Genomic DNA, 47,562 nt, shown 5'->3' with positions numbered 1-47,562 from the left:
GTTTTCACTACACCTAAAGCTTCTTTTAATTCTCCTAAAGTTTTAACCTTCACGCCTGTCACTGCATAGTAGCATGGCAGGCAGTAAGCGGTGTTCGGGAAGCTGACAGCCTTGTCAGCACCGTGCTGTTCGATGGCAGCATTGACAGCGCCTTCTGTCAGCCCATACACTGCGTCATTTCCGCTAAATACGGTTTCAAATAATGTCACTGTTTCATCCTCCGCAAATGATATTTTCTTGGTAAAAGCGAATCTTTTTATATTCCCAGAGCCGCACGTTTTTCTTCTATTCTGGCGATCATGGCATCGCCCAGTTTTTCAATATCTTTCTCCACGGTGTACGCTGCTTCCACCCACTTGCGGACACCCTCTGTCAGCCAGTATGTGACCTCAGAGGAACCGCTGACCTGCGGGTCTACACCCAGGAATGTATCAATCCCCGTGGCAACCACATAGTTTCCGATGGACACGGCTTTCTCTGACATCCATTCCGGTGCGCATCCCACAACGGGAAGCTTGGAGATGGGCAGCCCGGAATCCTTTGACAGCTCGGACGCCAGGACCATCATACGGCTGATATCCACACAGGACCCCATATGCAGGACAGGCGGAATATCTGCCAGCTCACAGACTCTCTTTAAACCGGCTCCGCACAGGTCTTTTGCCCTCTTATCCATGAGTCCGGCCCTTGCCGCTGCCTGGGCGGAACATCCTGACAAGATCACGATGATATCGTTTTTGATGAGCTTTTTCATCAGCTCAATATGCGCGTAGTCCGGGCGTACCCTTGGATTGTTGCAGCCGACCATAGCTACAGCGCCCCGCAGCACGCCGGATGTGATACATTCCAGCAGCGGTTTCGTGGTGCCCAGCACGTCCACCTGTGAGTTTGTGACACCGTCCAGAGTCTTGACTATGGCCTCCACGGAATAGCCCACCGTGGCCTTTTGCTTTAACTGCGGAATATGTACCAGCTCCTGTTTTCTGTTGGCAAAATTCTCAACCGCTGTGCGGACGATCTTCTTAGCATTCTCCCCTGCTGTCTCTGCGTTAAAACGGATGAAATCGGAATCCGGCATCTGCGCAATGGGGGAGGTGGTGATAAACTTGGTATGGAAGCATTTGGAGAGAGGGCCCAGTGCCGGGAAAATGCACTGTACATCCACTACAATGGCTTCACAGGCTCCGGTCAGCACCACATTTTCCTGCTGCAGGAAATTTCCCGCCATGGGTACGCCTCTTCGCATGGCAACCTCGTTGGATGTACAGCAGACGCCTGCAACGTTGATCCCGTTTGCTCCCATGGTTTTTGCAAGTGCCACCATCTCCGGATCATCGGCGTATTCGCAGATCATCTCGGAAAGACTGGGATCATGTCCGTGTACAATGATGTTGACCTGATCCTCTTTCATGACACCCAGATTAGCCTCTGTATCCACCGGTTTCGGTGTGCCGAACATGACGTCTGAAAATTCCGTGCCGCACATGGAGCCGCCCCATCCGTCAGACATACCGGAGCGCAGAGCCTGACGCACCAGTGCCTCCGGTTTGCTGGAATTTCCCATATGTGTCATATGCATGGCAGTGGAAACTTCACGGTCAATGGCTCTCGGCTCGATCTCCGCGTCATGCCAGAGCTTCTGTGTATGCTCCGGCGCACGTTTCAGCCATCTCTGCACACCGAAGGGTTTTCCGTATTCCATAAGGGCCAGCTCTGACATCTCATGTGCCAGTTCATAGATATCCCGGCCCTCTGTCTCTACGCCCCATTCTTTTGCGATGCGGATCAGTTTCTCCGCGTCCTTTACCTTATAATTGCCATCCGGTGCCACCGTGTGCAGGGTATGGCAGATCTCACGCCCATGGTCTGAATGGGTGGCTGCCCCTCCTGCCGTAAAACGCAGAAAATTCCTTCCCGCAATGCCGTGTGCGTCACAGCCGCAGATACCTCTCGGCGCCTTTTTTGTAATCCGGCAGGGTCCCATGGAACAGATACGGCAGCAAATGCCCTCCTCGCCGAATTTGCAGTGGGGTGTCTGGTTCTTCACGCGCATCTGCCAGGAATCCGCACCGACCTTTGCCCCTGTCTCCAGCAGCCTGTCTGTGGCTGCCTCGAATTCTTCTACTGTTGTCAACCTAAACGAACTCATCCTTATCCTCCTGAAATATTGTATTTGTCTATATTATAACAACCCCGGGCAGGGGTTCCCATCAACGTTTTATTGACTTTCTTCAACGTTTCATTGATGGGGTATGCAAAAAGAAAGACACACCTCATTTGCGGTTCTGAGATGTGTCTTTCTTTATGAGTGAATTCGTGATTATTGTAACATACCGTTTCTTCGCTGATAATAAACAAAACGTTTCAAGCATGCAACGAATCTCTGAGGCGTTTCACCTCTGTATGGAATTTTTCCTGATTTCCTCCAGCCAGTACATCACATGGTTGTGAAAAAGGCTGATATCCGGGTTCTCTGCCTTTCCCTCCCGGGTCAGCATATAGGTCTCCCAGTAGAAAGGCCCCTCCTCAAAGGGGAGCATGACCAGATCGTCCTGTTTCATGTCATCAAAAATAAAATCCACAGTGACAGAGATGCCTTTGTTCTGCTGCACCATTTTATGGCACAGACTGAATCCGCTGGTCTCGAAAACGATATCCGGCTTAAATCCTGCCAGCCTGCACTGGCTCAGTATCAGGTTATGGATATTAAATTCCGAGCTTTCAATGTAAAGCTTTTCCCCCTCCATATCCTTTATGGAGACGGTTTCTCTCCCACTGAGAGGATGCTGCCGGTTGACCAGCAGTTTGATCTCGTACTTTTCCATAAATGTAGCCCTTGTGTTTTTCAGCAGGCCGTTTCCCACTGTAAAGGCCACATTTCCCTCTCCCTCCTGGAACAGCCTTTCCACCTGGCGGTCAGGATATTCCCGGTAATTGAATTTAATATGGGGATACTTTTTCTTAAAATCCACCAGGCATTCCGGAGTCACAAGCCTCAATATGCCGTAGGCGGACAGCAGGTCGATCTCATGGTTCTGCCGCTGTTCAATGCAGCGGATCTCGCTGCATATGGAGTGGTAAGAATTCAGAAATTCAGGGAGCCTGGCATACAGATAAGCGCCTGCTTCCGTGAGACTGATTCCCGTACCTGTTCTGTTTAAAAGAGAGGCGCCCATCTCACTCTCAATATTTTTTATGATCTTGCTGAGGCCCTGAGGTGTCATATACAGAGCGTGTGCCGCCTTTGTGATACTTTTGTGCTGGCACACGGTTTTAAAATACTCCAGCTCCTTTATATTCATCTTCTCACCTTTTGGCCGGAAAAGGACTTCCGGTCTCTCCCTATTTAATCAAGCTCAATTTCAATGAGTTCCGCTACCGGAAGTTTTTTCGTGGAGGATGCCTTATATTTCTTAAGCTCTGCCGCGGCTTCCTTTAACGGAATATTGGTTCCGGCTCCCGCCATACAGCCGCCCGGGCAGCCCATGCCTTCTATGAGGCAGCCATTCATTTTTCCGGCTTTGGCAAGGGTCAGCACTTTCTTACACTCTGCCAGACCCTCTGCATGTTCAATATGTACCGGGACTTCCGGGTGGTATTCCTGCAGGCATTCCTCAATCGCCTGGGCCACACCCCCGGCAATGGCATAACCTCTTCCCGCTGCGGTTGCATTGTGCAGGCTGCCCTGTTCTTCCATCATTGCCGGATCTATTCCCTTTGCGTCAAACATTCCCTGCAGTTCTTCAAAAGTAATGACAAATTCCACATCACTGCGGACGTCCGTTCTGGATGCCTCCAGTTTTTTCGCCGCACAGGGACCGATGAAGACCACACCGGCATTGGGGTATTTCTGTTTGATACTTCTGGCAGAGGCGACCATAGGGGTCAGCTCCTGGGATACACTGTCAATCAGATCCGGGAACTGTTTTTTTGCAAGCATGGACCAGGATGGACAGCAGGACGTGAGAAGAAAGGGCAGTTCTCCGGTGCTCACCTTTTCCGCATAGTGATGAGCTTCCGCGATTGCTCCGATGTCCGCGCCAAGCGCTACCTCATACACTTCCTTAAAGCCGAGTTTTAAAAGCGCGGCCTTGAACTTTGCCGCAGTCACGTCTTTTCCGAACTGGCCTACAAATGCAGGCGCCACTTCGGCAATGATCTCTTTTCCCTCACGCAGTGCCCTGGAAAGCTGGAAGATCTGGGACTTATCCGAAATTGCCCCGAAGGGACAGCTCACCATACACATGCCGCAGGACACACATTTTTTCGGGTCAATGGCAGCTCTGCCCAGATTGTCGCTTCCGATGGCCTTGACGCCGCAGGCCCTGGCACAGGGGCGTTCCATTTTGGAGATGGCGTCATAGGGACAGATGGCCTTGCATTTGCCGCATTTGATACATTTTTCCTGATCGATCACAGATTTTCCATTCACTATAGATATGGCATTTTTCGGACATACCTGTTTGCAGGGGTGGGCCACACAGCCTCTGCACATGTTGCTGACTTCATATTTGTTGGGCTCGCAGGCATCGCAGGCAGAAGGGATGACCTGCATAAGAGGCGGCTCATAATATTTTTCATCTATGTTACTGTTTTCCATTCCTGCAGTGATATGGACTGCTTCATTTTCCGGGCGCAGGGACATACCCATGGCAAGGCGGACACGCTCGCTGGCCACCGCTCTCTCCCTGTAGATACTCTCCCTGTAAGTTGCCCTCTCCTTTACAATATGATACGGGATGGCTTCTATCTCATCATTGAAATTATCCTTTGTGGATGCAAAAGCAACCTTGCAGATTTCTGTAAATACTTCACGCCTGATCTTCTTTACCGGGGTTTCTACACTTCTCATTTAAAATCTCCTGTTCTCAATCATGCTCTAATACCATCTATCCGCACATTAAATGGTTAGAATCTATCGTTTACATATCTTGCGTAACTGTGGTCAGTTACTATCTTTCATTCTATGAAATATCAGGAGAAATGCAAGTTTTTTATTCAATACACTGACCGGTCCATTCTCTTATAGGACAGGCATATGGGTTTTCCCGTCCACGGGTCCCGGCTGATACTGGCATCCAGGGAAAATACATCCGCCAGGGTCTTTTTCGTCATGATTTCCTCCGGGGTTCCCTTATAAAGCACTCTGCCGGAGCGCATGGCAATCATCCAGTCTGAAAATCTAGCCGCCAGATTCAGGTCATGGAGGACCATAGCAATGGTTTTTTTCTGTTTTTTATTCAAATCCTCCAGAAGCTCCAGCACCTCAAGCTGATGCGTCATATCCAGATAGGTGGTTGGCTCATCCAAAAGGATGAGAGGCGTATCCTGGGCAAGGGCCATGGCGATCCAGGCCCTCTGCCGCTGTCCTCCCGAGAGCGCGTCCATATCCCTGCCGGCAAGCCCCTCCATATCCGTAATGGAGAGCGCCCAGTCAACGGCCTCATGATCCTCTTTTTTCAGCCGCCCGAACCCTCTTTGATGGGGATATCTGCCGTAAGACACCAGCTCTTTGACCGTCAGGCCCCCCGGCGCCTGAGGCCCCTGGGGCAGGATCGCCATTTTTTTTGCCACCTCCACTGTGGACATTTTGGCGATCTGGCTGCCGTCCAGAAACACATGGCCCTCCCGGACAGGTGTCATGCGGGACAGGGCTTTTAAAAGAGTGGATTTCCCGCAGCCGTTAGGTCCGATGATCGATGTCATGTTTCCTCCGGGAATCTGCACATCCATAGCCGGGATGACAATATTTTGATGGTATGCAACGGAAATGCCTTCTCCTGTAAGTACAGCATCCATATAAAAATCTCCTTTACGTTTTAATCAGCAGATACAGAAAATAGGGGGCACCGATCACGGCAGCCACGATTCCGACGGGAATCTCCCTCGGCGACAGCAGCGTGCGGGATATCAGATCCGCATATGTCATCAGCACAGACCCGGTAAGCACAGTGGCCGGAACCAGGATTCTGTAGTTCGGTCCCACCAGACGGCGCGCCATATGAGGGCAGACCAGGCCTACAAAGCTCAGTCCTCCGCCCACCGCACAGCAGAGGCCCGACATGGCGATGGCTGCACCGAGAAGGACCACGGTCTGCCTGGACACGGCTGTTCCAAGTCCCACAGCCGTCTGATAGCTTAAGGACAGCACATTCAGCGTGCGGCTTTTATAAAAAACAAACAGTCCAAGGAGCAGAAGGCTGACAAAAAGCATCCGCACATTCTGCCAGTTGGCTCCCCATATGCTGCCGGACAGCCAATTCTGCACAAAGGCATAATCACTGTCCGGCAGGCGCAGCATTAAAATGGTGGTCACACTGGACACGGCAGTGGAAACCGCCACCCCCATCAAAAGCAGCCTGCGGGATGAAATCCCCTGTCCTGTGCGGGCCAGCCGGTAATCCAGCACAGCCACCGCCATGGAACCGGCAAAAGCCAGTACAGGAAGCAGCACAGTAAGGCTGACAGAGCTTTGCGGCACCAACACCAGAAACGCTGCCACAAAAAGCCCGGCACCTGCATTGATTCCCAGGATTCCCGGCTCAGCCATATCATTTCTCGATACGCCCTGGATCACACAGCCGGAGACCGCCAGCCCCACGCCTACCAAAAGACTGGTGAAGATTCTGGGAAGCCTCAGGTTCAGAAGTGTATAGCGGACACTTTTTGTGCCTCCGCCCTTTAAGATCTCCCACATTTCCTCCGGGCTGATTTTCCGGTATCCCGCATTTATCTCCAGCCATATGCCTGCAAGCAGCAGGATGATCAGGATCATAAATACCGTAACCATACGGATCCTGCGTCTTCTCTCACTCAAAAGTCCTCTCCTCCTTCCTAGCTGTCCAGATAAAGAACGGCACCCCCACCACAGCAAAAACAAGGCCGATGGGCACTTCACCGGGGGCATTTATCATTCTGGAAAGAATATCTGCCGCCAGCATGAAGAAAGCTCCTGCCACCATGGAACAGGGAATCACAGACCTGTAATCCGCACCTGTAAAATACCGCACAACATGAGGTACCATCAGGCCCACAAAAGCCACCGGACCGGCAAGCGCCACGGAACCGCCCGCAAGCAGCAGGACCACAAAAAGGCAGACCGTCCGGGAGCGTTCCACGGAAAGTCCCAGCCCTCTTGCCGCCTCCTCCCCCAGACTCAGCAGTGCAACTCTTCCTGAAAGAGCCGTGGCTGCGGCCAGTCCCAGAAGGATCACCGGACCGGCGAAGATAAGCTGTTTTCCGCGTATTCCCGCCACGCCCCCCGCAGTCCAGAAGGTGAGATTGTAACCGATCTTACACAGAATCGCCACTGCCTGACTCAGGGATGAGAGGAAGATACTCACAGCGCTTCCCGCAAGCACAAGCCGCACCGGGTCCAACCCGCGCCTGTTCAGGCTCATAAGCCCATATACAGTAAACATAGCCCCTGCTGCCCCCAGAAAGGAAAAAAATACAACACCTGAGAACCCCAGCCCCGGCAGGAATGCCAGACAGAGTGCCAGCGCAAAGGAGGCTCCCGCGTTGATTCCCAACAGTCCGGAGTCTGCCAGCGGGTTCCTGGTCACCCCCTGCATCATGGCGCCAGCCGCTGAAAACGCTGCTCCTACCAAAATACAGCCCGCTGTCCGCGGTATCCTGAGTTCCCGTATGACCAAATGCTGCCGGTCGGTAAGATCCGGCCGGAGCACCGCATCCAGAATCTTCCCGGGAGGAATGCCCGTACTTCCGTATAATATGGAAAGGACTGCGGCAAGTAAAACTGCCGCAGCTCCTGCTGTCAAAAAACATACTGTCTTTCTTTTTGCATCTCTGCCCATTATTTTCCCTCAAATCCTCTGAAGAAATCAATAAAGATATCAAGCTGCGCATTGTAGGTGATCGGGTCCCTGTGCATGAAGGACACCTGCTCATAAGGGAGCACTCTTCCCTCCTGCACGGCCTCCAGGCTGTTCCAAAGCTTGGAATCCTCCACAAAGGCACTGTCCGTATCTGCCAGCACGCCATACAGGATAAAATCTCCTGTGTATTCAGGCAGCGCTTCCAGGGAAACCACCTGATACTGGGTATCCCCATCCACCATATCTGCCTGCACTGCCTCAGGCGCTTTCAGCTCCCACATATCGTATAGAATGGAACCGCCTCTTGCGAAATGGCTGCCCATAGTGTAGATCTGCTGAGGCCATACCTCCACAATGGATACTGTCCTGTCACCCACGATTCCCCGGATTTCCTCTTTGACGTCAAGCGCCCGCGCCTTAAAATCAGTAATGTATTCCTCTGCTTCCCCGCTTTTTCCCACCAGGTCCGCAATATACCGGAAGACTTCCTCATCACTGCGCTTTCCGTCCTGAATATAAACCGTAGGGGCAATTTCGGAATATTTCTCATAATCTGCCTCTGTGATGGTTACGATCAGGTCCGGCTCCTGCGCAGCGATCATTTCCAGGGAAGTCTCCGCGCTTGTAATGTCCATCTCCCGGATTCCCTCTGTCTTATCCGCCAGAAACGGATTCGACAGGGAATACGGGGACGCGATGGCAGGCTTTACGTCCACAGCCAGAAACTCACCCAGATAATAGTCCGTGACAATGTTCTCCGGGTTTATGGGAATCTCCACCTGTCCCTTATCTGTCTCCACTGTCCGCATGCCCTCTTCTGCTTCCCGGGAGGCGGCGTTTTTCTCAGGGCCTTGGGATTTCTGAGCGGTACTTTCATTTTCTGTGTCCACCTTGTTATTTCCCGATTCTCCGCCTTTTCCGGAACAGCCTGTCAGCATGCCCACAGCGGCAAGTACGGCAATGGCCGGCGCCAGTCTTCTCGTCCTATTCATCATAATGTCTTCCCTTTCTCGTAACGGCATATTTTATTCTTTAGTTAGTTATAGCTAATTGACAGCAGTCATTCTAGCATACTATACTATTTAAGGCAACATTTTTTTGCAATTGCACCTGATCGGAATATATCTGTCACCGTATGAAAAAACGATATTTTTTGTGGTAAACCTCTGAAGCTGAGGGATAATAAGACTGCGGCCCTGTATAAAACGGACTTCCGCACACGGGACCTGTACAGCAGGCTGCCGTATTTTCAGAAAAGGAGTATGGAAAATGAGTATACAAAGTCATCGTGAATTTCAAGACAGGATTTGGCAGAACCTGGGATTCACCTCACATAAAGAGAAACACTGCACCCGATATGCCAATGAAAATCGGCCGGAAGACGGAACCTGCCTTTTATATGAGCGGCCCGGCCTGTATGCTTTTACTGTGGCGGACTATACGGTATCTGTCCCTTTTTCTCTCGCCTTTGCGTGCCGTGATACGCAGCTCCGGTTCGGCAGTTTCTATGACGGCAGGACACGGTTTGATATGGAAGGGATCTCTGCCCACACCTCCACCCCGGCATCCTTTCTGGTGCGGGAGGAGAAGGTGAGAGGACAGCAGTTCTGGAATGCCGGACAGCACTGCAGGGGAATCGAGTTCGCTGTATTTCCTGATTTTGTAAGATACTTAAAAACCATTGACCCTCATGCTTCTGTACTGGACAGTCTCTCCAAAAACCGCACATACCATGCACTGCCCCCGGAAATCGTCACCGTGCTGCACCGTTTATTTAAAGTGGCGCAAAACGGCAGCCTCACCCCGCTTATGCTGGAAGGCTGCCTGCTGCAGTGTATGGACATTCTGACAAATGCAGTAAAACAGGGAACGTTTTCTGCACCGGATGTGATGCCCACCGTATATTTGGGTAAAAGAAAAATCACCTTTGATGAATTCGACCTGCTGGCTGTCCAGCGGGCAAAAGAAATTCTCACAGAAGACCCTGCCAATGCCCCCACCATTTCACAGTTGAGCAGACAGGTTTTTCTCAATGAGCAGAAACTAAAGGCCGGTTTTTCCATGTGTTTTCACATGACGATCGGCCGGTATCTGAAGGAATGCCGTATGGCCAAAGCGGCTGCCCTTCTCACCTCCACCTCCATGAGTGTCCGCAAGGTCGGACAGGCTGTGGGATATACAAGCTGCGCATCCTTCATCAAAGCCTTCCGCCGGCACTACAGGAAAACACCTCAGGAGTTTCGCTGTGCAGATTCGGAAAAATAATCCTCCGCCAGTATGGCATACCCTGCCGCATCACAGCGGCCCTGGTTATTCCAGTCTGCCTGTCTCCTGGTGCCCTCGTATTTCATCCCGCATTTTTTCATCACTTTACCGGAGTTGGCATTGCGGGGGTCATGACGGGATTCCACGCGGTTTACCTGCACATCCTCCATGAAAAAGCGGATCACTTCTTTCAGGGCTTCTGAGGTCACACCCCGGTGCCACCATTTCCGGCCGATGCAGTAACCGATGTGGACCATTTCTATGGAATCATCTTTTGATACGACAGAGATAGAGCCTATGGGTTCCTCTCCGTTTTCCTTCAGCGTGATCGCCCACTGGTAAAAATCCTTCTCCCCATAGTGGAAGATCCACTCCTCCAGAACTTCCCCGGATACCTCCGGGCTCTTGTGGGCAGGCCACATAAGATAGGCTGTCACCTGCTCATCCTTTGCCCAGTTATGAAACATCGCCTCTGCGTCGTGCATGGTAAAACGGCGCAGCACCAGCCTTTCTGTCTCCAGTTCCTCTGTTCCTCTGTGCTGCATATCCTGCTCTCCTTTCTTGTTAAAACAACTCGTCCAGCAATACATAATATCTGATCTTATCCCAGTCCGGGGCCATTCCCAGTTCCTCAAAAAGCAGATTTACATATCCCTCATTTTTTCCTGTATTGTACTCTAAGCTTCTCACGCACAAGGCAATATCCTGCCAGATATCCGCTGTCCCCGCTCTTCCCAGGTCTATAAAACCACTGATTCTGTTATCCTCTGCAAAAATATTCGGCAGACAGTAGTCCCCGTGTGAGAACACCGTCTCTTCTTCCGGCCTGTGTTCCTTCAGCCACAGAAGAAGTTCCTCAGCATTTTCAAATTCCTCCCTCCCATAGGTGTCCGGCTCATGGTCAAACTGCAGGCCTTCCGACACACGCAGGGATGCCTGTTCCAGTTTGTAATCCAGATGCCGCTTAGACGGGCAGCCGCTTACGTCCACTGTCCACAGCATTTTCAGCCCTTCTGCCAGAAGATGCACCAGAAGCCTTGGACTGCTGAGATACACCTCATCACAGAGCATTTTCCCCCTGGCTCTTGTCATCAGAAGGTATCTCATATCACCGCTTTTCTCCGCACAGATGATTTCCGGAACAGGGAGTCTGCCCTGCAGCCATCTGAGCATTTCGTGTTCACTGCGGGACTCGTTTTTCTCCCGCTCTGCTTTTAATACCATATCAGAAAAGCAGAATATTTCCGAACCGGACCTGCCTATGGTATCTTTCCTGTATTCCCGGTGTTCCGTATATTCTCTTATACGCTCCGGAAGTGCTCTTTTCATATCAGCCTCTCATTTCTGTGTCAAAGTAAATTGGAAAATCGCTTTCGGCAGACAGCGGCGTGCAGACTGCCGGAATGACGTCTCAAAAACACTTGGATCAAATCTGTTTTTTCATAAAGATCAAATCTTTATCTGTCTCAAAACCGTTTTTTTCATAAAAATGTTCGGTCGCATTTCCACGCAGGGTCATGAGCTGAACATTCTCAATGTTTCTTTCGCGGAGCCGCCGCTCAAATTCCCGGTAAATTTCAGAGCCGATACCGTTTCCTCGGCTGGTATTTCTTACACAGAATTCTTTTATCTCAAACAACACCCCGTCATAAAACTGCTCGGCAAACCCAAGCACCATACCACATAACACGTCCTCCTCATACGCGCAGATCCCGTAAAAGGTTTCCGCTTCTGCCATCTGCCGAAGCCTGGTTCCCGCAGTCTCCGGGGTCCAGGCATCGTTCCAGGGCGGCGCATTAAAGGTCTCCACATACATGGCTGCAAGGGATGCCAGATCCTCTTTCTCAATCTCTTTATATGTAAGCATTTATCTGTCCTCCTTTTTCATGGGCATTCTTCAGGGATCAGTCAAACTGTGTCTTCCAGTGCTCTGCCCCCGCTGCCTCAAAGCACATGGCGATCTGTTCCTTTGTATTTTTATCCTCCGCAAGAGGCGGCAGCTCATCCATGGAAAAGTAGCCGCTGTCCACCGTTTCCAGATTCTTTTCAAAATGTCCGCCGATCACGGTGCAGAGTATGATGACTTTGCAGATTTTATATGCGTACCGGGGCTGGTTGTGTTTTTCCCTGTCTTGGATGGCAATGACCAGATCCGCTGTCACGTCCAGACCGGCCTCCTCCTTCACCTCTTTGATGGTATTCTCCTTCACAGACAGATCCACATCCACCCATCCGCCGGGCATAGACCACCTGCCGTCATTTTCCTGTACCAGAAGGATCTTGTCCCCCTCAATTATGGCTGCCCTGCAGTCCATCTTCGGCGTCTGGTAACCCACCTCACAGCAGAACAAGTCTTTTGCTTTCTCAAATGGCATATCTGCCTGCTGGCTGATCATCTCCGCCGAAATTTCCCGGATTCGTTCAAAACGCTCTATATCGTATTTATCTTTACAGTAATATAAGGCACTCTGTGCAAGACTCTGCAGCTCTACTGCCCAGTCCAGCCAGTTTTGTTTTTCGTCTTTCATATGTATTGATCGCAGGTGGGCCGCTTTTATTATACTGCGGAAAGCCGAGGCTTTTTAGCCCGTCTGCTGCTCCTTTCGTCGTTCTGTCTGTTTCCCTTTAAATAATGGAATCGTTCCATTTTGTTTTTATTTTATACTTCCGAGCGCCACGCCAAGGGCAAGTCCTATGGCAATGCCTGTGCCCAGGTTTCCGAATATGGTTTTTCCAAAAACCACACCGAAAATAATCCCCATACTGATACCCATAGCCAAACGCCGGCCCTTTTCGCTCTCCTCCGATTCATTGCCGGTGGGCTTTTCCGAATCATTGCCGGGAATCTTTTCCGAATCATTACCGGGTTCCTCTTCTCGTTCATTGCCAGGTTCTTCTTCCGGTTCATTGTCGGGCATCCCTTTTGTCTCGTTATTTTTCTCCTCTTCCGGCCCGCTGCCGGAATCAGCTTTCGCATGATTGCCGGTGCGGCTTTTTTCTTTATCCTTCATATTTCTTCTGCCTCCTCAGCAAGCTTCTTATCTTTTTTTATCTGCTCCCTTTTATCCACTCCATCCGGAACAAAACGAAAGACAACAAACTCCGCGTTTTCCTCCGTGTCATTCTGAAATGTATGAATCGAATTTTGCACCCGCACAATCTCTTTTTCCTTTGCCCAGTCTGTGCAGACTTTCCCCTCTTCCTTCCACTTGCAGGTCAGAATCCCTTTTGTCACTACCAGGATTTCCTCTATTTCTGAATGGTAATGCCACTCCTGAACCGCCCCTGCCGGAAGGCTGTTCAGATGGACTTCACATTCCGGATAGATGAAATAATCCACTGCTGTGCGGTTTTCCTTTACTGTGTGTATCCCTTTCCCCTGGCGGTCTATTTCCAGTCTTTCTCTCATATTATCCCCTCTCCCCTTTCACTCTGCCTATTTTGTAATTTTTAAAGCCGCCGGAAGCAGCACTGCGAACAGCAGGAATCTGCCACTTGTTTTGATTATACAGGATTCCCCGCCTATTGACAATGAAACTCCTCAGAGTTTCCATTTACACCTGTCCTCAATCTATGATAGACTTATCCATATCAGGCAGAATAATATCTGCGCTCCGCCCAGCTTACATTATGGACAGACCAGATCCCGCAGTTGGAGAAAGAACTTGACTGCTCCTATCAGGCTGAACCCATGGAGGGCATATTTAAGGAAATTGTATCCTCACAGCTTCTCGCGTGTAAAAAAGATCCCGCACATTATATGTGGTACACCTTCTGGTTTCTGATCCGAAAATCTGACCGGACTGTTGTAGGCTCTGCAAGCTTCAAAGATATTCCCGATGAAAAGGGTGAAGTGGAGATCGGTTACGGCCTTGGTAAAGCCTTTGAACATAACGGATATATGACGGAAGCTGTGAAAGCTCTGTGCCGGTGGGCACTTGGTCAGAACGGGGTACAGCATGTGACCGCAGAAACGGATTCGGAGGGTTCTGCCTCCCAGAACATATTGAAAACATGCGGTTTCACAGAGTATAAAAGAGATGAAACGATATGGTGGCGTCTATAGAATTGATATGTCAGGAGAAGAAAAATGAATGACAGACCTGTTTTAAACAAGCATCTGGACGGAGATACTTTCCGCAGTTATTACTATCTGAAAGAGGAGTTAACCGCGTTCTGCCGTCAGAACGGCATACCAGCGTCAGGCGGAAAACTGGAGCTGACTGACCGGATCGCGCACTTTCTGGACACAGGAGAAATTTCTGCTGCTTCCAAAAAGCCAAAAACAAAACCCGTGTACACAGAAATAACGGAAGATACCCTCATTGAACCAAATTTTGTCTGCTCTGAAGTACACCGGGCATTTTTCCAATCCAGAATCGGCAGCGGCTTCACCTTTCTGGTCCCCTTTCAGAAATGGCTGAAAACCAATACGGGAAAAACGTATCAGCAGGCCATTGAAGCTTACTTTCAGATACAGCAGGATAAGAAAAAAGGCAGAACAGCCATTGACCGCCAGTTTGAATACAACACCTATATCCGTGACTTTTATGCGGAAAATACCGGCAAACCATTGGAGGATGCTATTAAATGCTGGAAATATAAAAAAAGCCTTCCGGGCCACAACCGTTATGAAAAATCAGACCTGCATATTTTATAACTCCTTTATCCATAACACACCACAGCTATACCTTTGGTGACATACTGCCCTGAAAAACATTTTGCAGATACACAAAGGAGGCTGCACCCCGCCAAAGCGGGTACAGCCTCCTTTGTATGTCATGCGTGAATCCAAATTCATTTGGAGCCGCAGTTTGCGGAGGATGCGGCTATGGTTATATCATAGCGAATCTTTTTCCGTTTTACAAGCCACCCCAGGGGATATTTTTTCTATTTCAGGGGAATCTGCTTTCTCCTGGGGCTCATTTTCGGCATTTTCAGCCTTTTTTCTTTTATCTTCCCCGGTAAGCATCTTCTTTACTGAAATGATCAATAAGATCAACACCGCGATCAGCGGCAGCCCTGTGAGTACGGAAATGGTCTTCACTGCCTCCAGTCCGCCGATCAGCATAAGGCCGATTGACAGAAGACAGAACAAAATCGCCCAGAATATTCTGTTCCATCTGGCAGGCTCCTCATCTCCTTTCAGTCTCTTCATGGTTGTCCCGGCCAATACATAGGCACAGGAATCAATGGTTGTGGCAAGATACACAAAACAGACAAGACACAGGAATATCATCATAAGCTTAGGCATTGGCAGAGTCTGCAGAATCGCTACAATGGCAGCGCTCTGCCCTTCACTCTGCAGAATGGACGCGAGATCCACTCTGCCTGTTTCCTGCAGAAATAAAGAGTATCCTCCGAATATCATAAAGCTTACACAGCAGCCCAGAGATCCCCATATCAGTTGTCCCCACACGACATTCCGAATGGTTCGCCCTCTGGAAATACGTCCCACAAACATTCCCATCATAGGCATAAAGGCCAGCCACCAACCCCAGTAGAAAACTGTCCATTCCTGCGTAAACTTTCCGCTTCCGAAGGGGTCTGTGTATGTACTCATCTTCACAAAATCCGAAGCGTACAGCCCCAGCGAATTCACTTCCATCTTAAAAATATCTGTTGTCGGCCCCACAAAAAGCACAATTGCCATAAAGATAAATGCCATTACAACATTTATGTTGCTGAGTTTTTGGATTCCTTTATCCAGGCCCAGATATACGGAGGTTCCGAATATGCAGACCCAGATGATCAATACTATGATACGCACAACAAAATCATAGTTCTGCGGGATACCGAATACTTCCCGGATGATCACGGAAAGTACAGGCGCCCCGATACCGAGAGATGTGGAAATGGAACCCACAATACCGAAAATAACAAGCATGTCGATCACATTTCCCAAAAAACCTTTTGCATGCTTTTTTAAAACAGGCTCGCAGGCAATACTCAGACGCATTCCCGGTTTTTTGCGTACAAACATCATATAGGCTGTGGCGATGATAGCCGGGTTATAGAACGCCCAGGCACTCAGGCCCCAGTGAAACTGTCCGTACATATGGGCATACTCATATGCCTGTTTGCCAAACGGCTCCAGATCAAAAGGAGGGCCGCTTACATAGTAAATCGGTTCCAGAAAGCCCAGAATCACGATGCTGGTTCCCACACCTGCAGTAAAAAGCATGGCGATCCAGGAGAGATTGGAGTACTGCGGCTTATCCTCAGCGCTGCCCAGCTTCACGTTCCCGTGCTTACTGACTGTCAGCCAGATCAGAAAACCAAAGGATACAAGACAGGCCAGCAGGTACAGAAACCCCAGCCTTCCTGTACAGAACTCAAATACACTTGAAATTATCTGGTTGGAAATCTCCGGTGCCAGATACAGTGGAATAATTATGACTGCCAGGATCACTACAGCCGGGATAAAAACTTTCTTCTCAATCTTCTCAAACAGCTTCACATCGTGTCCCTCCTTTATGATGCCAACCGTTCCGTCATCGGTTTTACTCTTTGTATTTGACAACAAGGGCGTCAGCTACGCCTACCCCTTCCCCTTCCGGGTATACAAACAGAGGGTTGATATCCAATTCCTTCAGGGTATCCCTGTTTGCACTGGCGAAATCAGCAATGCTTACAATGGTATCACACAGGGCGTCAATATCACATTTTGCCCCGCCGCGGTAACCGTTCAGCAGTTTAAAGGATTTCAGTGATCTGAGCATGTCTAAGGCCTCCGCCTTACTGATGGGCGCCGGGTACAGTGCCACATCCTTGAACAGCTCCACGAACACACCGCCCATTCCCACCATGACCATGGGGCCGAACTGCGGGTCATTGTTCACACCGATGATCATCTCTACTCCTGATTTTAACATGGGAACCGTTAAAATCCCGTTGATCTTCGCATCAGGACGTTTCGATGATACACTCTCCATAATTTCATTATATGCCTGAACCGCTTCCTCAGGACCATGGATATTCAGTTTCACACCGCCCACATCACTCTTGTGCAGAATATCAGCGGATTCCACTTTCATGACCAGAGCTTCCTTTGTGTTCTTGGCAAACTCTGCCGCTTCCTCCGCAGATGTGACAATGACTTCCTTGGGAACCGGAACCCCGTAGGCTCCCAGCTCTTTCTTGCTGTCATGCTCGGACAGGGCATAGGTCTCATCGCTCTTCTTCTGGCCCACTGCAAGACTCAGGCTCTTATTCTCCGGTGTATAGGAAATAAAATCAGCCAGGTGGCGCAGGATCTTAAACGCATAGACCGTAGGCGGAAGCACCGGTACACCGATATTGAACAGCTTTTCCTGGTATTCCGCATTCCTGGTGTTTTCCGCAAAGGGGATCATGGCGATCGGTTTGCAGTTTTCCCCTTTTTCTTTTACCACTTTCTCAATTCCCTGGTACATATAGTGGATAGCCGGGTCCGCGATCTCCAGAAGCAGTGTATAGCCAATGAGGACCATACCGATATTGGGGTCATCCATCACAGTGCGAAGCGCTCCCGCGTACAGATCCGCGTCATAGGAGAGGCTCGCCGTCATATCCAGCGGATTGTTGGGTGAGGCGTAAGAGGGAAGCTGCTCTTTCAGAGAAGCCAGGGTCTCCTTCGTGAAATCCGGGTATTCGATACCGTTTAAACTTCCCACATCGGCACAGATTCCTGTCTCCCCTCCGGAGAGGTTCATGGAGGCAAATGTGGCCTGCTTTGGCATCTGTTTTAAGGTGGAGAGCATAAGGGACATGGCCATCAGCTCTTCCAGATCATCCACACGGATAGCGCCGAACTTTTTCAGCACAGCGTCAAAGGACGCATCGGAACCGGAAAGGCTTCCCGTATGGGAGGCTGCAATGGCGCCGCCCTTGGCACTTCTTCCTGCCTTCAGGATAACGACGGGTTTTCTCTTGTCCGCAGCTTTTTTCAGAACTGCCGCAAATTTATCCGCATTTTTAACGCCCTCAATATAGACACTGACTACTTTTGTATTCTCATCCTCAACCAGGAAATCCATGTAATCCTCCATCTGGACGATCTTTCCGTTTCCGGCTGATATACTGTAGGAGAAACGCATGCCCGGGCAGTCCATCAGGGACAGGCAGAGCTGTCCGCTCTGGGAGACGACACCCACACTGCCTTTTCTGTCTCTCTTGTCAGAGATAAACGCAAAGGCCTGCACATTGTCCACATAATTGACGAATCCCGCGCAGTTCGGTCCCATAACGGCAATGCCCAGCTCCCTGGCGGTCTCCATCAGTTCCTTTTCATTTGCCCTGCCCTCATCGGTTCCCACTTCACCGTATCCGCTGGCAAATATCACGGCACCGCCGCATCCTTTTGCAGCCCCTTCTTTTAACAGAGGGATCACTGTCTTCTGGGAAGTACAGATGACCATCAGATCCACGGATTCCGGTACTTCTGTCACACTCTTATAACAGGGAACCCCAAAGACCTGGTCACGCTTGGGATGTATAAAATATACATGGCTTCTGTCTTCCATATAAGTAAGGATATTGCGGCATACATCGCCGCCGAATCCTTCCTTCTCACTGGCACCGATGACTGCTACGGACTTCGGTTTCAGCAGTTTTGTCAAATCCATAGTTTTCTACCTCCTGTGAGAGGGCGGCAGAACCGCCCTCTTACTCAAAACCCCTATATTATCTGCCCTCCACCCCACGGCGATAGCAGGCTACATTCTTCTCATTATATTTGCCCTTTCCCTTTTTCTCAAAAAAGGAGACAATGGCTGTTTCCATATATTCAATAGTAAACAGATCACTGTGGGCCGCCAGTGCTCCCAGCATGACCAGGTTGGCACCCTTTGGATTTTTTACCTCTGCGGCAATATCCGTTGCGGGAATCTTTACTACCTTGATATCCTCTCTGTATTTCCTGTCCTCGGGCACGATGGAGGAATTTACCAGAAGAAGCCCGCCGGGTTTCAGACGATCCTCGAACTTATCGATAGCCGGTGTGTTCATGGTGAACAGAATATCCGGGTGCTTGGAAACCGGGCTGGCGATCAGCTTGTCACTGATCTTCACGGTACAGTTAGCGGTTCCGCCGCGCATCTCTGAACCATAGGAGGGGTAAAATAAAACATTTTTATCCTGTTCCATGCCGGCATTGATGAGGAGCATTCCGGCTGTCAGCACTCCCTGTCCGCCGAATCCGGCACAAATGATTTCTTTTGCCATGTCTATTCCTCCTCCTTTTTGTCTTTAAATTCACCCAGAGGGAAGTATTTCTCCATCTCGTTTTTCAGGTGTTCCATGCTCTTTACAGGAGTCATGTTCAGGTTTGTTGGACATGGGGAGAGCAGCTCAACCAGGCAGAATCCCTCGCCCTTCATATGTTTCTCAAATGCTTTTTTGATGTATTTCTTACACTGGATCATACCCTTGGCATCTGCCATGGTGCCTCTTGCCAGATAGGCAATGTCGAAGCCGGTAAATGCCTGCTCAACACGAAACGGCATACCCATCTTTTCCGGGTCTTTTCCTCTCGGTGTGGAGGTGGTAATCTGCCCCGGAAGGGATGTAGGCGCACACTGACCGCCGGTCATGCCGTATAAGCTGTTGTTGATGACTACAGTCACCACGTTGTCATTGCGCAGTGCGGTATGCATGGTCTCCGCCATACCGATGGAGTATGCGGCGCCGTCGCCGATATAAGCCAGCACCGGATTTTCCGGGCGCACCTTCTTGATGCCCACTGCGGTAGCCACGGGGCGTCCGTGGGCTGCCATAACTGTGTCAAATCTCCAGGAATCAATATTTAAAGAACCGCAGGCCACGTCAACCACAGCCAGAAGCTTTTCACTTAAACCCATCTCTTCCATTACTTCGGCAATCAGACGGACTGCCAGGCCGTGTCCGCATCCGGGACAGAAGCCACTCTGCGTAAATGTTACGGTTTCAGGAGCTACCAGTCTCATATCATACGCCCTCCTTTTTCAGCATTTCTTTTGCTTTCGCGATGATCCCGTCAGATTCCGGAATCTCGAAAATAGAACCAAAATGGTCAACCGGATATTTTCCGCCGGTAGCCAGGCGCACATCGTCTGTCATCTGGCCTAAGATATTCATCTCCACAGTGAGGAATGCTTTGGCGTTCTTTGCCTCCTCAAATGCCTTCACCGGGAACGGCCACAGTGTGATGGGGCGGATGAGTCCCAGCTTCAGGCCCTCTTCTCTTGCAAGTTCAACGGTCTCACGGCATACTCTGGAACTGATTCCATAAGCCACAAGCACCAGTTCTGCATCTTCCACCTGAATATTCTCATAGCGCTGTTCATCGCGCTCCATGTCATCGTATTTCTCTCTCAGGTAATTCTCATAATCCGGATGGGTATAATAAACGTTCTGGATCTTGCGCTGTTCACAGCCTTTTTTACATCCCTTGATGCTCCAGTCATATTTATCAATATCGTGTTCCCTGAATTCCGGAATCTCCACAGCCTCAATCATCTGGCCGATGGCCGCGTCGGAGGCGATGAGAACCGGATGGCGGTATTTTTCAGCCAGATCAAAGGCTTCCACCATAAGGTCCGCGTTCTCCTGAACAGAAGCCGGTGCCAGTACCAGTGTGTGGTAATCCCCGTGGCCGCCGCCTCTTGTGAGCTGCCAGTAGTCCCCCTGACCCTGAGCAATGTCGCCAAGACCTGTGCCGATACGCATAACATCCACGATAACTGCCGGAAGGTCTGCTGCCACCAGGTAGGAGATTCCTTCCTGTTTCAGTGAAAATCCGGGGCCTGCGGATGTGGTCAGTGCCCTTGCACCTGCTGCGGATGCTCCCAGTACCATGTTGACGCCTGCCAGTTCAGACTCTGCCTGGATGAACACCCCGCCCACATCTTCCATTCTCCAGGAGAGATATTCCAGAATCTCTGTCTGCGGAGTGATCGGATATCCGCTGTAGAAGCGGCATCCGGCTGCCAGAGCGGCCTCCGCCAGAGCCTCATTTCCTTTAAATAATACTTTTCCCATAATGAACCTCCCTCATCGTATTTCAAACACATAATCCGGGCATACGCGGTAACACATACCGCATACCACACATTTCTCTGCATTCACTTCAACCGTATTGTATCCCTTGGCGTTTACATGGCCGGATTCCTTTATGGCCTCCTGAGGACATGCGTTGATACAATACCCGCAGCCTTTGCAGCGGACGGGATTGGTGTAAACTTTTTCTTTTCCCATAATTTCATTTTCCTTTCTATAAATACTTCAGGAGATTGCTCCCTGTTTTGCTTTCTTACCGTGCCTGTAAATCAACATTGCCAGTGTGGCTCCCACCAGACCTGAAACTGCAAGAAAACCAAAAATAAAATTGTACCCTGAGCCGCCGAAGGCATCCAGCCACTTTCCAAAGAGCACAGAGTAGATGGAATCCGGCAGATAGCCGATGATGGATGCAATACCGATCACGGTTCCCGTCATAGCTCTGGGGATTCCCGCCTCACTGACCGTGGAAAATACAACGCCGTACATCATCATGGCGAATGCCCCCGGAATCAGTGTGTAAAGGCTGGCTGCCATGGGACTGATACCGGAAGGCAGAATGAGAACTGCCCCGAAAAGAACTGCCAGTATGACAAATGCCGTGGAGAGCCATTTACAGGTGGATTTAAATACTTTATCTGCAATGATGCCGCCCACAGGAGCCAGCAGCAGAAGCAGGTAGTTGCGGACAATGGAGATAAATCCTGAACTCTCCGGAGATACACCTATCACCTCGGTCAGATACGGATTGAAATAGGATATACTGGTGTAAAAACCATATCCGCAGAAAATAGTAAAGGAGACGATCCAGACAACGGGGTTTTTCAGCAGTTTTCCCACATCACCCATGTTGAATTTTGGTTCCCCGTCATCAACTTTTTCATCCTTTTTGTCACTGCCCTGCATAAGGAAGAACAGCAGAATGGCTGCGATAATAGCAACGGAGCCGCCTGCCAGAACGGCTCGGAAAAATCCCTGTTCCATATTTCCGCCTGCTGTCTTGTAAATGTTCAGCGCCAGCGTATTGGTCAGGGCTGCTGTAATTCCGTTGCAGGCATAATAAAGACCGTACATGAATCCCTGTTCTTCCTCTGTTCCGATGATGCGGACTGCTTTCATGAGCGCGGACCAGAATACAAATGCCGTACTGAAGGAGAGCCCCATCCAGATGAACATGGCGATCTTAAAGTCCATGGTAAATGCGTACAGGAAAGCCAGAGCTGATGTGCTGAGCAAAGATATGATCAGTGCTTTTTTCGGTGACACTTTATCTGCAATGATGCCGCCCGGTATGTAGAGGATCATATTTCCCACGGTGTACATGGTGAGCAACAGGCCGGACTGGGTGTTGCTCATATGCATGGCTGCAAGCTGTGCGTCATAAAAAATGTATTTCACGTAGGGCAGAAAATAGATGGAACCTCCTGCCAGGCCAAGGGTTATGACCGTAAGATATTTTCTCACTTTTGAATTCATAAAAAACCTCCATATGCATAGAATGGGGATGCTTTTTTCGCATCCCCACCCTATCTAGCAGAATAACGGATTACATATCCGGAGTGTCGGATTTGTCCGGTGTGAACAGCCTTCTGGCTACGTCACGGGTGAATTCACCTGTCTTTTTGGACTCCTCAAATACCCGGCGTGTCTGTTTGCGGATCAAGTCTACGGTATCTTTTACGATTGCTGCTGCCGCATCCTCATCGTTCATGTCTTCAATCTTTACAATGCGGAAGATAATTGCTTCGTAGATACGGATGCCGCCCATATTTGTAATAAAGTCAACAGCTACGTCTACACCTTTTTTGCGGAGGATCTCGTCTGCTTCCGGTGTGGTGGGGATATTGGCTGCCTCCACTAACAGGGATGCTTTGATCTTGTCAGCATTGTCTTTATTGATAACATCTTCCAGGGCTGCGGGAATTAGGATATCACATTCTTTTTCCAGCCACTGGCTGTTTGGATAAATTTCATAGTTGTCCTGGAAAGCTTCTTTATTTAATTCGCCCTTCGGAAGTCTGGTTGCCACCAGTTTAGGAATGTCCAGGCCGTCCTTGCAGTAAACAAGTCCATTTACGTCAGCGATTCCGATCACCTTGTAGCCCATGTCGTTCAGGGAGTTCACACAGCTTGCTCCTACACATCCGAAGCCCTGGATCACAACGGTAGCGCCTTCTTTTCCACCCTTCATCTTCCACGCTTCATCCGCTGCGGCCGCAACACCGTAGCCTGTGATCATGTCATACATTTTGAAGCCGTCATATGTCAGTTCTTTTTCCGCTCTGTCATGGTTTACAATACCCTGATGGATATCCGGATCTTCCTTCATGGCCTTTGTCTGCGGAATACCGATTCCCAGGTCATCTAAAATCCTTAAAACGTCGGAGTAGTCCACCCCTAAATCTCCGCCGATGGAAACACCTGCGTTGATAACCGGAGCGGTGGCTGTCAGGAAACGCCTCAGAACATCCAGGGCATCCGGAGCTTTGTAGTCATAGGCGATACCTGCTTTACATCCGCCTGTTGTGAGGGACTCACATGCTTTGTATTTGTATCCCATGGTTGTTGCAAGGCGGACCACTTCCTCCTTGGTAACGGTGGGGTGCATTCTTGTTCCGCCTCCGCAGTAATGATTTACGAAGTTGTATGCACACATCCATCCCTTTGCATCTGTCTCTGTGTCGTTCCATTCCACTACTAAATACGGTTTGTTTGCCATTGTAAAAATCCTCCCATTTTTAAATTGTTCTCTATTACAGAACCCTGTTCTTCATTGGTTTTATTTTTTTACTCGGCATTTTGCCGAGTAACCATTCTGAATTCTTTTTCTTTCTGTTCTGTATGTAAGAACTTCGTTCTTTTTTGATGTTATGAGCATATCACACCTTGTTTAATTTTTCAATATCTTATGGGAATCTTTTTCCTTTTTGTGCAAATTATCCAAATTTGATCTTTTATTTTCTATAGACGTTTTTGAATATCATTTGCATATCGTTTGAGGATCTGTACGAAAATATCCCGCTTCTCATCATCCATGCGAAGGGAAGGGGTGCTGATACTCATGGCGCCCTCCACTTTGCCCAGGTGATTCAGCAGAGGAACTCCCACACATTTGACGCCGAAGGTATTCTCCATGTTGTCCATAGCATAGCCGTCTCTCCTGGCATTCCTGACTTCCTCCCACAGCTTCTCCTTGTCTGTAATGGTATAGTCTGTGAATGCCTTCTTCTCGCGGCTCAGGATCTCCTCCACTTCCTCATCCGTCATCTGGGAAAGGATGACCTTGCCCACACTGGTGCAGTACATTTTTGAGCGCTCCCCTGTGACCGACCTGCCGGGCAGCATCTGGCCTTCCGGATAGACTGCCTCCAGATAGACCACCTCATCTTCATGGGGAATGGCAAGATATACCAGCTCTCCCGCCTCTTTTGCGATCTGATGCATATAGGGCAGCACTACCTTGGAAATGGTAAGGCTCTCCTTCAGCGCACGGCTGAGGGTAAACACTGCGGTTCCCAGCCTGAACTTCCCGGTCTCCGGGTCCTGTTCCAGATAATCCATAGCCTTGAAGGTCATTAAAATATTATGCACGTTGCTCTTGTATAATCCCAGCTTCTCACTGATCTCCGTCACACCCAGAGGTTGTTTTTCCACGAAACATCCCAGAATCTCCAAAGCCTTCTGCAGGCTTTTTACCTTGATCTCTCTCTCTTCACTCATAGCGGTTCGCCCTCCTGATTTTTATATAGGTGCCGTTTGTTCCGTATATAAGAACCCTGTTCATTATTGTACCTTACTAAAATATTACCATCTCCGACCACACATTACAAGCATATGTTTACAAAGGATACGCAAAAAGCCGCATCCCGTCATAGGATGCGGCTTTTTGAACTTGGAGTGTCTGTGAATTCAAATCAGGCTTTTCTGTACCGTTTTATAAGCGGAGGGACGGCACGCCAGCCAATACTGTAATTTTTACGGTCATCGATCGGAGGAAGATTAACCGTGATATCATCATACAACACCCGGCCCCTTCCCGCAAGCCGCCCCCTGGGTTATAAAAGAGAAAAAGTTTCACTCTTTTTTCCCCGCCAAATAAGGGCTTTCTGCTGTGTCCGCAGTGTTTTTTCCCTGCCTGATTTCCCCATCCCGGGGTTCCTTGCAAAATCTTATTTCAGGAAAGAATCCAGAGCCTTGTTCAGGCGTTTCAGACTCTCCGTGTCTCCCTTTTCCAGAGCTTCCTCAATACACTCATCCATGTACTGTTTCAGCACTTCCTTCCCCGCACCGTTGACTGCGGAGCGCACAGCCGCAAGCTGGATCAGGACTTCACTGCAGTCGCGCCCCTCCTCCACCATACCGCGTATGGACTTCAGATGACCGGTAGCCCTGGCAAGACGGTTTACCATGCTTTTATCATACTTCGTACCTGTGTCTTTTTTCTCTTCTCTCATCGCACAGTTCCTTTCTCACTCCCTTTGCGCCCTGTCAGCAATAGATCTCCTCCCCGCCGGCAGAGTCCCAGGGATATCCCATCTGCCGGGCTGCCTCTGCTGCCACGTCAATGTCGATCTGGTCTGCCACCATCCAGAGTGTCATATCCAGCCCTGCAGCTGTACTGCTGCAGGAGTAGTATTTTCCGTCTGCCACCACCCTGGCCCCCTCGATTCTCTCAATACCCGCTGTAAACATCCTGTTCCAGTTCTTGTCAAGGGGACAGTCCGCCAGCTTCCGCCTGTACAGAAGCCCTGTCTGTGCCAGGATCGCGGAGCCGCTGCCCACCATCATACAGGTATCTGCATTCTCTGCCGCCTGCTTCACCAGATTCAGAGTGCGCTCATCCTGCCACAGAAGGCGCCGCGCCCCTTTTCCTCCCGGGATCAGAAGAATGCCTTCCACCTCCTCCGGGATCAGGAAATCCGTCCATATCTTGGCCCCCTGCACGCTGTTTATCACATCCCCTGACACGGAGAGATAACGGATGTGGAAATATTTCTGCAGTTTCCCCAGTATCTCTGCAGGCCCGAAGATATCCATACACTCAAAATCATCAAACAGTACCATATTCACATCCATTTTTACACCCGCTTTCCTCCGCACATTTTATGTGATTCACCTGAGCCAGATTGATGGTCCTGGTACACACACAGTCTGCCAGGGCCATGTTGTGTGTGACTGCCAGCAGACCTATTTTTCTCTTTTCCACCTCACGCAGCATGAGATTCCAGATCTGCGCCTGCGTGATCACATCCAGCATGGTGCTCATCTCGTCAGCCAGCAGAAAATGTGTCCCCTCGAACAGGGAGCGCGCCACGCAGAAGCGCTGCAGTTCTCCCCCGGAAAGCTCCCTCGGATACCGCTCCAGCCATTCCTCCTCAATCCCCAGGGCCTCCAGCACTTCCTCCCGGTACATGCCTGACTCCTCCAGGACCTTCTTCATCTTCCAGCGGGGATTGATCGCCTTCTCCGGGTGCTGGTAGATAAGCTGCACCGGGCAGACGCCTTTCTTTTTCATGGGTTTTCCATCCAGCAGGATTTCCCCCTCACAGGGTTCCAGATATCCCGCCAAAAGTTTTACCAATGTGCTTTTTCCGTAGCCGCTTGGCCCCACCAGGCCCACCCGTTCCCCTTCCTCCATGGAAAAGTTCACGTCTTTCAAAATCCACGGCCCGCCTGCGTAGCAAAACCCTAAATTTCTCGCTTCAAGTCGCATGTATACACCTCACATATCCTCCCCTGATCTCGCTCATGGGAATATCATTTTCACACTCTTTTGTCTTATGGGGACATCTTGGAGAAAAGAGACATCCCTTTGGCAGATACCTGGCATATGGCTGAAATCCCGGAATGGGTCTGAAGCCGTTCTGGGGAAGTGCCTGCCACAGTGCTTTGGAGTATGGATGGCGCAGCTTTCCCGCACCCTCCAGAAAATCTTCCGCCCTTGCCATCTCCACTGTGGTTCCGGCATAAAATACGGCGATCCGGTCAGCAATATGAAAGGCCAGGTCAATGTCATGGGTGATGAGCACCACTGCCTTTCCCTCGTCCGCAAGCTCGCGGAATACTTTAAGCGCTTCCAGAGCCATTTCCAGATCCAGGCCCGGTGTGGGTTCGTCTGCGATGATCAGAGAGGCGTCGCTTATGACAGCCGTTGACACCAGAACCCTGCGGGCCATGCCGCCTGAAAGCTGGAAGGGATAATATTTTTCTATTTTTTCATCCAGATGGAATCTCTTAAAAATCTCCCTTTGGGAAATTTCTGCCTCTTTTCCCCGGTCGCCTCCCGTCACCTGTTTTCCCACTTTCATAAGGGGATCCAGATAGGCGATGGACTGGGGCACCAGGGCGATCCGGGTACCTCTGAAAGCCTCCTTTTTCTTCTGGTCAAGGATCTCGCCCTTGTATGTGATACTGCCTGTGAGCCTGGCATTCTCTGGCAGGATTCCCATGACAGCATGAGCCAGAAGGCTTTTCCCGGAGCCGCTGGAGCCTGCGATTGCCACGATCTCCCCCGGTTTCACATCCAGGCTCAGGTTGGATATTACTTTCAGATCATATTGTTCCAGCCCCTTGTCATACATGTGGAAGGATACGGACAGGTCTTCCACTTTCAGCAGAGGCGCATTTTCCATTCGTTCTTTTTTCATGTTCTACTCCTATTCATGTGCGCTGTACGGGTCTAAGATTTTCTTCATATTTTCACCCAGACGGTCAAAAAGCAGTACAATGACCACAAGCATTAGGCCCGGGAAAAATGCCAGCCACCACATGCCGGATGACAGGTATTTCATGGATTCCGACAGGATGATACCAATGGCGGGCTGCTCCGGCGAGAGGCCGAATCCCAGGAAGGTAAGGCCGGACTCATGCATAATGGCATGGGGAAAGAGAAGGATCAGACCGATGATAAACTGCGGCACCATATGGGGCAGAATGTGATGTACGGTGATCCACCAGCTGGAATGTCCCAGCTTCTTTGAAACGCCTATATACTGCTGAGAACGAATCTGGAGCACCTCACTTCTTATGATTCGGGCAAGCCCTGTCCAGTGAGTGACCGCCACGCCGATCAGCACCCCTTTTAACCCTTTTCCACAGGCAAAGGAGATGAGAATCAGAAGCACGGTGTGGGGGATTCCCATGACCAGGTCTATGACCCAGTTGATAAAATGATCTAGCCAGGAACGCCCCGTCGCTGCCGCAACGCCCACGAACAGAGCGATCACGGCACTCACGCTTGAGGCGATCATACCCACGGAAATGCTGACCGAAAGCCCTTTTACCGTGCGCACCAGCATATCCCTTCCCAAAAGGTCTGTGCCGAAAGGATGCTCCAGGGAGGGTTTCAGCGCTTTTTTTGAAAAATCCGCCTGAATCAGGTCATCACTCAATAGGGCCCCCGACAGATATACGCCCAGGATCACGAAAAAGATCAGGGCCGCAAATATAATAGTCTTTGTTCTCCGGTTCACGAAAATCCTTCTTCCCTGTGCACCGGATACTGCTGCAGTCATATCACTCATTTCTGTATCCCTCCCTTATCTGCGGGTCCACGACCCCGTATATGATATTTGCCAGCATATTTCCCACGAAGACAAAGAGCGCTGAGAACAGGGTGATCCCCAAGAGCAGCGGCACGTCAGAACCCATACCTGCCGCGGAAGCCGCAGCGCCCAGGCCGGGATAGGAAAACACATTCTCCGCCAGCACGGAGCCGCCGAAGAGCTCACTGAAAGAGCCGAACTGCATGGTCACGGCCGGCAGCATAATGTTGCGCAGTCCATGCCTTTTCAGGATACTCCACTTGGATTCGCCCCTGGCCTTTGCGAACATCACATACTCACTTTCCAGCACGTCCACCAGTTTCTCTCTGGTGTGAAGCGCCACATTGGCAAAAGACAAAAAACTCAGTGTAAGGGCGGGCAGGATCAGGTGGTGGATTCTCTGAAGTATGGTCACCTGGTCCGTGGGAACGCCTTTCGGCACGCTCATGCCCATGGGAAACCAGCCCAGCTTCACGGAAAATACCATGAGGAATACGATTCCGATCCAGAAGGTGGGAATAGAGCACATGATGAGACAGGCCTTCTTTAAGACCTTATCCGGCCCTTTCCCGTGAAAGGCCCCCATCACACATCCCACCGTGAACCCGATGATTCCCGAGAACAGCCAGGCCGCCGCCATGAGCGCCAGGGAGGTGACAAATTTTTCTTTGATGATATCCAGCACAGGTCTTCTGTAGATCAGAGACACACCGAAATCCCCCTGCAGAACAGACCTGCCCCAGGCGAAAAAACGTTCTACCGGCGGATCACTCAGCCCCCAGTATTCCGCTATCTTAGCTCTCTGTTCCATACTCACATTCGGCACAGCCCCCACATACTGCTGCACCGGGTCCACCGGAGACATGCTGACCAGAAGAAAGCTTATGGTGCTGACCGCTATGAGAAGTGTTACCATGCGGAGCAGATATTTCCCCGTCAATTTCAGATAATACTTGTTTTTCATTCTGTCTCTCCATTTCATTTTCTCTTGTAAAAAACATACCGGAGCGTGTAGATTGTCGGAATGAATTTTCAAACACGCTCCAGGACACGAACAGCCCCGAACGTAAAATCATTCCTGCCGATTTACGTCCGGAGCAGCTTCTCCTGCTTTTATTTATTTCCAGGTCCACTCTGCAAGGTTGGCAACCAGAGGCCACGCAGCACCGTGCGCATGGATTCTCTGTTTTCCGATGTCCAATCCGTCCTTCACATAGTAGAGATGGGACATGTTCACATAGAATGCCCAGGGCGCTTCCCCTCTCATGGAAGTACCGGTCTCCCCATCCCACTGTGCTTTCTGCCACCACTGGTAAGACTCCTCTATGCTGAGGGAATTCATGGCCTTGTCAAGATATTCGTCTGTTTTTTCGCTGGTATAGAATTCCGGATTATAGAAGTCCGTCTTACCTGCATTGCTGCTGTGGTACAGCATATAGGAAGTCATGGGACTGTCTGAACCCCAGCCCATTATCATGGGTTCTGAGAACATCCTCTTTACGGTGTCGTCTGCGCTGACGCCCTCCACCGTAATGTCAAATCCCATGTTTTCCTTTGCCTGGTTTGCCACTGACATGGCAACTGCCTGCCGCATGGAATCCCCCGCAAAATACATCAGGTTAAAGGCCAGCTTTGTGCCGTCTTTCTCCCTGATCCCATCGCCGTCCTCGTCTTTCCAGCCCGCTTCATCCAGAAGCTGTTTTGCGTGGTCCACATCTGTCTCAATGACCGTTTCCTCATTCCACCAGGGCATGCCGTCACACTCTGTATAGGCCGGCTTCGCAAATCCGTTCAGAGCCTCTTCCATGATCCTCTCCCGGTCAATGCCGTAACACAGGGCTTTTCTCACATTCACATCTGAAGTGATGTTGTTTCCGATCTTGTAGCCGTCCTCGGTTGTCTTTCCCTCATCCGGCACGGTGGGAAGGGTGATTCCGCGGTTGTCTACAGACTCCACTTCCTCCACATGCATACCATCTATCTCATTGGTCGCAATCGTGGCGGATGTCAGGGCAATATCCACATCCCCTGCTTTTGCGGAGACAAATCTGGCGTCCTCCTCCTGTACCAGGAACACTGCCTTTTTGATGGCAGGCTGTTCTCCGTAGTAATTTTCATTGGCCTCCAGGATGAACTGCTGTCCTTTGTCCCACTGTGTCAGCTTGTACGGACCGGAGCCAATGGTCTCCTCTGCGGACAGGCCGAACTTGTCGCTGTAGGATTTCTCGGGGACAATTCCAATCTGGGCAACTGTATAGATGAAGGTCACGCAGGGCTTGTTCAGTTTGAACTCCACTGTGGTGTCATCCGCTGCTGTACAGCTCTCCAGCATGGTAAGATCCATGTAGGTTGCCTTTTCCTTTGTGGTGTTGAAGGTAAACGCCACATCCGATGCCTTTAACGGCTCTTTGTCTGAAAATACCACGTCGTTTCTGATCTTAAAGGTCCAGGTCAAAGCGTCTTCACTGACACTGTACTCTGTGGCCAGGTCATTTTCCAGCTTGTCATCCCCGTTTACTCTCACAAGTGAGGAATACAGGGGGGAACCGGTGTAGCCGAACCCGGTGCAGGGGTCCCAGCTGTCCGCGTCATTGGAAAAGCCAATGGTCACCTCATCTTTTGCAGACGCATCTGCCTTCGCTGACGTCTCCTCACTTTTCTGTTCTGTCTCATCGCTCTTCTGTTCCGTCTCCTTGGCGGAATTCGTACCGGAATCCCCTCCGCTCCCGCATCCTGCCAGCAAGGTCATAGTCATGGCCAGACAGCAGAGGACTGCCGCAATCTTTCTCTTCATGTGTTCTGCTCCTTTTTCTGTTTCGCACTGCAGCTATTCAGTAGTCTGCACATTTACTTTTTCTCATCCCGGAAGATATCCCGCTTCCGGTCTGTCTTGAATGGAGTATAACAGAGGGAAAAATGGCCCGCAAGCCGCCCCCGGGGTTTTGAGAGCAAGGTTTTTTCAACCAAAAAAAGCCCGCAGACGGCAGGTTTTCTGCCGGCTGCAGACTCTCATTCTGAATCTGCGAACCCCATCCCGGGGTTCAGTCTTCGCCCTGGGCCAGTTCTTTATAATAGCAGCCAACGTGACGCTGGCAGTGTCTGCATCCTCCCACACAGGTAAACAGGCTGTCCTCGCAGGCTGACACCCCTGCCCCCTTCAGGCCGAGGCACAGCTCCCATGCCTGCTGGATAGATGCCTCCTCCCCGCGCAGGACAAATGTCCTGGTTCCGTCGCCGGTCCCGAAGCCGCTTCCCGCTATCACCACAGCTTCCACGCCGAAGAGAATCTCAAATGCTTTCAGCTCCGTGATGACAGGGCCGAACAGATTGTATAATCCGATGGCAGCCCCCATGGACAGATCAATACCTGCTCTGCCGCTGTGAGCCTGGGCTGCCCCCAGATCCGGGATCAGTTTGTTGATGCCCGCCAGGATCAGCATGGGAACGCCCTGCATATATGCACTGTGAAGGGCATATCCCCTGCTGCCTCCCCCCAGTGCCGCAAAAGCCAGCGCTGCCCTTCCCATAGGGTCAATGGCATTGGCCCCCACAACTACCAGGTCTTTATCATTCAGGGACTCTGCCACCTTCTGGATACTGCTGTCCACATTCTGTCCTTTTCCATGGTCCAGCAGCAGATTATGCGGCGCTTTGGCCTTCTTCAGGGCTGTCCTGGTACCGCTGGCATCAATTCTGCCGGAAATGCGCAGAGGCCCAAAACCCAGCTCCTCTGAGAGAGCCGACACGGTAGTTCCGCCGCACAGAAGAATCTTATGATTTTTCAGACGATTTTGTATCTCAGGCATTCTGCCTGCCGCTTTTGCGATCAGACGCTTTCCCTCATTTGCTGTCAGTGTGATCTGTACTTTTTTCGCCATATTTATCCTCCCGACAACATCTACATATTTCTGGTTCTGGGGTCCAGGTAATCACGGAGCGCGTCCCCGATCAAATTCACCGCGACTACGGTTATGGTGATCGCTATACCGGGGATCAATGCCAGATAAGATGCGGTCCACACATAATTTCTGGCAGCGCTTAACATGGCTCCCCACTCAGGTGTAGGCGGCTGTGCTCCCAGTCCCAGAAAGCTCAGGGTAGCTGCCAGCAGAATAGAAGAACCGATCCTCAGCGTGGCCTGAATGATAATGGGACCAATGGAATTCGGCAGCAGATGCCGGAAAATAATACGCAGATCCCCTGCCCCCGCAGAGCGAACGGCTTCCACAAAACAGCTCTCCCGAAGTGACATGAACTGTGCCCTCACAAGGCGTGCGAACACCGGTATGGAGCTGATACCCACTGCCACCATTGGAGTATAGATTCCCGGTTCCATCACCATTACAATGGCCATTGCCAGCAGAACACTGGGAAACGCCAGCAGAATATCACAGACAGTCATTAGAATCTGATCCAACAGCCCGCCGTAAAATCCGGCAAAAGCCCCCAGAAGAAGCCCCCCTGTAAGTCCCAGGATCACGGAAATAAAACCTGCCAGAAGGGAATAGTGCGCCCCTGTGACAATCCTGCTGAACACATCACGGCCAAAATCATCCGTACCAAACCAGTGCTCCGCGGAAGGCGGCATAAGCTTCACCGCGGTATTCTGTTCATAAGGCGATTCCACCAGAAAAGGTCCTGCTATACTCACAACCACCAGGAGCAGAAGAATACACAGCCCCACAACCGCGCTGGGGTTTCTCATGATCTTACGAAATGTACTCACATCCTTCCCTCCCTTCTATGAATACCTGATCCGGGGATCCAGCAGTGCATATACCAAATCCGTGATCAGATTAATAATAGTAAACGTAGCCGCAAGAATCAAAATACCACCCTGCACGATCTGCAGGTCTCTGGTATTCAGCGCATCCACGATCATTCTGCCGATACCCGGCCAGGAAAATACAGTCTCTGTCACCACCTGACCTCCCAGCAGCACTCCGAACTGAAGGCCGATGATGGTGACCACCGGAACCGCCGCGTTCCTCAGCGCGTGCACCCATATGATTTTCCCGCTTTTTACACCTTTTCCTTTGGCTGTCCTTATGTAGTCCTGTCCCAGAACCTCCAGCATGCTTGTCCTGGTAAGCCTGGCTATATTGGCAGCCACTCCCAGACCAAGAGTCAGGGAAGGCAGAACAAAGCTGGAGATCCCTTCCCTTCCATAGAAAGGAAACCAGTTATGATTGACTGAAAACTCTATGATCAGCAACAGTGCCAGCCAGAAAGAGGGCATGGACACTCCTAAAAAGGCAGCTATCATTGCAATGGTATCTCCTGCCTTTCCCCTGTGAATGGCCGCGAAGATACCGATGGGAACCCCCAAAAGCACTGCCACGATCATGCTGCATACCGCAAGCTGCAGGGTTGCCGGCCATGCGGACTTTAAAATATCCATAACCGGCTTATTGGTCCTGTATGAGTATCCCAGATCACCGTGGAGCAGGTTTCCCATATAACTGATATATTGCTTTCCCAGCGGCTGGTCCAGCTCCATGGCACGGCGCAGATTATCCACATCCTCCACGGTTGCCTGCGGTCCTGCCAGCGCCTCCGCCGTATCTCCCGGAATCGCATGGAGGAGCAGAAAGGCGCACGTGGCAGCCCCCACCAATACAATGCATGTAAAAATGATTTTCTTTATTATATATTTCAGCAAACAACCGCCTCCTTGGCCTTATGGCCTGCCAAAACAGCAGGCCGGTGGTCTCATCTATTACTCTGTATTCTTACTGCTTTGTAACCTTTTCAAGCATGATATGTTCTGTCGGCAGCATCTCAATGCCGGAGACATTGCTGCGGTAGGACAGTGCCTGTTTCGGATAATACAGGAAGGTCCATGCTGCATCTTCCATGATGGTCTTCTCTGCCTCTGCATACATATCCTTGCGGGCATTTTCGTCTACCTCCGTCTTAGCGGAATCCAGAAGCGCATCCACATCCGGATTATTATAGAACGCCCTGTTGGAGTTCGGCGGGAACTGGGAGGAGTGGAATACCGGATATAACCCCTGGTCAGCATCTCCTGTAGATGGACTCCATCCCAGAAGAACCATGTCAAATCCTCCGTTCTTTACCTCTGACATCAATGCCTGGAATTCCCACTGACGGATATTCACGTGAATTCCGGCTTTCTCCCACTGTGCCTGCAGGTTCTCACTCACCTGTGTATCCATAAGATAGCGGCCCACCGGTGTCCACAGCTCAAGCTCTATACCATCCGGATATCCTGCTTCTGCCAGAAGCTCTTTTGCTTTTTCCACGTCACACTCGTATTTCATACTGGAATTGTATCCCCAGGTATATGGAGAGATGGGAGAGTCTGAAACCGTGGCCATGCCTCCCAGGATATCATTTACGATCACATCCTTGTCCACCGCGTAATTCATTGCCTGGCGTACTTTTTCATCCTGGAGTACGCCTTTGCTGTTATTCAGGGCAACGTACATGGTCATGACTGTGTCGCCCTTCTGGATCGTTACATTCGGGTCGCTTTCCAGTCTGTCGGTCTCTGTCACGGGAAGCCTCAGCGCCACATCTGCCTGTCCTGACTGGAGCAGCAGCGCTCTTGTGGCATCCTCGGGAACTACTCTGAAATATACCTTTTCCACAGCGGGAGCCCCTTTAAAATACTCCGGATTTCTCTCCAGAACAAGTTCTTCTCCTGTCTTCCATTCCACGAATTTAAAAGCACCGGTTCCAACCGGATGTGTGGAGATCTCCTCCCCGTAATCCTCCAGGGATTTCGGACTGATGATCGCTGCGACCGGGTGGCATAACTGCTGCAGCAAAGCGCCGCAGGGCACGTCTGTTGAAATATTGACTGTATGCTCATCCACAGCTTCAATCTTGGTGATCGCTGCCAGCACAGACCTTCTCGGGGAACCCAGGTTCTCATCCAGCACTCTCTCAAAGGAAGTCTTAACAGCCTCTGCGTTGAAATCCGTACCATCGTGGAATTTGACCCCTTCCTCCAGCTTAAAGGTCCAGGTCAGCTGGTCCTCCGATATGGACCATTCCTTCGCCAGATCCGGCTCTATCTCCATATCTTCATTGAAGCGTACCAGGTTATTGAAGATATTCTTATTGAATATTTCTGTTGCAGAGTCTGTGCAGAAGTGAGGATCAAAGGTAGACGCGTCACTTCCTGTCAGTACAATAAGCTCATCCGCCACTTGCGCGGTCTGGCTGTCATCAGACTGTTCTGTTTTTTCCTCCTGCTTCTGTTCCTGATCCGTCTCTTTCTTATTTCCGGAATCGCCTCCGCAGGCTGATAATGCAAATACTAAAATACCGGTTAAAATCATGGAGCACATTCTTCTCTTCATCTGCTAAACCCTCCCCGGCCTTTACGGCCTTTCATCTGAGATAACTGCCTGCACACACTTGTGCATCATTTCTTCTGCATGGTTCCATACACTTCTTTTTCTCTCTGCAGCCCTCTTTACAGAACCGCTCTGTTCCTTTTGCAGCCTGAGCATTCTGTATACCTGAGATGGAGCTGCCGCGCCCTGACAGTCCCTTCTCTCCACAGCGATCCTGAAATTCTTTGCCTTGTCCACCTGTTCTTCTGATAACGGAAGGCCCTTTTTGCATATTTCACGGCACCAGCCATCCAGCAGCTCCCAGGTCAGGTCATCCTGACCCTTTCCCGCACGGAAAAGCTCGCTGACTGCTCCTCCCACCACTCTGTGTGCCTGTCTGAAGGACAGTTTTCCTTCCAGCACCAGGCTGTCCGCCAGCTCTGTAGCATTGGAGAATCCCTTATACAGGATTTCTTCCATAACTTCTTTATTGAATTTCAGGGATTTTACATATTCTGCGCTGATCCGGCACATACCTTTTGCAGTCTCCACACATTCCAGTACATCAGACCATGCTGCCGTCATGTCACGGCTGGCCTGAAATTCCACGGAGCATGCAGAACATATTCCTGCGTATCTTCCTGACAGCAGCCTTGCCTGAGAACGCACCGTTGCACAAATGACAGGATTGCGCTTCTGCGGCATAATACTGCTTGAATCGATCAGGTCATCTGACAGGTCCGCAAAACCCGCTTCATTTGAACACCAGTTGATAATATCCTCCGCCAGTCTTGCCAGAGTGACCAGAACAGATATTCCGATGCCGGCAGCCTCCATCATATAATCAGCGCTGGCCACTGCATCCCCGGTGTGTTCCCAAACCCCCTCAAATCCCAACAGCTCTTCTGTCCGTTCCCTGTCTATGTTGTATTCTGTTCCGGACATGGCAGCCGCTCCCAGAGGGTTTTTGTTAAACCGTTCAATGCACTGCAGGATTCTCTCTGCGTCCCGCAGAAGAGGAGCCGCGATGCCTGAGAGATAGAAACCCATGTTGACAGGCTGTGCCTGCTGCCCATATGTATAGCCCGGGAAAATATAGTCCACGGTTTCCTCCGCACGCCTGTGCAGCACCTCCACATGTTCCAGGAGGGCATCCGCCAAATTCAGCAGTTTTTCCCGCAGCTCAATCCGCCACATGGCAGCCTCCACGTCATTACGGCTTCTGGCAACCGGCAGATAACTGCATATATCTTCCCCGGCCTCCACCGTGATCAGATGTTCCAGATTGATATATAAATCCTCCAGGGACGGGTCAAGCGTCGGAATCCGTTCCCCCCATCCCTCCATGACTGAAAGCAGTCTGCGCGCTGCCTCTTCCGGGATAATGCCCTGTTCTTTCAGCATGATGACATGGGCTTTCATGACACGGACCAGGTAGGGAAAGGATGTATCGGATTCCTTCATTTTCGGCCCGTAGTAATATTCCAGAACTACCGGATTGATATTCCCCTGTATCTGTTCAAAAAATCCTCCCTTTTTCTCCTTGTTCTCCATTTCTCCTCCTACTTTTTCCTTTTTAAGATTTCTGTGATTTCCATAACACTATCCGAAGCATTGCTTTTTAAAGCTATGCAGGCGATTTCCCGTGCAGTCTCTTCTCCCATAATGCCGCCTGCCAGATCCATGAACTTTCCCGTGATATCTTCTTTTGACAAAGGATTAAACATGGAGCCCTTCGGTGCTGTTACTGTCTCTGTATCTGTGCTGCCATCCTTCCATTGAACCGTAACTTTAGCGGCACTGCGTTTTTCCTCTCTTCTCAGACGATTCATATCCTCGCTTTCCTCTACCCTGACTTTTTTCGCAACAGCAAGGATCTTTTCATCCCTCAGGCGCTCTTCCGAGTAGTCTGCTGCCTTCCCCTCAAAGCCCATCAGGCCAAGTGCCACACCGTAGGGGATACTGATCTGGGCGGATACAACCGAATCCCGGCGGTAGGTGCCGCCTGCCATCTCAATGGCGGACTGGTTCACCTCTGCCCGCACGTCCCGGATTTTCTCCGCATCTGTGAATCCGTGCCGTTTAAAAATCTCATGGGCCGCCGTATATGGGGAATGTACGGATTTGCAGGATGCAAACCACTTGTACTCCACCTCCTCTATAGCCGCCCTCTCTTTTACGGCATCCAGCACATCCAGACAATACTGCCTGCTCATCATGCGGTAGATGCCACCGTCTGCAGCTTCCAGTACCTGATGGGGCCCTGTGATCCCATTTTTTGCAAGACAGGCGCTCACGATACCGTCACGTGCAGCCAGACCGGGATGTATGCGTTTTGTCATGGCCCCGTCCGCGGCAAAAGCCCAGCTTCCCCCTGTCCTGCTTCCCGCGATCCCCAGAGCGTTTACCATCTGCTGCTCATCCAGACCCAGCAGAACTCCGGCGGCTGCCGCTGCTCCGAATGCACCGCATGTGGCGGTTCCGTGCCAGCCTCTTTCCCTGTGATCTAAAAAATCCATGCCTTCCGCGATTCTGACAGACACCTCCACACCTGCAGTGACGGCCCACAGCAATTGTCCCCATGAGGAGCCACAGCGCTGTGCAACTGCCAAAGCGGAGGGCACGCATACAGCACCTGTGTGCAGGATGGCGTAATGGACATCATCCAGTTCCCTGATATGGCAGAGCGCGCCGTTTACCATGGCCGCCATATCCTCTGTGAGCAGGACACCTGTTCCCCATACGGGAATCTCCCCGCCGTTTCCAAGTTCTGCCGCAGTCTTGATAATACCGGCCCCCTCCTGTGTCCGGCTGCCGTAAATCCCGCACCCAATCTCATCTAAAATGCACATTCTGGCTGCCTGTTCTGCTTTGGCAGACCGCAGTGCCTCCTGATGTGTAAAAAGGTAGTTTACCAATCTTTCAATTCCCGTTCTCTCTTTCATCTATTCCAGCGGAAAGTGACATGCCACGATCCTGTCTCCTATCTGCCGATACGGCGGTTCTTTTTCCCTGCAGATCTGTTTGCAATATCTGCATCTGGTATGGAAGTAACATCCTGCCGGAGGGTTGGATGCTGAAGGGATGTCCCCCTCAAGTATGATTCTCTGCTTTACAAAATCCGGATCCGGTATGGGGTTCGCTGACAGAAGAGCCTGTGTATAGGGATGCGCCGGTTTTTCAAATAACTGCTCCGCATTCACCACCTCTGCCATCTTTCCCAGATACATAACGCCTACCCGGTCCGATATATGTTTTACAACGCTTAATCCGTGGGCAATAAAGATATATGTCAGCCCCAGTTCTTTCTGCAGATCATCCAGAAGGTTGAGAATCTGAGACTGCACAGACACGTCCAGCGCTGATACCGGTTCATCACATATGACCAGTTTCGGATTTAAGATCAAGGCTCTGGCAATACCGATCCTCTGCCTCTGGCCTCCGGAAAATTCGTGTGGATAACGATTGTAGTAATCCGGCTGTAATCCTACACGTTCCAGCATTTTCTTCACTTTTTCCCTGCGCTCATTCCCGGATCCTATGCGGTGTATGACCAGGGGTTCCTCAATGATCTTTCCTATGGTCATTCTGGGGTCCAGGGATGCAAAGGGGTCCTGAAAGATCATCTGAATCTCTCTTCTGGCCTTTTTCATCTCCGTTTTGGACATCTGGAATAAGTCTTTTCCCTCAAACAATACCTGCCCCCGGGTGGGTTTTGTCAGGCAGTTGATCACTCTTCCCGCTGTGGTCTTACCGCAGCCGCTCTCTCCCACCAGTCCAAAGGTTTCCCCCTGGTAAACAGTAAAGGAGATGCCGTTCAGGGCATGTACTGTTTTCTTTCCCCTGCTTCCCTTACTGACAAAATCTTTCCCGAGATCTTTCACTTCCAGCAGCGGTATTTTCTTATCACTGTCTCCCATTGCGTTCTCCCTCCTTCTCTGTATGCAGCGGAAAATGACATGTTACCCTTGTTGTCCCGATCATCTGCTGGGGAGGCTCTTCACGGGTACATAATTCCTTTGCATAAGGACATCTGGGATGGAAGCGGCAGCCCTTGGCAAACTGGTCCGGTGAAGGAACCATACCTTTGATCACCTCCAGCTTCTGCCTGCTGTCCATTCTGGGAATACACTTTAACAGGCCAAGTGTATAGGGATGCCGTGGGTTTTTAAAGATTTCCCTCACCTCTGCCTCCTCCACCACTCTTCCCCCATACATGACGATGACGCGCTGTGCCATCTCAGCCACGACGCCCAGATCATGGGTGATAAAAAGGATCGTCATATCCAGCTCCTGCTTCAGCTTTTTCATCAGGTCCAGTATCTGGGCCTGTATTGTCACATCCAGCGCTGTAGTCGGCTCATCCGCAATGAGCAGCTTCGGCTCACAGCTCAGCCCCATGGCGATCATGACCCTCTGCCGCATACCGCCTGACAGTTGATGGGGATACTCTCTCATACGCGATTCCGGGTCTGAGATACCCACCAGGCTCAGCATATGGACCGCCTTTTTTTGGGCCTCCTTCTTGGTCAGCTTCTGATGGATCCTCAGTGTTTCCATCAACTGGTCCCCAATGGAGAAGACAGGGTTCAAAGAAGTCATGGGTTCCTGATAGATCATGGAGATGATATTGCCTCTTATACCGCACATTTCGCTCTCTGTCTTTTTCAGAATATCTTCCCCTTCAAACAGAATCTGGCCGCTTACATACTTTCCAGGGGGTGTGGGCACAAGCTGCATGACGGACAGAGAGGTCACGCTTTTGCCGCTTCCTGATTCCCCCACAATGCAGAGTGTCTCACCTTTGTTGATATGAAAACTCACCCCGTCTACTGCCGGTATCGTCTTATCCGGGGTGAAAAAATAGGTCCTCAGATCATTCACTTCCAATAGTTTTTCCAACTTCACACCTCCTGGTCATGCCAAAAAATCAGTAAATACTTCCTTCGTTATCTTAAATTTCTATTAACTATCATCAATTATACCGAATCGCCTTGTTTAAATGTTCTTATAACTTGCTTTGTTAGAACATTAAATTTGCTGTTTTTCTGCCTCTGTCGGTACTATTCCAAAAACCTTGTTTTTCTGCGCCAAAATTCATACAGTCCCTTTCTTTCGATTTTCTGTAATTCCTGAATCTTGCTTTTTTTGCGGTAAAATATGTGTTATTTTGCGATTTTACATTGGTATTATTTGCCATCTTCCCCTGATTCGACATCTATTGACAAAAGAAACGGCCTGGGATATACTTTTCAAAAAGTAATGATGACAGCACTCGTATACGGCCAGTGCAGCAGATATACAGACCTGACGGAACAGCTGCAGACAATGTACATAACAGGAAAAAAGGGGGGAAAAACAGATATGGAAATACGCTTTTTTACAAAAGAGATCTGGCAGGAAAGTCCGTTTCATTTTCATGACCAGATGGAAATACTGCTCATAATGTCAGAAGGCGAAAGCTTCTATATCCGTGACAAAATATACCCCATTTCCCGAGGCAGCATCTTCATTTTAAACAGCAGTGACCTGCACAGAAGTGTGCCGAAACCACGCTCGATCTATCAGTATTATTCTATTCGTTTTTATCAGGAAGAGGTGGAAGGAATCTCCACAGAAGATTTTGACCTGCTGAAATGTTTCAGGAACCATAACCAGTTCAACCATATGAACAAGCTGAATATTGACCAGATAGACCATCTTCTGAAGCTGATCAACAAGATTGAATACTATCTTGCCTCAGACTGCTCTGCCTTCGGCAAAGACATCTTTGCCAGGACACTGCTGGCAGAAGTGCTGGTCTATATTAACTTTCTCTACGATACTCCGCTGCTTACACAGGTTCCAAGTGAAGAACAGATCTCTGCTTATTATCCTGTGATTGACTATATAAATGAACATATAACCGAAAAAATAAGCCTGGATCTGCTTGCGCAGAATTTCTATGTGAGTAAATATTATCTGAGCCACCGCTTTAAGGATCTGACAGGGATGACCATTACGGATTATATCATCAGGAGACGTCTCACCCTGGCGAAATCATATCTCAGGCAGGGTCTCTCTGTTATGCTGGCCGGTGAGCGTGCCGGTTTTAACAGCAACAATCATTTTATACATACTTTCACAAAAACCGTCGGCATGTCACCAAAACAATATGCCAGACAGTATTTGACTTTGGACAGCTATGTATCTCCAACTCCCCCGAAAAGAGATATTTTTACACGATAAAGGTGCCACTAATCTTATGCACGGTCGGCGCAGTAAATGCGCAGACCTGACGGCACTGTTACAATAAAATACCTGTTGACAAAATTACAAATATAGATTATGATTCAGCTATATGGTAAACATGTTCACCACATAATCGGTTTGACCATTCTGCCATTTACAAATATAGATTACAGCAGGTAAAAAAATGAACTCGGAAAATAACACCAAACAAATGCTGATTGAAGCAGCTTATAATATGATTCTGGAAAAAGGCGCTGAAAATATCCGCGTACGTGATCTGGCAAAAAGAGTCGGATGTTCGGCAGCCGCCTTGTACAAGCACTTTGAAAGCCTGGACTATTTACTGGCCCTGGCATCTGTAAGGTTTCTGAAGCCTTACATAGAGGAATTAGAGGAAAATCTGAAAAACGAGGATGATATTATCGAAGCACAGATAAACGCCTGGAGACTTTTTGACAAGTATGCGTTTATGCATCCCTATATATTTTTGAATTTGTTTTGGGGCAACATACGCAATGATCTGGAATCCATACTGCAGGAATACCTTAAAATGTATCCTGTTTTTGTGGAGGGTTCAAACACTGCCATGTTTTACTGCTCCATTTTCAGCGGATGTATTGAGGACAGAGATTACATCTGGTTTCGCCGTGCTGCTGCAGAAGGACGGCTCAGCTATGATGATGCGGAATATGTAAGTCAGATCAACTGCCTGATTGCCAGGGGACTCTTAAGTGAGTATATCAACAGTCCAAAAGACCCTGATGCCTATCAGAAGGCAGTTGCCCATTGTGATGCTCTGATTGAAAAAAACATCCGCATGTATCTCATCTGAATGGTCTGTGTCTGTACCTGACAGGACATAAGGCGGATTTCATCTATATCTATCCGCCCCGAACAGGATAAGAAAATTCTTGTCCTGTTCCATAAATATTTTTTTTACCCTACTGGTTAACATGTTCACCACAAAAAAGGAGGTTATTTTCCAAATGAACGACAATGTAAAAAAGATTCACGAAGCCAGCATGCAGATCCTGAATAAAACAGGAATGAAATTCTACCATCCGGACGCCCTGGAGATACTGAAAAACCACGGCATAAAGGTAGATGGAAATGTGGCGTATTTCACAGAGGATCAAATTATGGAGTGGGTCAGAAAAGCACCTTCCACTGCCCCCCTTTACGCTTCTGATTCCAGATTTGATATGCAGATCGGCGGAAACAGGCGCTATAACGGACCGTGCGGCGGCGCAACTTTTATTATGGACAAGGATGGACAGACCAGGCCTGCCCTGTTTTCGGATTTCATCAAATTGATCAAGCTGTTTGAGGGAAATCCCTCCTACTGCCTGAACGGGGGACTTGCCTGCCAGCCCAATGACATCCCCACGGAATCCTACATAACGCTCTTGGCCCTGGCCAGTATGCTGCACACACAAAAATGTATCTTTGCTGCTGCAGGGGATTACGAATCCATGGAAACACTGATCCAAATGGCCTGTATCCGCTTTGGCGTCACGGTTGAGGAGCTGAAGGAAAAACCCCGCCTGTGTACCATCGCCAATACAAATACTCCTCTGTATCTCGACAAAATCATGACGGAAACCGTCCTTACTATGGCAAAATACCGCCAGCCTGTGATCATCGCATCTGCCGCTATGGCCGGTACCACCGCCCCTGTCACACTGGCGGGCATGATCGCGGTTGTCAACGCAGAGGTACTTGCAACCATTGCGCTGGCACAGATGTGTGAACCCGGTGCCCCTGTCATCTACGGCTCCCAGTCCACGAATGCCGACATGGCAACCGGAGCCATCGCCATCGGCTCACCGGAAGGGGCCCTCAGTTATAAATATTGCGCGGAAATGGCAAAATTTTATGGTATCCCAAGCCGGGCAGGAGGCTCGCTAAGCGATGCAAAATCATTTAATGTACAGGCCGGATATGAGTCCATGATGACCTGCATGGCCTGTAAGGAGAGCGGAATCAACATCATGACTCAAAGTGCCGGGATCATAGACAGCTATCTGGCTGTATCTTATGAAAAACTGATAACCGATTTTGAAATTCTGGATTTTACCGAGCGGTATCTGAAAGATATTGATGTAAATGCTGACACGGTTCCCCTTGACCTTATCCATGAAGTAGGGCACGCCGGACAATACCTTATAGAAGAGCACACCCTGGATTACTGCCGCAGTGAATTGCTGGCGCCTCATGTAAGTGTGAGGGGTGCCATTGCAGACCCTGTGGGACAATTTGGAAAAAACATCGAAAAACGCATGGAACAGCTTCTGAAAGTGTACCCAAAACCGGATATATCCACAGAAATATGCAGAGATTTAAAGGCATTGCTTCTAAAAGAAGGCATTGACGAAGCCTATATTGATATGGCAGTCGACTCGTAAGTATATACAAAACAGGGAGGGAATTAGGATGAATCTGACGAAATCAAAACGTAACCTTTTAGTGACTCTTTTAAGCTTTATGGTTGGAATGATTTATTTCATTCCGTTTATCCGTATCTCATTTTATGATCAGACCATTGCCGCACTCAACCTTACGAATACACAGCTTGGATTTTTGGGGTCCATTTACGGAACTCTGGCAATCTTCTGTTATGCTGTGGGCGGTATTCTGGCGCAGAAATTCAGTCCCAGAATCTTGATCGGAATATCTCTTGCCGGTACCGGCGCCACAACGCTGTGGCAGGCAACTTTTCCGTCTTATACCAGTCTTATCATCATATTTGCACTTTATGCCGTATTCACTACGGCTACACTCTGGTCTCCTTATATTACTCTTATGAGGAGTTTTGGTTCTGATTCAGAACAGGGCAGACTGTTCGGAATCAGTGAATCCCTGAGAAGCCTTGTCTCCGCGGCTGTCGGCTTTCTGTTTATCTGGATCTTCAGTCTGTTCTCTGATGAGATGGGCGGTTACCGGATGATATTGATCATAGCTGCTGTCATTTACTTCGTTTTTGCTGTCCTTGCACTGATCGTATTTCCCTCTTCTGTCCAGACGGAAAAGAAAGAAGCGGCAAAAAAGGGCAGTATACTGGCAGCCTTAAAGCTTCCCGGCGTCTGGCTGGTAGGTCTGTTCATTTTCTTCTGTTACGCGCTTAACTGCGGCGGAGCCTATTATTTTGGCACCTATACCACACAGGTTCTTCACACAAGTACAGCGGTATCCAGCGGGCTGCAGATTCTGAGAACGTATATACTGGCGATCGGGCTTGGGGTGATTGGCGGTATTATAGCCGACAGGTTTAAATATCGTTCCCGTTTCCTGATCTGTGTGCTTGCCGCAGCCACAGCAGCCAGTGCGTTCATGCCTTTCCTGGGTAATTTTTTATGGATAGCCATTGTTGTATCGGTCCTCATTTCCGGAATCAACTATATGATCAAGTCCATCTACTATTCTATCATGGACGAGGCGGTCATTCCCAGGGAACTGACAGGTGCCGCCAGCGGTATCATTGCGTTTATCGCGTATATACCGGATGCTTTTATCACATCCATGGTGGGGGTCTGGCTGGATAAGGATATCACCGGAGGTTTTAACAAACTCTTTGCCTTTATGGCTGCATGTGGTTTGGCTGCCATAATCATAGCTGTCATCATAAATAAACGCTATATAAAAGCCAATCCCGAAACCGGGCAGGGAAAGTGACAGGGCCTGTGTGAAATGGAGGGGTATGGCATGAAAAAAATAAAACCAGAAGTATTTTTACCGCCGTTTTTTCTATTTTTTGTGTGTATTATCATAAATATTGCAGACAGTGATCTGTTCACAGAGATCGTCAACACAGTAAATGGCTTCGTTGTCCATGAATTCGGCTGGCTGCTCATCTTACTTCCGGTCCTCATATTTTTTGTATGTATTGCCATCTATTTTTCCGGATTCGGCAAAGTAAGGATCGGAGGACCTGATGCACAGCCAAAAATGAGTCTCCTTTCATGGTTCAGCATCAATATCTGTACCACCATTGCCTGCGGTATTATATTCTGGTCCGCTGCAGAGCCGGTACAGCACCTGCTGCATCCTCCAGACAGTCTCCATATAGAGGCCATGTCACCGGATGCCGCCAAATTTGCCATGTCGGCAATTTATACTCACTGGACTGTACTTCCCTATGCAATCTATACACTTCCTGCAGTGATGTTCGCCTTTGGGTATTATAATAAAAAGAAATCCTTTTCGCTGGCCGCCATGGTCACGGTTCTGCTTGGCGGACGGGAACATAAGTATCTGAATGCAGTGATTGACAGTATCTGCCTGTTCACGCTGGTCGCCGGACTTACAGGCTCTCTGGGGGTAGGAGTTCTCAACCTCAGCGGAGGTCTCCATAAACTCTTTGGCATGGAATCCACTCCATTTTTGTGGTCCGCAATCATGCTTGTAGTCATTATCACCTTTCTGGTCTCTGCGCTCTCCGGTATCATGCGCGGAGTACGGCGGCTGTCAAATATCAATGTCTACATTTACTTCTTTATTATTGGCTTTGTACTGATATTTGGCGGAACACAGTTTATCTGTAATTTTGGTGTGGAATGCCTGGGGGATTACCTAAATAACTTTTTTTCCAAATCCCTTTATACGGGCACCTTTGCGACTGATTCCTGGACAGCCCAGTGGCCTATCTTCTACTTTGCAAGCTGGATGTCCTGGGCACCTATCACGGCAGTCTTTCTTGGTAAAATCGCATATGGGCGGAGGATTAAGGATTTAGTAGCCATGAATCTGTTCTCCACGTCTGTATTCAGTATCCTGTGGTTTTCCATTATGTCCGGTTCCACCATCCATTTTACCCTGAACCGGTCAAATGGCGGAATGGTTGAAGCGTTTGAATCCGGAATTGAAAACACGATCTATCAGCTTTTTGAAAACATGCCCTTTACCGGCCTGCTGGTTTTTATTTTCCTCATCGCTGTATTTCTTTCCTTTGTAACTGCAGCCGACTCCACTGTCATTGCGATCTCCGACCTGTCCACCCATGGCCTGGATCATGAAGGTGATGAATCTCCCAGCTGGATCAAAATACTCTGGGCGGGGGAAATCGCACTGATTACACTTATTATGATGAATGTGGGCAGCGGTGTCGACGGACTGAAAATGATATCCAATATCGGGGGGCTTCCCGCAGCAGTTTTCCTGCTGTTTGTCATGATAAGTGCAATAAAACTTATGTTTACACCCCATATGTATCAGGATAAAAAGGAACCTCCGGCATAAAAACACGAAAAGCCCTTGCGGAATTTCTTCCGCAAGGGCTTTCTTATAGTAGCGAGAGGGGGACTTGAACCCTCGACACTACGGGTATGAACCGTATGCTCTAGCCAGCTGAGCTATCTCGCCATC

At 49.7% G+C, this 47,562-nt stretch carries 46 protein-coding genes and 1 tRNA gene; 8 read left to right on the top strand and 39 right to left on the bottom strand.

Translation table 11 applies throughout. From position 1 onward, the window contains the following. The 8 genes from WMO65_RS24195 to WMO65_RS24160 all read right to left on the bottom strand — a co-directional run. Positions 1–209 (bottom strand): hypothetical protein (locus WMO65_RS24195; protein WP_349064697.1); only part of this gene is annotated, 209 nt, incomplete at its 3' end. A 47-nt stretch (positions 210–256) separates the two neighbouring features. Next, on the bottom strand, positions 257–2,149 hold the full coding sequence (gene cooS, locus WMO65_RS24190; protein ID WP_033142448.1) for an anaerobic carbon-monoxide dehydrogenase catalytic subunit: 1,893 nt from the start codon (positions 2,147–2,149) through the stop codon (positions 257–259). Positions 2,150–2,393: 244 nt separating this feature from the next. Then, positions 2,394–3,302 (bottom strand): LysR family transcriptional regulator, encoded by a 909-nt coding sequence (locus WMO65_RS24185; RefSeq protein ID WP_148392149.1) that lies wholly within the window; start codon positions 3,300–3,302, stop codon positions 2,394–2,396. Between the two features lie 44 nt (positions 3,303–3,346). Further along, entirely contained in the window at positions 3,347–4,852 is a 1,506-nt protein-coding gene (locus WMO65_RS24180; protein ID WP_148392147.1) for a 4Fe-4S dicluster domain-containing protein, read from the bottom strand. A gap of 146 nt (positions 4,853–4,998) precedes the next feature. Beyond that, complete coding sequence (locus WMO65_RS24175) at positions 4,999–5,799, bottom strand: ABC transporter ATP-binding protein (protein WP_148392145.1); 801 nt, start codon at positions 5,797–5,799, stop codon at positions 4,999–5,001. A gap of 13 nt (positions 5,800–5,812) precedes the next feature. After that, a complete protein-coding gene (locus WMO65_RS24170) occupies positions 5,813–6,817 on the bottom strand; it encodes a FecCD family ABC transporter permease (protein WP_148392143.1) in 1,005 nt (334 codons plus the stop codon). Next, complete coding sequence (locus tag WMO65_RS24165; protein ID WP_148392141.1) at positions 6,810–7,817, bottom strand: FecCD family ABC transporter permease; 1,008 nt, start codon at positions 7,815–7,817, stop codon at positions 6,810–6,812. The genes WMO65_RS24170 and WMO65_RS24165 overlap by 8 nt, the downstream gene beginning before the upstream one ends. Then, positions 7,817–8,833: an ABC transporter substrate-binding protein gene (locus WMO65_RS24160; RefSeq protein WP_148392139.1), complete on the bottom strand. Its 1,017-nt coding sequence runs from the start codon at positions 8,831–8,833 to the stop codon at positions 7,817–7,819. Before WMO65_RS24160 ends, WMO65_RS24165 begins: the two co-directional genes overlap by 1 nt. 274 nt (positions 8,834–9,107) lie before the next feature. On the opposite strand from WMO65_RS24160, the gene WMO65_RS24155 reads away from it, so the two are divergent. After that, positions 9,108–10,103 (top strand): helix-turn-helix transcriptional regulator, encoded by a 996-nt coding sequence (locus tag WMO65_RS24155; protein WP_148392138.1) that lies wholly within the window; start codon positions 9,108–9,110, stop codon positions 10,101–10,103. Here WMO65_RS24155 and WMO65_RS24150 read toward each other — a convergent pair. From WMO65_RS24150 to WMO65_RS24125, 6 genes are all read right to left on the bottom strand, one after another. Beyond that, positions 10,070–10,648, bottom strand: a complete 579-nt coding sequence (locus WMO65_RS24150) for a GNAT family N-acetyltransferase (protein ID WP_033142456.1) — start codon at positions 10,646–10,648, stop codon at positions 10,070–10,072. The genes WMO65_RS24155 and WMO65_RS24150 overlap by 34 nt on opposite strands. Before the next feature lie 19 nt (positions 10,649–10,667). Beyond that, positions 10,668–11,432 carry an APH(3') family aminoglycoside O-phosphotransferase gene (locus WMO65_RS24145; protein WP_148392136.1) on the bottom strand — a complete coding sequence of 255 codons (765 nt, stop codon included), beginning with the start codon at positions 11,430–11,432 and terminating at the stop codon, positions 10,668–10,670. Positions 11,433–11,529: 97 nt separating this feature from the next. After that, positions 11,530–11,970 carry a GNAT family N-acetyltransferase gene (locus WMO65_RS24140; protein ID WP_148392133.1) on the bottom strand — a complete coding sequence of 147 codons (441 nt, stop codon included), beginning with the start codon at positions 11,968–11,970 and terminating at the stop codon, positions 11,530–11,532. 37 nt (positions 11,971–12,007) lie between these two features. Next, positions 12,008–12,631 (bottom strand): NUDIX hydrolase N-terminal domain-containing protein, encoded by a 624-nt coding sequence (locus WMO65_RS24135; protein WP_148392131.1) that lies wholly within the window; start codon positions 12,629–12,631, stop codon positions 12,008–12,010. A 126-nt stretch (positions 12,632–12,757) separates the two neighbouring features. Continuing rightward, positions 12,758–13,114, bottom strand: a complete 357-nt coding sequence (locus WMO65_RS24130; protein ID WP_207708206.1) for a glycine zipper domain-containing protein — start codon at positions 13,112–13,114, stop codon at positions 12,758–12,760. Further along, positions 13,111–13,512, bottom strand: a complete 402-nt coding sequence (locus WMO65_RS24125) for a cupin domain-containing protein (RefSeq protein ID WP_148392130.1) — start codon at positions 13,510–13,512, stop codon at positions 13,111–13,113. Before WMO65_RS24125 ends, WMO65_RS24130 begins: the two co-directional genes overlap by 4 nt. A gap of 243 nt (positions 13,513–13,755) precedes the next feature. On the opposite strand from WMO65_RS24125, the gene WMO65_RS24120 reads away from it, so the two are divergent. Both WMO65_RS24120 and WMO65_RS24115 read left to right on the top strand, forming a co-directional pair. Beyond that, complete coding sequence (locus WMO65_RS24120) at positions 13,756–14,169, top strand: GNAT family N-acetyltransferase (RefSeq protein ID WP_243128799.1); 414 nt, start codon at positions 13,756–13,758, stop codon at positions 14,167–14,169. Between the two features lie 24 nt (positions 14,170–14,193). Further along, positions 14,194–14,763, top strand: a complete 570-nt coding sequence (locus tag WMO65_RS24115) for a DUF6434 domain-containing protein (RefSeq protein ID WP_148392128.1) — start codon at positions 14,194–14,196, stop codon at positions 14,761–14,763. 180 nt (positions 14,764–14,943) lie between these two features. On the opposite strand, the gene WMO65_RS24110 is transcribed toward WMO65_RS24115, so the two are convergent. From WMO65_RS24110 to WMO65_RS23995, 24 genes are all read right to left on the bottom strand, one after another. Beyond that, positions 14,944–16,626 (bottom strand): BCCT family transporter, encoded by a 1,683-nt coding sequence (locus WMO65_RS24110; protein ID WP_243128798.1) that lies wholly within the window; start codon positions 16,624–16,626, stop codon positions 14,944–14,946. Further along, entirely contained in the window at positions 16,607–18,709 is a 2,103-nt protein-coding gene (locus WMO65_RS24105; protein ID WP_033142468.1) for an acetate--CoA ligase family protein, read from the bottom strand. The genes WMO65_RS24110 and WMO65_RS24105 overlap by 20 nt, the downstream gene beginning before the upstream one ends. A gap of 58 nt (positions 18,710–18,767) precedes the next feature. Beyond that, positions 18,768–19,307 (bottom strand): 2-oxoacid:ferredoxin oxidoreductase subunit gamma family protein, encoded by a 540-nt coding sequence (locus WMO65_RS24100; RefSeq protein ID WP_148392126.1) that lies wholly within the window; start codon positions 19,305–19,307, stop codon positions 18,768–18,770. Positions 19,308–19,309: 2 nt separating this feature from the next. Next, positions 19,310–20,047 carry a thiamine pyrophosphate-dependent enzyme gene (locus tag WMO65_RS24095; RefSeq protein WP_033142470.1) on the bottom strand — a complete coding sequence of 246 codons (738 nt, stop codon included), beginning with the start codon at positions 20,045–20,047 and terminating at the stop codon, positions 19,310–19,312. 1 nt (position 20,048) lies between these two features. Then, the gene (gene vorB / locus WMO65_RS24090) at positions 20,049–21,101 is read right to left on the bottom strand and encodes a 3-methyl-2-oxobutanoate dehydrogenase subunit VorB (RefSeq protein WP_033142471.1); all 1,053 of its coding nucleotides are present in this window, start codon (positions 21,099–21,101) and stop codon (positions 20,049–20,051) included. Positions 21,102–21,113: 12 nt separating this feature from the next. Further along, a complete protein-coding gene (locus WMO65_RS24085) occupies positions 21,114–21,317 on the bottom strand; it encodes a 4Fe-4S binding protein (protein WP_148392124.1) in 204 nt (67 codons plus the stop codon). 27 nt (positions 21,318–21,344) lie between these two features. After that, positions 21,345–22,595, bottom strand: a complete 1,251-nt coding sequence (locus WMO65_RS24080; protein ID WP_033142473.1) for an MFS transporter — start codon at positions 22,593–22,595, stop codon at positions 21,345–21,347. A gap of 70 nt (positions 22,596–22,665) precedes the next feature. After that, positions 22,666–23,838, bottom strand: coding sequence for a Glu/Leu/Phe/Val family dehydrogenase (locus tag WMO65_RS24075; RefSeq protein ID WP_148392122.1), 1,173 nt, complete (start codon positions 23,836–23,838; stop codon positions 22,666–22,668). Positions 23,839–24,080: 242 nt separating this feature from the next. Further along, complete coding sequence (locus WMO65_RS24070) at positions 24,081–24,839, bottom strand: IclR family transcriptional regulator (protein WP_033142475.1); 759 nt, start codon at positions 24,837–24,839, stop codon at positions 24,081–24,083. A gap of 449 nt (positions 24,840–25,288) precedes the next feature. Beyond that, the gene (locus WMO65_RS24065; RefSeq protein ID WP_054353338.1) at positions 25,289–25,573 is read right to left on the bottom strand and encodes a metal-sensing transcriptional repressor; all 285 of its coding nucleotides are present in this window, start codon (positions 25,571–25,573) and stop codon (positions 25,289–25,291) included. Positions 25,574–25,607: 34 nt separating this feature from the next. Continuing rightward, the gene (locus WMO65_RS24060; protein ID WP_033142477.1) at positions 25,608–26,195 is read right to left on the bottom strand and encodes a DJ-1/PfpI family protein; all 588 of its coding nucleotides are present in this window, start codon (positions 26,193–26,195) and stop codon (positions 25,608–25,610) included. Next, positions 26,170–26,832, bottom strand: a complete 663-nt coding sequence (locus WMO65_RS24055) for an ATP-binding cassette domain-containing protein (RefSeq protein WP_148392120.1) — start codon at positions 26,830–26,832, stop codon at positions 26,170–26,172. Before WMO65_RS24055 ends, WMO65_RS24060 begins: the two co-directional genes overlap by 26 nt. Continuing rightward, entirely contained in the window at positions 26,822–27,766 is a 945-nt protein-coding gene (locus WMO65_RS24050; protein ID WP_243128797.1) for an ABC transporter ATP-binding protein, read from the bottom strand. The genes WMO65_RS24055 and WMO65_RS24050 overlap by 11 nt, the downstream gene beginning before the upstream one ends. Before the next feature lie 9 nt (positions 27,767–27,775). Further along, positions 27,776–28,642 carry an ABC transporter permease gene (locus WMO65_RS24045; RefSeq protein WP_052099596.1) on the bottom strand — a complete coding sequence of 289 codons (867 nt, stop codon included), beginning with the start codon at positions 28,640–28,642 and terminating at the stop codon, positions 27,776–27,778. Then, positions 28,635–29,627, bottom strand: a complete 993-nt coding sequence (locus WMO65_RS24040) for an ABC transporter permease (protein ID WP_148392118.1) — start codon at positions 29,625–29,627, stop codon at positions 28,635–28,637. The genes WMO65_RS24045 and WMO65_RS24040 overlap by 8 nt, the downstream gene beginning before the upstream one ends. A 153-nt stretch (positions 29,628–29,780) precedes the next feature. After that, positions 29,781–31,457: an ABC transporter substrate-binding protein gene (locus WMO65_RS24035; RefSeq protein WP_148392116.1), complete on the bottom strand. Its 1,677-nt coding sequence runs from the start codon at positions 31,455–31,457 to the stop codon at positions 29,781–29,783. A gap of 247 nt (positions 31,458–31,704) precedes the next feature. Continuing rightward, a complete protein-coding gene (locus WMO65_RS24030) occupies positions 31,705–32,541 on the bottom strand; it encodes a hypothetical protein (protein WP_148392115.1) in 837 nt (278 codons plus the stop codon). A gap of 20 nt (positions 32,542–32,561) precedes the next feature. Further along, complete coding sequence (locus WMO65_RS24025; RefSeq protein ID WP_033142482.1) at positions 32,562–33,389, bottom strand: ABC transporter permease; 828 nt, start codon at positions 33,387–33,389, stop codon at positions 32,562–32,564. Positions 33,390–33,404: 15 nt separating this feature from the next. Further along, a complete protein-coding gene (locus WMO65_RS24020) occupies positions 33,405–34,325 on the bottom strand; it encodes an ABC transporter permease (protein WP_033142483.1) in 921 nt (306 codons plus the stop codon). A gap of 70 nt (positions 34,326–34,395) precedes the next feature. Beyond that, positions 34,396–35,994, bottom strand: a complete 1,599-nt coding sequence (locus tag WMO65_RS24015; RefSeq protein ID WP_052099597.1) for a glutathione ABC transporter substrate-binding protein — start codon at positions 35,992–35,994, stop codon at positions 34,396–34,398. A 21-nt stretch (positions 35,995–36,015) separates the two neighbouring features. After that, complete coding sequence (gene argH, locus WMO65_RS24010) at positions 36,016–37,524, bottom strand: argininosuccinate lyase (protein WP_349064696.1); 1,509 nt, start codon at positions 37,522–37,524, stop codon at positions 36,016–36,018. A gap of 8 nt (positions 37,525–37,532) precedes the next feature. Further along, positions 37,533–38,915, bottom strand: coding sequence for an MmgE/PrpD family protein (locus WMO65_RS24005; RefSeq protein ID WP_148392114.1), 1,383 nt, complete (start codon positions 38,913–38,915; stop codon positions 37,533–37,535). Further along, entirely contained in the window at positions 38,916–39,890 is a 975-nt protein-coding gene (locus WMO65_RS24000) for an ABC transporter ATP-binding protein (RefSeq protein ID WP_033142485.1), read from the bottom strand. Next, the gene (locus WMO65_RS23995) at positions 39,877–40,872 is read right to left on the bottom strand and encodes an ABC transporter ATP-binding protein (protein ID WP_081960461.1); all 996 of its coding nucleotides are present in this window, start codon (positions 40,870–40,872) and stop codon (positions 39,877–39,879) included. The genes WMO65_RS24000 and WMO65_RS23995 overlap by 14 nt, the downstream gene beginning before the upstream one ends. 462 nt (positions 40,873–41,334) lie before the next feature. Here WMO65_RS23995 and WMO65_RS23990 point away from each other — a divergent pair, with 462 nt between their 5' ends. The 5 genes from WMO65_RS23990 to WMO65_RS23970 all read left to right on the top strand — a co-directional run bounded on the left by WMO65_RS23990 (position 41,335) and on the right by WMO65_RS23970 (position 47,436). After that, positions 41,335–42,198: a helix-turn-helix transcriptional regulator gene (locus WMO65_RS23990; protein ID WP_158587365.1), complete on the top strand. Its 864-nt coding sequence runs from the start codon at positions 41,335–41,337 to the stop codon at positions 42,196–42,198. 187 nt (positions 42,199–42,385) lie between these two features. Further along, positions 42,386–43,033 carry a TetR/AcrR family transcriptional regulator gene (locus WMO65_RS23985; protein ID WP_033142488.1) on the top strand — a complete coding sequence of 216 codons (648 nt, stop codon included), beginning with the start codon at positions 42,386–42,388 and terminating at the stop codon, positions 43,031–43,033. Between the two features lie 154 nt (positions 43,034–43,187). Continuing rightward, a complete protein-coding gene (locus WMO65_RS23980) occupies positions 43,188–44,606 on the top strand; it encodes a trimethylamine methyltransferase family protein (protein WP_187370566.1) in 1,419 nt (472 codons plus the stop codon). Beyond that, complete coding sequence (locus WMO65_RS23975; protein ID WP_330641629.1) at positions 44,569–45,873, top strand: MFS transporter; 1,305 nt, start codon at positions 44,569–44,571, stop codon at positions 45,871–45,873. The genes WMO65_RS23980 and WMO65_RS23975 overlap by 38 nt, the downstream gene beginning before the upstream one ends. A gap of 30 nt (positions 45,874–45,903) precedes the next feature. After that, positions 45,904–47,436, top strand: coding sequence for a BCCT family transporter (locus WMO65_RS23970; RefSeq protein WP_158587363.1), 1,533 nt, complete (start codon positions 45,904–45,906; stop codon positions 47,434–47,436). Positions 47,437–47,485: 49 nt separating this feature from the next. On the opposite strand, the gene WMO65_RS23965 is transcribed toward WMO65_RS23970, so the two are convergent. After that, positions 47,486–47,559: transfer RNA gene (locus tag WMO65_RS23965), tRNA-Met, on the bottom strand. Between the last annotated feature and the right edge of the window lie 3 nt (positions 47,560–47,562).

The sequence above is a fragment of the Blautia caccae genome, assembly GCF_040095955.1.
Taxonomy (GTDB): Bacteria; Bacillota; Clostridia; order Lachnospirales; family Lachnospiraceae; genus Blautia; species Blautia celeris.
This window is presented reverse-complemented; position numbering and strand designations above follow the sequence as displayed.

What these genes read in the sequence shown, in the direction of transcription:
- WMO65_RS24095 (WP_033142470.1), bottom strand. Translation starts at nt 20,047, where the DNA reads ATGAGACTGGTAGCTCCTGAAACCGTAACATTTACGCAGAGTGGCTTC.
- WMO65_RS24160 (WP_148392139.1), bottom strand. Translation starts at nt 8,833, where the DNA reads ATGATGAATAGGACGAGAAGACTGGCGCCGGCCATTGCCGTACTTGCC.
- WMO65_RS24055 (WP_148392120.1), bottom strand. Translation starts at nt 26,832, where the DNA reads ATGCGACTTGAAGCGAGAAATTTAGGGTTTTGCTACGCAGGCGGGCCG.
- WMO65_RS24060 (WP_033142477.1), bottom strand. Translation starts at nt 26,195, where the DNA reads ATGGATGTGAATATGGTACTGTTTGATGATTTTGAGTGTATGGATATC.
- vorB (WP_033142471.1), bottom strand. Translation starts at nt 21,101, where the DNA reads ATGGGAAAAGTATTATTTAAAGGAAATGAGGCTCTGGCGGAGGCCGCT.
- WMO65_RS24165 (WP_148392141.1), bottom strand. Translation starts at nt 7,817, where the DNA reads ATGGGCAGAGATGCAAAAAGAAAGACAGTATGTTTTTTGACAGCAGGA.
- WMO65_RS24015 (WP_052099597.1), bottom strand. Translation starts at nt 35,994, where the DNA reads ATGAAGAGAAGAATGTGCTCCATGATTTTAACCGGTATTTTAGTATTT.
- WMO65_RS24100 (WP_148392126.1), bottom strand. Translation starts at nt 19,307, where the DNA reads ATGGCAAAAGAAATCATTTGTGCCGGATTCGGCGGACAGGGAGTGCTG.
- WMO65_RS24045 (WP_052099596.1), bottom strand. Translation starts at nt 28,642, where the DNA reads ATGAGTGATATGACTGCAGCAGTATCCGGTGCACAGGGAAGAAGGATT.
- WMO65_RS23980 (WP_187370566.1), top strand. Translation starts at nt 43,188, where the DNA reads ATGAACGACAATGTAAAAAAGATTCACGAAGCCAGCATGCAGATCCTG.
- WMO65_RS24180 (WP_148392147.1), bottom strand. Translation starts at nt 4,852, where the DNA reads ATGAGAAGTGTAGAAACCCCGGTAAAGAAGATCAGGCGTGAAGTATTT.
- WMO65_RS23990 (WP_158587365.1), top strand. Translation starts at nt 41,335, where the DNA reads ATGGAAATACGCTTTTTTACAAAAGAGATCTGGCAGGAAAGTCCGTTT.
- WMO65_RS24105 (WP_033142468.1), bottom strand. Translation starts at nt 18,709, where the DNA reads ATGGATTTGACAAAACTGCTGAAACCGAAGTCCGTAGCAGTCATCGGT.
- WMO65_RS23970 (WP_158587363.1), top strand. Translation starts at nt 45,904, where the DNA reads ATGAAAAAAATAAAACCAGAAGTATTTTTACCGCCGTTTTTTCTATTT.
- WMO65_RS24175 (WP_148392145.1), bottom strand. Translation starts at nt 5,799, where the DNA reads ATGGATGCTGTACTTACAGGAGAAGGCATTTCCGTTGCATACCATCAA.
- WMO65_RS24085 (WP_148392124.1), bottom strand. Translation starts at nt 21,317, where the DNA reads ATGGGAAAAGAAAAAGTTTACACCAATCCCGTCCGCTGCAAAGGCTGC.
- WMO65_RS24070 (WP_033142475.1), bottom strand. Translation starts at nt 24,839, where the DNA reads ATGAGTGAAGAGAGAGAGATCAAGGTAAAAAGCCTGCAGAAGGCTTTG.
- WMO65_RS24140 (WP_148392133.1), bottom strand. Translation starts at nt 11,970, where the DNA reads ATGCTTACATATAAAGAGATTGAGAAAGAGGATCTGGCATCCCTTGCA.
- WMO65_RS24115 (WP_148392128.1), top strand. Translation starts at nt 14,194, where the DNA reads ATGAATGACAGACCTGTTTTAAACAAGCATCTGGACGGAGATACTTTC.
- WMO65_RS24125 (WP_148392130.1), bottom strand. Translation starts at nt 13,512, where the DNA reads ATGAGAGAAAGACTGGAAATAGACCGCCAGGGGAAAGGGATACACACA.
- WMO65_RS24145 (WP_148392136.1), bottom strand. Translation starts at nt 11,432, where the DNA reads ATGAAAAGAGCACTTCCGGAGCGTATAAGAGAATATACGGAACACCGG.
- WMO65_RS24185 (WP_148392149.1), bottom strand. Translation starts at nt 3,302, where the DNA reads ATGAATATAAAGGAGCTGGAGTATTTTAAAACCGTGTGCCAGCACAAA.
- WMO65_RS24135 (WP_148392131.1), bottom strand. Translation starts at nt 12,631, where the DNA reads ATGAAAGACGAAAAACAAAACTGGCTGGACTGGGCAGTAGAGCTGCAG.
- WMO65_RS24075 (WP_148392122.1), bottom strand. Translation starts at nt 23,838, where the DNA reads ATGGCAAACAAACCGTATTTAGTAGTGGAATGGAACGACACAGAGACA.
- WMO65_RS24155 (WP_148392138.1), top strand. Translation starts at nt 9,108, where the DNA reads ATGAGTATACAAAGTCATCGTGAATTTCAAGACAGGATTTGGCAGAAC.
- argH (WP_349064696.1), bottom strand. Translation starts at nt 37,524, where the DNA reads ATGGAGAACAAGGAGAAAAAGGGAGGATTTTTTGAACAGATACAGGGG.
- WMO65_RS24065 (WP_054353338.1), bottom strand. Translation starts at nt 25,573, where the DNA reads ATGAGAGAAGAGAAAAAAGACACAGGTACGAAGTATGATAAAAGCATG.
- WMO65_RS24130 (WP_207708206.1), bottom strand. Translation starts at nt 13,114, where the DNA reads ATGAAGGATAAAGAAAAAAGCCGCACCGGCAATCATGCGAAAGCTGAT.
- WMO65_RS24035 (WP_148392116.1), bottom strand. Translation starts at nt 31,457, where the DNA reads ATGAAGAGAAAGATTGCGGCAGTCCTCTGCTGTCTGGCCATGACTATG.
- WMO65_RS24150 (WP_033142456.1), bottom strand. Translation starts at nt 10,648, where the DNA reads ATGCAGCACAGAGGAACAGAGGAACTGGAGACAGAAAGGCTGGTGCTG.
- WMO65_RS24040 (WP_148392118.1), bottom strand. Translation starts at nt 29,627, where the DNA reads ATGAAAAACAAGTATTATCTGAAATTGACGGGGAAATATCTGCTCCGC.
- WMO65_RS23985 (WP_033142488.1), top strand. Translation starts at nt 42,386, where the DNA reads ATGAACTCGGAAAATAACACCAAACAAATGCTGATTGAAGCAGCTTAT.
- cooS (WP_033142448.1), bottom strand. Translation starts at nt 2,149, where the DNA reads ATGAGTTCGTTTAGGTTGACAACAGTAGAAGAATTCGAGGCAGCCACA.
- WMO65_RS24050 (WP_243128797.1), bottom strand. Translation starts at nt 27,766, where the DNA reads ATGAAAAAAGAACGAATGGAAAATGCGCCTCTGCTGAAAGTGGAAGAC.
- WMO65_RS24080 (WP_033142473.1), bottom strand. Translation starts at nt 22,595, where the DNA reads ATGAATTCAAAAGTGAGAAAATATCTTACGGTCATAACCCTTGGCCTG.
- WMO65_RS24005 (WP_148392114.1), bottom strand. Translation starts at nt 38,915, where the DNA reads ATGAAAGAGAGAACGGGAATTGAAAGATTGGTAAACTACCTTTTTACA.
- WMO65_RS24030 (WP_148392115.1), bottom strand. Translation starts at nt 32,541, where the DNA reads ATGGCGAAAAAAGTACAGATCACACTGACAGCAAATGAGGGAAAGCGT.
- WMO65_RS24000 (WP_033142485.1), bottom strand. Translation starts at nt 39,890, where the DNA reads ATGGGAGACAGTGATAAGAAAATACCGCTGCTGGAAGTGAAAGATCTC.